Annotated in this window: 49 protein-coding genes and 1 tRNA gene (1 of these 50 running past the window's edge); 30 read left to right on the forward strand and 20 right to left on the reverse strand. The window is 63.5% G+C overall.

The genetic code is table 11. The features are described from left to right. Position 1: 1 nt before the first annotated feature. From galU to cysQ, 4 genes are all read right to left on the reverse strand, one after another. Positions 2-901 carry a UTP--glucose-1-phosphate uridylyltransferase GalU gene (galU, locus tag AO684_RS13505; RefSeq protein ID WP_054303357.1) on the reverse strand — a complete coding sequence of 300 codons (900 nt, stop codon included), beginning with the start codon at positions 899-901 and terminating at the stop codon, positions 2-4. A gap of 182 nt (positions 902-1,083) precedes the next feature. Next, on the reverse strand, positions 1,084-2,340 hold the full coding sequence (locus tag AO684_RS13510) for a glycosyltransferase family 2 protein (RefSeq protein ID WP_054303276.1): 1,257 nt from the start codon (positions 2,338-2,340) through the stop codon (positions 1,084-1,086). After that, positions 2,337-3,131 (reverse strand): 3-deoxy-manno-octulosonate cytidylyltransferase, encoded by a 795-nt coding sequence (locus AO684_RS13515; RefSeq protein WP_054303277.1) that lies wholly within the window; start codon positions 3,129-3,131, stop codon positions 2,337-2,339. Before AO684_RS13515 ends, AO684_RS13510 begins: the two co-directional genes overlap by 4 nt. Then, a complete protein-coding gene (gene cysQ / locus AO684_RS13520; protein WP_054303278.1) occupies positions 3,128-3,922 on the reverse strand; it encodes a 3'(2'),5'-bisphosphate nucleotidase CysQ in 795 nt (264 codons plus the stop codon). The genes AO684_RS13515 and cysQ overlap by 4 nt, the downstream gene beginning before the upstream one ends. Before the next feature lie 131 nt (positions 3,923-4,053). On the opposite strand from cysQ, the gene AO684_RS13525 reads away from it, so the two are divergent. From AO684_RS13525 to dnaJ, 4 genes are all read left to right on the forward strand, one after another. Further along, on the forward strand, positions 4,054-4,878 hold the full coding sequence (locus tag AO684_RS13525) for an ABC transporter permease (RefSeq protein ID WP_054303279.1): 825 nt from the start codon (positions 4,054-4,056) through the stop codon (positions 4,876-4,878). A 62-nt stretch (positions 4,879-4,940) separates the two neighbouring features. Further along, positions 4,941-5,510: a hypothetical protein gene (locus AO684_RS13530; protein ID WP_054303280.1), complete on the forward strand. Its 570-nt coding sequence runs from the start codon at positions 4,941-4,943 to the stop codon at positions 5,508-5,510. 201 nt (positions 5,511-5,711) lie between these two features. After that, positions 5,712-7,622 carry a molecular chaperone DnaK gene (gene dnaK, locus AO684_RS13535; protein ID WP_054303281.1) on the forward strand — a complete coding sequence of 637 codons (1,911 nt, stop codon included), beginning with the start codon at positions 5,712-5,714 and terminating at the stop codon, positions 7,620-7,622. A gap of 70 nt (positions 7,623-7,692) precedes the next feature. Continuing rightward, positions 7,693-8,847, forward strand: coding sequence for a molecular chaperone DnaJ (gene dnaJ / locus AO684_RS13540; RefSeq protein ID WP_054303282.1), 1,155 nt, complete (start codon positions 7,693-7,695; stop codon positions 8,845-8,847). Between the two features lie 36 nt (positions 8,848-8,883). On the opposite strand, the gene AO684_RS13545 is transcribed toward dnaJ, so the two are convergent. Genes AO684_RS13545 through dapF form a run of 3 tightly spaced genes read right to left on the reverse strand, consistent with a single transcriptional unit; the run spans position 8,884 to position 12,871 of the window. Then, positions 8,884-10,761 carry a cation-translocating P-type ATPase gene (locus AO684_RS13545; RefSeq protein WP_054303283.1) on the reverse strand — a complete coding sequence of 626 codons (1,878 nt, stop codon included), beginning with the start codon at positions 10,759-10,761 and terminating at the stop codon, positions 8,884-8,886. Positions 10,762-10,784: 23 nt separating this feature from the next. Then, on the reverse strand, positions 10,785-12,038 hold the full coding sequence (gene mtaB, locus AO684_RS13550; RefSeq protein WP_054303284.1) for a tRNA (N(6)-L-threonylcarbamoyladenosine(37)-C(2))-methylthiotransferase MtaB: 1,254 nt from the start codon (positions 12,036-12,038) through the stop codon (positions 10,785-10,787). Then, positions 12,035-12,871, reverse strand: a complete 837-nt coding sequence (dapF, locus tag AO684_RS13555; protein WP_054303285.1) for a diaminopimelate epimerase — start codon at positions 12,869-12,871, stop codon at positions 12,035-12,037. Before dapF ends, mtaB begins: the two co-directional genes overlap by 4 nt. 109 nt (positions 12,872-12,980) lie before the next feature. Between dapF and AO684_RS13560 the strand changes: the two genes are divergently transcribed. Then, a tRNA-Lys gene (locus AO684_RS13560) sits at positions 12,981-13,056 on the forward strand. Between the two features lie 214 nt (positions 13,057-13,270). On the opposite strand, the gene AO684_RS13565 is transcribed toward AO684_RS13560, so the two are convergent. The 8 genes from AO684_RS13565 to AO684_RS13600 form a co-directional block, all read right to left on the reverse strand. Beyond that, positions 13,271-14,242 (reverse strand): spore coat U domain-containing protein, encoded by a 972-nt coding sequence (locus tag AO684_RS13565; protein WP_054303286.1) that lies wholly within the window; start codon positions 14,240-14,242, stop codon positions 13,271-13,273. Continuing rightward, positions 14,239-16,629: a fimbria/pilus outer membrane usher protein gene (locus AO684_RS13570; protein WP_054303287.1), complete on the reverse strand. Its 2,391-nt coding sequence runs from the start codon at positions 16,627-16,629 to the stop codon at positions 14,239-14,241. The genes AO684_RS13565 and AO684_RS13570 overlap by 4 nt, the downstream gene beginning before the upstream one ends. Beyond that, positions 16,607-17,320: a molecular chaperone gene (locus AO684_RS13575; protein ID WP_054303288.1), complete on the reverse strand. Its 714-nt coding sequence runs from the start codon at positions 17,318-17,320 to the stop codon at positions 16,607-16,609. The genes AO684_RS13570 and AO684_RS13575 overlap by 23 nt, the downstream gene beginning before the upstream one ends. A gap of 14 nt (positions 17,321-17,334) precedes the next feature. Further along, entirely contained in the window at positions 17,335-17,832 is a 498-nt protein-coding gene (locus AO684_RS13580) for a spore coat U domain-containing protein (protein WP_054303289.1), read from the reverse strand. Positions 17,833-18,175: 343 nt separating this feature from the next. After that, positions 18,176-21,481, reverse strand: a complete 3,306-nt coding sequence (locus AO684_RS13585) for an error-prone DNA polymerase (protein WP_082400983.1) — start codon at positions 21,479-21,481, stop codon at positions 18,176-18,178. Then, positions 21,478-22,932, reverse strand: coding sequence for a DNA polymerase Y family protein (locus AO684_RS13590; RefSeq protein WP_054303291.1), 1,455 nt, complete (start codon positions 22,930-22,932; stop codon positions 21,478-21,480). The genes AO684_RS13585 and AO684_RS13590 overlap by 4 nt, the downstream gene beginning before the upstream one ends. Continuing rightward, positions 22,874-23,458 carry an ImuA family protein gene (locus AO684_RS13595; RefSeq protein WP_054303292.1) on the reverse strand — a complete coding sequence of 195 codons (585 nt, stop codon included), beginning with the start codon at positions 23,456-23,458 and terminating at the stop codon, positions 22,874-22,876. The genes AO684_RS13590 and AO684_RS13595 overlap by 59 nt, the downstream gene beginning before the upstream one ends. Before the next feature lie 157 nt (positions 23,459-23,615). Further along, positions 23,616-24,656, reverse strand: a complete 1,041-nt coding sequence (locus AO684_RS13600) for a zinc-dependent alcohol dehydrogenase family protein (protein ID WP_054303293.1) — start codon at positions 24,654-24,656, stop codon at positions 23,616-23,618. Positions 24,657-24,805: 149 nt separating this feature from the next. Here AO684_RS13600 and AO684_RS13605 point away from each other — a divergent pair, with 149 nt between their 5' ends. Next, positions 24,806-25,300 carry an Lrp/AsnC family transcriptional regulator gene (locus AO684_RS13605; RefSeq protein ID WP_054303294.1) on the forward strand — a complete coding sequence of 165 codons (495 nt, stop codon included), beginning with the start codon at positions 24,806-24,808 and terminating at the stop codon, positions 25,298-25,300. A 188-nt stretch (positions 25,301-25,488) separates the two neighbouring features. Here the strand turns inward: AO684_RS13605 and AO684_RS13610 are convergent, their stop codons facing one another. After that, positions 25,489-26,172 (reverse strand): UTRA domain-containing protein, encoded by a 684-nt coding sequence (locus AO684_RS13610; protein WP_054303295.1) that lies wholly within the window; start codon positions 26,170-26,172, stop codon positions 25,489-25,491. 159 nt (positions 26,173-26,331) lie between these two features. On the opposite strand from AO684_RS13610, the gene AO684_RS13615 reads away from it, so the two are divergent. Genes AO684_RS13615 through AO684_RS13625 form a run of 3 tightly spaced genes read left to right on the forward strand, consistent with a single transcriptional unit; the run spans position 26,332 to position 29,782 of the window. Beyond that, on the forward strand, positions 26,332-27,300 hold the full coding sequence (locus AO684_RS13615; protein WP_054303296.1) for an ABC transporter permease: 969 nt from the start codon (positions 26,332-26,334) through the stop codon (positions 27,298-27,300). 4 nt (positions 27,301-27,304) lie between these two features. Beyond that, entirely contained in the window at positions 27,305-28,162 is an 858-nt protein-coding gene (locus tag AO684_RS13620; RefSeq protein ID WP_054303297.1) for an ABC transporter permease, read from the forward strand. 3 nt (positions 28,163-28,165) lie between these two features. Then, positions 28,166-29,782 carry an ABC transporter ATP-binding protein gene (locus tag AO684_RS13625; RefSeq protein ID WP_054303298.1) on the forward strand — a complete coding sequence of 539 codons (1,617 nt, stop codon included), beginning with the start codon at positions 28,166-28,168 and terminating at the stop codon, positions 29,780-29,782. A 72-nt stretch (positions 29,783-29,854) separates the two neighbouring features. Here the strand turns inward: AO684_RS13625 and AO684_RS13630 are convergent, their stop codons facing one another. The 3 genes from AO684_RS13630 to AO684_RS13640 form a co-directional block, all read right to left on the reverse strand. Further along, positions 29,855-31,036, reverse strand: coding sequence for a 2Fe-2S iron-sulfur cluster-binding protein (locus tag AO684_RS13630; protein ID WP_054303299.1), 1,182 nt, complete (start codon positions 31,034-31,036; stop codon positions 29,855-29,857). 3 nt (positions 31,037-31,039) lie between these two features. Next, entirely contained in the window at positions 31,040-32,080 is a 1,041-nt protein-coding gene (locus AO684_RS13635) for an aromatic ring-hydroxylating dioxygenase subunit alpha (RefSeq protein ID WP_054303300.1), read from the reverse strand. Between the two features lie 84 nt (positions 32,081-32,164). Beyond that, positions 32,165-33,097, reverse strand: a complete 933-nt coding sequence (locus AO684_RS13640; RefSeq protein ID WP_054303301.1) for a LysR substrate-binding domain-containing protein — start codon at positions 33,095-33,097, stop codon at positions 32,165-32,167. A gap of 191 nt (positions 33,098-33,288) precedes the next feature. Between AO684_RS13640 and AO684_RS13645 the strand changes: the two genes are divergently transcribed. The 4 genes from AO684_RS13645 to AO684_RS13660 all read left to right on the forward strand — a co-directional run bounded on the left by AO684_RS13645 (position 33,289) and on the right by AO684_RS13660 (position 38,085). Next, the gene (locus AO684_RS13645) at positions 33,289-34,845 is read left to right on the forward strand and encodes an ABC transporter substrate-binding protein (RefSeq protein ID WP_082400985.1); all 1,557 of its coding nucleotides are present in this window, start codon (positions 33,289-33,291) and stop codon (positions 34,843-34,845) included. 99 nt (positions 34,846-34,944) lie between these two features. Further along, positions 34,945-36,336: an FAD-binding oxidoreductase gene (locus tag AO684_RS13650; RefSeq protein WP_054303303.1), complete on the forward strand. Its 1,392-nt coding sequence runs from the start codon at positions 34,945-34,947 to the stop codon at positions 36,334-36,336. A 13-nt stretch (positions 36,337-36,349) separates the two neighbouring features. Then, positions 36,350-37,459 (forward strand): aminotransferase class I/II-fold pyridoxal phosphate-dependent enzyme, encoded by a 1,110-nt coding sequence (locus AO684_RS13655; protein WP_054303304.1) that lies wholly within the window; start codon positions 36,350-36,352, stop codon positions 37,457-37,459. A gap of 308 nt (positions 37,460-37,767) precedes the next feature. Continuing rightward, positions 37,768-38,085 carry an H-NS family nucleoid-associated regulatory protein gene (locus AO684_RS13660; RefSeq protein WP_054303305.1) on the forward strand — a complete coding sequence of 106 codons (318 nt, stop codon included), beginning with the start codon at positions 37,768-37,770 and terminating at the stop codon, positions 38,083-38,085. A gap of 342 nt (positions 38,086-38,427) precedes the next feature. On the opposite strand, the gene AO684_RS13665 is transcribed toward AO684_RS13660, so the two are convergent. Then, the gene (locus tag AO684_RS13665; protein WP_054303306.1) at positions 38,428-39,153 is read right to left on the reverse strand and encodes a GntR family transcriptional regulator; all 726 of its coding nucleotides are present in this window, start codon (positions 39,151-39,153) and stop codon (positions 38,428-38,430) included. A gap of 146 nt (positions 39,154-39,299) precedes the next feature. On the opposite strand from AO684_RS13665, the gene AO684_RS13670 reads away from it, so the two are divergent. The 17 genes from AO684_RS13670 to AO684_RS13755 form a co-directional block, all read left to right on the forward strand. After that, complete coding sequence (locus tag AO684_RS13670; RefSeq protein WP_054303307.1) at positions 39,300-41,354, forward strand: hydantoinase/oxoprolinase family protein; 2,055 nt, start codon at positions 39,300-39,302, stop codon at positions 41,352-41,354. After that, positions 41,351-43,072, forward strand: coding sequence for a hydantoinase B/oxoprolinase family protein (locus AO684_RS13675; protein ID WP_054303308.1), 1,722 nt, complete (start codon positions 41,351-41,353; stop codon positions 43,070-43,072). Before AO684_RS13670 ends, AO684_RS13675 begins: the two co-directional genes overlap by 4 nt. Positions 43,073-43,142: 70 nt before the next feature. Beyond that, positions 43,143-44,135 (forward strand): TRAP transporter substrate-binding protein, encoded by a 993-nt coding sequence (locus AO684_RS13680; RefSeq protein WP_054303309.1) that lies wholly within the window; start codon positions 43,143-43,145, stop codon positions 44,133-44,135. Between the two features lie 47 nt (positions 44,136-44,182). Continuing rightward, positions 44,183-44,707 (forward strand): TRAP transporter small permease subunit, encoded by a 525-nt coding sequence (locus AO684_RS13685; RefSeq protein ID WP_161806017.1) that lies wholly within the window; start codon positions 44,183-44,185, stop codon positions 44,705-44,707. 21 nt (positions 44,708-44,728) lie between these two features. Then, positions 44,729-46,042, forward strand: coding sequence for a TRAP transporter large permease (locus AO684_RS13690; protein WP_054303311.1), 1,314 nt, complete (start codon positions 44,729-44,731; stop codon positions 46,040-46,042). A 443-nt stretch (positions 46,043-46,485) separates the two neighbouring features. Next, entirely contained in the window at positions 46,486-47,745 is a 1,260-nt protein-coding gene (locus AO684_RS13700; protein ID WP_054303313.1) for a glycerate kinase, read from the forward strand. An 819-nt stretch (positions 47,746-48,564) separates the two neighbouring features. Then, complete coding sequence (locus tag AO684_RS13705) at positions 48,565-48,882, forward strand: hypothetical protein (protein ID WP_054303314.1); 318 nt, start codon at positions 48,565-48,567, stop codon at positions 48,880-48,882. Then, positions 48,879-50,669 carry a hydantoinase B/oxoprolinase family protein gene (locus AO684_RS13710; protein ID WP_054303315.1) on the forward strand — a complete coding sequence of 597 codons (1,791 nt, stop codon included), beginning with the start codon at positions 48,879-48,881 and terminating at the stop codon, positions 50,667-50,669. The genes AO684_RS13705 and AO684_RS13710 overlap by 4 nt, the downstream gene beginning before the upstream one ends. A 47-nt stretch (positions 50,670-50,716) precedes the next feature. Beyond that, entirely contained in the window at positions 50,717-50,935 is a 219-nt protein-coding gene (locus tag AO684_RS13715; RefSeq protein WP_054303316.1) for an ABC transporter substrate-binding protein, read from the forward strand. After that, positions 50,911-51,900, forward strand: coding sequence for an ABC transporter substrate-binding protein (locus tag AO684_RS13720; protein ID WP_054303317.1), 990 nt, complete (start codon positions 50,911-50,913; stop codon positions 51,898-51,900). The genes AO684_RS13715 and AO684_RS13720 overlap by 25 nt, the downstream gene beginning before the upstream one ends. 90 nt (positions 51,901-51,990) lie before the next feature. Next, entirely contained in the window at positions 51,991-52,713 is a 723-nt protein-coding gene (locus AO684_RS13725) for an ABC transporter ATP-binding protein (protein WP_054303318.1), read from the forward strand. Next, positions 52,710-53,453: an ABC transporter ATP-binding protein gene (locus AO684_RS13730; protein ID WP_054303319.1), complete on the forward strand. Its 744-nt coding sequence runs from the start codon at positions 52,710-52,712 to the stop codon at positions 53,451-53,453. The genes AO684_RS13725 and AO684_RS13730 overlap by 4 nt, the downstream gene beginning before the upstream one ends. Next, positions 53,450-54,331: a branched-chain amino acid ABC transporter permease gene (locus AO684_RS13735; protein ID WP_054303320.1), complete on the forward strand. Its 882-nt coding sequence runs from the start codon at positions 53,450-53,452 to the stop codon at positions 54,329-54,331. The genes AO684_RS13730 and AO684_RS13735 overlap by 4 nt, the downstream gene beginning before the upstream one ends. Further along, positions 54,331-55,410, forward strand: a complete 1,080-nt coding sequence (locus tag AO684_RS13740) for a branched-chain amino acid ABC transporter permease (RefSeq protein WP_054303321.1) — start codon at positions 54,331-54,333, stop codon at positions 55,408-55,410. Before AO684_RS13735 ends, AO684_RS13740 begins: the two co-directional genes overlap by 1 nt. Beyond that, positions 55,407-56,207, forward strand: coding sequence for an SDR family oxidoreductase (locus AO684_RS13745; protein WP_054303322.1), 801 nt, complete (start codon positions 55,407-55,409; stop codon positions 56,205-56,207). The genes AO684_RS13740 and AO684_RS13745 overlap by 4 nt, the downstream gene beginning before the upstream one ends. After that, on the forward strand, positions 56,197-56,985 hold the full coding sequence (locus tag AO684_RS13750; protein WP_054303323.1) for an SDR family NAD(P)-dependent oxidoreductase: 789 nt from the start codon (positions 56,197-56,199) through the stop codon (positions 56,983-56,985). The genes AO684_RS13745 and AO684_RS13750 overlap by 11 nt, the downstream gene beginning before the upstream one ends. Positions 56,986-57,015: 30 nt before the next feature. Continuing rightward, positions 57,016-57,671 carry the 5' portion of a GntR family transcriptional regulator gene (locus tag AO684_RS13755; RefSeq protein WP_158640761.1) on the forward strand. 106 nt of this gene lie beyond the right edge of the window, so the window shows 656 of its 762 coding nt (coding positions 1-656); its start codon is at positions 57,016-57,018; its stop codon lies off the right edge, out of view.

Below are 57,671 nucleotides of genomic sequence, written 5' to 3' on the forward strand. Positions count from 1 at the left end.
GTTACTGCGCGGCTTTCTGTTGGGCCAGGGTGTCGTGGAGGTAGGCGGAGAATTCGTCGCGGAGGTCGTCGCGGGCCATGCCGAAGGCGACGGTGGCCTGCAGGAACCCGGCTTTCGAGCCGCAGTCGTAGCGCTGGCCCCGGAAGCGGTAGCCGTAGACGCCCGAGCCGCCCTCGCCAATCTCTTCGGCGATGGCATCGGTCAGCTGGATCTCGCCGCCCGCGCCCTGTTTCATCCGGTTCAGGTTGGTCAGCACCTTCGGCGACAGGATGTAGCGGCCGATGACCGCAAGGTTCGACGGCGCCTCTTCCGCCTTCGGCTTCTCCACCATGCCTTTGGCCCGGACGATGGTGCCCATGTCCTCGGCGATGTCGAGCACGCCATAGGCCGAGGCCTTGGGCGGCGGCACTTCCATCGCGGCGACCATGTTGCCGCCGGTCTGTTCGTAGGCCTCCACCATCTGCGCCAGGCAGGATTTCTCGGCCGCGATCACGTCATCGGGCAGCAGCACCGCGAAGGGCTCGTTGCCGATCAGGCGGCGGGCGCACCAGACGGCATGGCCCAGCCCCATCGGCCGGTTCTGCCGCACATAGGCGATGGCACCCGAATCCATGTTGGTGTCCTTCAGGACCTCCAGCAGGTCATCCTTGCCCTTCTTGCGCAGCGCGCTTTCCAGTTCCGGCGCGTGGTCGAAGTAATCCTCCAGCGCCGACTTGCCGCGCGAGGTCACGAAGATGAACTCCTTGATCCCCGCCGCCCGCGCCTCGTCGATCGCGTACTGGATCAGCGGACGGTCCACCAGCGTCATGATCTCTTTCGGGATCGACTTCGTCGCAGGCAGAAAACGGGTCCCGAGACCCGCAACCGGAAATACCGCCTTGGTCACCTTTCTGGGCTTCATGATCTGGCTCGATTCCTCTTGCATTTGCATGCTTTCAAACAAAGGCTGGCACGCCATTTCGGGCGATCATACCGCATTTCATCCTGCATAACCAAATAAAGTGACAAAAAGGTGCCATTTTGGAAGTCAGGTGTGGGATTACGGCAAACTCCTGTGACGCCTAACGCAGGCCATGCGCGCACTCAAGACACCCGCTCGGGGTCTGCCACACATGGGCGCACTTCCGCCCATCTGCGACATTCACGCAGCACCCTGTCATCGAAACGCATCAGGCGGAAAGGCGGTTCCTCGCGGCGGGCCGCGCCAAACAGACCTCCCCATTGCTGCCAGTAGCCATCGGGATGGAAATTCGCCCGATGGCGCAGCCCTGTCGGGCTGAAGCGCAGGACCGTGGTCACCGCCCCCGCCGCCACCGCCGCACGCGCCCGGCGGGCAAGCTGCGCGCGTTGCCACACCCTGCCCGCCACAACAGCGCCCGGACGCGGCCCGGTGCCAGGAAGCGGAAGGAAGGACCCGGAGGTGTCGGGCAAGGATGGGAGTACCGGCAACGGACGGGCAGCCCCGTCCGCTATACCTGCATATAACCCCCGCAGCAGAAGCTCGACCTCGCGTGGCTCGATCCGGCCGGTGACCATATGGCTGAGCAGCCGCCGCCGCTGGTCGGCATGCAGACGGTCCAGCGCGGGGGCCCATTCCCGCTCTGCGGCATGACGGCGCAGAAAAACCATGCTGGAGGCGCCGATCTCATGCAGATCCAGAGGCACGCGGTCGGCCCGGCGGCGGTTGCTGGCCTCGAAGCCGTGATGCACCTGCGCATCGGGCACAACGGCGGTCATACCAAGGGGGGCAAGACGCAGGGCAATATCGGCATCTTCAAGGTAGAACCGATAGGCCGGATCGAAACCACCCACGCCAAGCAGGGCCATGCGCCGAAAGGCGCAGTTCGTGCCCACGGGCTTCACCGCCCGTTGTGGCGTGCCGGAGTGCATGCTGATGCCAGACGGAAGGTGCAGCGCATGGTCCTGCCCCGTCGCATCGACCCCGGTCGCCGTCCACTGAAAGGAAATCCCGTTGCGACCACGCGTGAACCCGGTTGCCGCGACCACGCCGGGAGTCTGGAAGGCCGCGGCAAGGCGGCTCGCCCAGGTCGGCTCGGCCACCGCATCGTCGTCGATGAAGGCTACAGCCTCACCCGCAGCCAGAGCGAGCCCCGTGTTCCGCGACAACGAGAGGTTGGGAAGTGCCGCCACCGCCAGTTTGCAGACCAGCCCCGCCGCCTGCATCGGCGCGACCACCGCCTCGCAGGCGGCACTGTCGGCCACGACGCAAAGCTCCAGCTGCGGATGATCCTGCTGCCGCAACCCGGTCAGGCAGCGCCGCAAGGCTTCCGGCCGCTGCCAGCTTGCCACGATCACACTGATCGTGGGCAGATCGGTCACGCGCCGGCCATCTCGGCCATCATGGCCTCGATCCGGGGCACATCCTCGGGGTTGTTCAGCTCCCAGAACTGACGCCCCTTGGCATCGACCTCGACGCAGAGCACGTTGCGGCCCTGTTCGAGGAAACGGAGCTGCTCCAGCCCCTCCAGCACCTCCAGCGGGCCAACCGGCCAGGATGGATAGGCGCGCAGCGCGCGCGGGCGATAGGCATAGACGCCAACATGGTGAAAGACCGGCGTCGCATCCTCGTCAGCAAAGGTCTTCCCGGTATAGGGGATCACCTCTTTCGAGAAATAGAGCGCCCGCCCCCCCACGCCGAACACGGCAGTGGTGCCGCCGACCCGACCCGCACGACGGTCGGCCAGAAAGCCGTTCAGCGCCCGGCCATCGCAGCACAGCACCGGCGTCGCAATATCGGCCTGCGGATCCGAGCGCAGACCGGCAATCAGATCCTCGACAAACCATGCGGGTGTCAGCGGGGCGTCGCCCTGCAGGTTCACCACCATCTCATAGCCCGGCAGCTTCGCCGCCACCTCGGCGCAGCGTTCGGTGCCGTTCTGGCAGGCGGAGGAGGTCATCACCACCTCGGCACCAAAGCTTTCGGCATGGGTTTTGATGCGGTCGTCATCGGTGGCGACCACCACGCGATCAACACCCTTCACCCCCTGCGCCGCCTCCCATGAGCGGCGGATCAGGGTCTTTTCCCCATCCGGTCCTTTCAACGAAACCAGAGGCTTGCCCGGATAGCGGGTCGAGGCATAGCGGGCGGGAATGGCCAGAAGGACGCTCACTTCTTCAGCTCCACACCCGGCGCATAGGCGATGAAGAACGGATTATCCCAGCCCGCCTTGCCATAGGCCAGCGGCGCGTGATCATCGAAGCGTACGACATGGCCGCCGGCACCGCGCAGCACGGCATCGCCGGCGGCGGTATCCCATTCCATCGTCCGGCCAAGGCGCGGATACAGGTCGGCCTCGCCTGTCGCCACCAGACAGAATTTCAGCGACGACCCGGCCGAGGTCATGTCTTTTACCCCGTATTTGCCGATGTAATCATCCGTCGCAGCATCGCGATGCGACTTGGAAGCAACGACCATCAGCGCATTATTGTCCGGCGTACTGACATGCAGCGGCGTGACCGGGCCACGCGCGGCCTTGTCGAAAGCGCCGGTTTCCTCGACCGCTGCGCCATCCTCCTGCGTGTAGAACAGCCGTCCCTTCGCCGGAGCATAGACCACCCCCCGCAGCGGCACCCCGTTTTCGACATAGGCAATGTTGACGGTAAAATCGCCACGGCGCTGCACGAACTCCTTGGTGCCATCCAGCGGATCGACGATCAGGAATGTCGACGCGCTGAGGCCATGGCTCGCCGCCTGCTCTTCGGTGATCAGCACCACATCCGGAAATGCCGCGCGCAGACCAGCCGCGATGATCGCATCCGCTGCCTCGTCCGCCTCGGTCACCGGGCTGGAATCACTTTTGGATTTCACCTCGAACTCGGGCGAGTTGTAGATCTCCATGATCCGGTCACCCGCTTCCAGAGCGAGACGTCGAATGGCGGGAACGAGGGTCGAGTGATCCATGTGCAGGCTCCGCGCGGCCCTTGGGGCCTTAATGTTGCTTCATTTTTCTGATCCCCTTATCATCCGTCGCTAAGGGATCGGCAAGATTTCCCGCGCAAGATGGGAACCAGGTCCGTAAGAGGTGCGGCAGAATGTTCGAGGCAGAACGCGCAAGGTCGTCGGCACAATCGGCCTTCGCCACGCTGGAACTGATTTTTCACGCCAGCGTACGGCATGTGCGTCAGGGGCATGGCAATGCTGTGCTGGGTCTGCTGCTGAACATGGTGCAGACCGTCGTGCTGGTGCTGGTGTTCTACACGATGATGACACTGATGGGATCGAACCGGGCAGCAGCCGTGCGCGGGAATTTCGTGCTGTACGTCATGTCCGGCGTCTTCATGTTCATGACTCATTCCAAGGCACTGGGTGCGGTGGCGGGTGCCGAAGGCCCGACCTCGGCCATGATGAAACACGCGCCGATGAACACCATCGTGTCCATCGCCTCATCGGCGCTGAGTTCACTTTACCTGCAAATTCTGTCTGCTTCCTGCGTGCTTTATGGCTACCACGCCGCCTTCACGCCAATCACCATTCACGATCCCGTCGGTGCGATGGGGATGATGCTGCTATCCTGGGCCTCGGGGGTGGCCATTGGCATGATCTTCCTCGCCGCAAAACCATGGGCACCGGATGTTTTTGGTGTTGTGACAATGGTTTACATGCGCGCAAACATGATCGCCAGCGGTAAGATGCTGATTGCCAACCAGGCCCCGCACAAGATCCGGCAATGGTTTGACTGGAACCCCCTGTTCCATACCATCGACCAGGGCCGGGGTTTCGTGTTCATGAATTACCATCCCCACTACACCAGCATCGGCTATGCCGTGAAGGTAACCTGCGTCTGTTTCGTCATCGGGATGATGGCGGAATTCTATACCCGTAAACATATCTCGGCCAGTTGGTTCTCTAAACGATGACTTCACGCTTTGCTGCCCTGATCACCTGCTCTTGCCTTACCACCCCCGCCCTCGCGCAGGACATGCCTGCCCTTTTCGACGTTCGGGATGTAGCGCCGGATGATGTGCTGAACATCCGCACGCTGCCCGAAGCAAACGCACCGCAGATCGGCAGCCTGCCGCACGATGCCCGCATGGTCGAGGTTGTCGCGCTGGCGCCCGGCGGCACCTGGGGCCGCGTCAACCTGGGCGAAGCGTCGGGGTGGGTCTCGATGCGCTATCTGGCGCCCGTGGCTGGGCCGGGCTGGCAAAGCCTTGACCGGCCAATGACCTGCTTTGGCACCGAACCCTTCTGGTCACTGGTCTACGACCCCACCCGGCGCAATATGGCGCTGTCACAGATGGGGGATCAGGACGGGGCGCTTGGGCTTTGGCTTGACTGGCACCTGTCCAGCACAAGCCGCGCAGGCCAGATCGGGTGGCAGATCGAGGGACCAGCGCGGAAGGGCTTTGCCACGCTGACCGCCGAATCCTGCAACGACGGAATGAGCGACCGGGATTACGGCCTGTCGATCAGCCTGTTCGTCAATCCCGATCAGGAAAGCGGTGCCGAACCCATCGCCCTTTCGGGTTGCTGTTCGCTGGCCCCCTGATCGGGCGGAACAACAGGGGGCTTTCCCCCTGCCGTTCTGGAAATTCATCCGATTGTCACGCTTGCAGGGGCTTTTCGCCCTGCCTATATACGCCGGGAAGCCGGTTGGGGCGGGCCGCCCCGCCGCTTGAAATGGGATCGGGGACGGAAGCCTTTTCAGGGTCCGCCTCCACAACATCGCCGAAAGAAGAGGTAGCATATCATGGCCAAAGTCATCGGGATCGACCTCGGGACCACGAACTCCTGCGTCGCCATCATGGACGGGTCGCAGCCGCGCGTCATCGAGAACTCCGAAGGGGCTCGCACCACGCCCTCGATCGTGGGCTTTACGGAAAATGAACGTCTGGTCGGACAGGCCGCCAAACGGCAGGCCGTCACCAACCCCACCAATACCGTTTTCGCAGTCAAGCGCCTGATCGGGCGCCGCGTGACCGATGCGGAAGTGGAAAAGGACAAGAAACTGGTGCCCTATTCCATCGTGAACGGTGGGAACGGCGACGCCTGGGTCGAAGTCCGCGGCGAGAAATTCTCGCCCGCGCAAGTCAGCGCGATGATCCTTCAGAAGATGAAGGAAACCGCCGAGGCCTATCTGGGTGAAACCGTTACTCAGGCCGTCATCACGGTTCCGGCCTATTTCAACGACGCACAGCGGCAAGCCACCAAGGACGCGGGCAAGATCGCGGGCCTTGAAGTGCTGCGCATCATCAACGAACCGACCGCCGCCGCACTGGCCTATGGTCTGGACAAGAAAGACACCAAGACCATCGCCGTCTATGACCTTGGCGGCGGCACCTTCGACATCACCATTCTGGAAATCGACGACGGCCTGTTCGAAGTGAAATCCACCAACGGGGATACGTTCCTCGGCGGCGAAGACTTTGACATGCGTATCGTCAATTACCTGGCCGAAGAGTTCAGGAAAGAACATGGCGTCGACCTGACCCAGGACAAGATGGCGCTTCAGCGCCTGAAGGAAGCGGCCGAAAAAGCGAAGATCGAGCTGTCGTCCTCCAGCCAGACCGAGATCAACCAGCCGTTCATCTCGATGGACCGCAACTCGGGCACGCCGCTGCACATGGTGATGAAGCTGACCCGCGCCAAGCTGGAAAGCCTTGTCGACGACCTGATCAAACGCTCGATGAAGCCCTGCCAGGCCGCGCTGAAGGATGCAGGCCTGTCGATCAGCGACATCGACGAAGTGGTTCTGGTCGGCGGGATGACCCGGATGCCGAAAGTCATCGAAGAGGTGACCAAGTTCTTCGGGAAAGAACCGCACAAGGGTGTGAACCCCGATGAGGTGGTGGCGCTGGGTGCGGCCATTCAGGCCGGCGTGCTGCAAGGCGACGTGAAGGACGTGGTTCTGCTGGACGTGACCCCGCTCTCGCTGGGCATCGAAACGCTGGGCGGCGTGTTCACCCGCCTGATCGACCGCAACACCACGATCCCGACCAAGAAGAGCCAGGTCTTCTCGACAGCCGAGGACAACCAGAACGCCGTGACGATCCGGGTGTTCCAAGGTGAGCGTGAAATGGCGGCCGACAACAAGCTTCTGGGCCAGTTCAATCTGGAAGACATCCCGCCCGCGCCGCGCGGCATGCCGCAGATCGAGGTGACCTTCGACATCGACGCCAACGGCATCGTTTCGGTTTCGGCCAAGGACAAAGGTACCGGCAAGTCTCAGAACATCACGATCCAGGCGTCCGGCGGTCTGTCCGACGACGAGATCGAAAAGATGGTGCGCGATGCCGAGGCCAATGCCGAGGCCGACAAGAAGCGCAAGGAACTGGTGGAAGCCCGCAACCAGGGCGAAGGCCTGCTGCACTCGACCAAGAAGTCCCTGGCCGAACACAGCGACAAGGTCGATCCCTCGACCGTGGAAGCTATCGAACTGGCCATGGGGGCGCTGGAAGAAACGCTCAAGTCTGACGACGCGGGCAAGATCCGCGGCGGCATCCAGAACCTGACCGAAGCCGCGATGAAACTGGGCGAAGCCATCTACAAGGCGCAGCAGGCCGATGGCGACGGCGGCGCGGATGAAGATGGCCCCCGTTCGGTCGATGACGACATTGTCGACGCCGATTTCGAGGATCTCGGCGAAGACAAGCGGAAGTAAGACCGCGGAAATCCGAAGGGGGCGGTCCGGCAACGGGCCGCCCCTCTCCGGTTCCGAAGGGGGATAAGCCATGGCAAAACGTGACTATTACGAGGTGCTCGGCGTCTCGCGCGGGGCATCTGCGGATGAACTGAAGAAAGCCTACCGGGCCAAGGCCAAAGAGCTTCACCCCGACCGTAACTCCGACAATCCCAATGCCGAAGCCGAGTTCAAGGAAGTGAACGAGGCTTACGACGTGCTGAAGGATGCCGACAAGAAGGCGGCCTATGACCGCTTCGGTCACGCGGCTTTTGAAGGCGGCATGGGCGGTGGCGGCGGCCCGCGTGGCGGCGGCTTCAGTGGCAACGGTGATTTCGCCAGCGCGTTTTCGGACGTGTTCGAAGACCTGTTCGGCGACTTCATGGGCGGCGGCGGTCGCGCCGGTGCACGCTCGCGTGCGCAACGCGGCTCGGACCTGCGCTATAACCTGCGCATCAATCTGGAGGAAGCCTACAAGGGCGTTCAGAAGACCATCAATGTCCCGGCCTCGGTTGCCTGCGACGCCTGTCATGGCACCGGAGCCGAGGGCGGCGCCGAGCCTGTGACCTGTCCGACCTGCTCGGGCATGGGCAAGGTGCGGGCGCAACAGGGCTTCTTCACCGTCGAACGCACCTGTCCGACCTGCAATGGCATGGGGCAGATGGTGAAAAATCCCTGCAAGGTCTGTCAGGGTGCCGGGCGGGTCGAGAAGGACCGTGCGCTGTCGGTCAACATCCCGGCCGGGGTGGAGACGGGCACACGTATCCGGTTGGCCGGTGAGGGCGAGGCAGGTCTGCGCGGCGGGCCGACGGGTGACCTTTACATCTTCATCGAGGTGAAGGAACACCCGATCTTCCAGCGTGACGGCGTGCATCTGTTCTTCCGCGTGCCGGTGCCGATGGCCACCGCTGCGCTGGGGGGCGAGGTCGAGGTGCCGACCATTGACGGCGGCCGCAGTCGTGTGAAGGTGCCTGCGGGTAGCCAGACCGGCAAGCAGATGCGGCTGCGCGGCAAGGGTATGCCTGCGCTGCGCGGGGGCGGCACCGGCGATCTGCTGATCGAACTGGTGGTGGAAACCCCGGTGAACCTGACCGCCCGCCAGCGCGAATTGCTGCGCGAGTTCGAGAAACTGTCGGAAGAAAACAACCCAGAAGCCAGCTCTTTCTTCAAGAAGGTGCGCAGCTTCTGGGACGGGATGAAGAACTGAGAACGACCGGGGCGCCCGTGTGGCGCCCCTTTCGTTTCAGGCGCGGCGGATTGGATCGGCCAGAAGGCGCAGCCCGTTCAGCACCACCAGCACCGTACCACCCTCGTGCCCCAGCACCGCCAGAGGCAACGGCAGATCGAAGAACAGCCCGCCGATCACCAGCACCAGCATGGCGCCCAGTGCGAAGATCAGGTTCTGCCGGATGATGCGCGCCGTGCGCCGCGCCAGATGGCGGGCGGCGGCAAGCTGCCCCATCTCGTTCGACATCAGCGCCACATCGGCGGCCTGCAAGGCGACCTCGCTGCCTGCCGCGCCCATGGCGATACCGACATCGGCGCGGGCGAGGGCAGCCGCATCGTTCACCCCGTCGCCAACAAAGGCCACGCGGCCCTGCGCCGCCAGATCCCCCACCAGCGCCACCTTATCGGCGGGCAAAAGATCGGCGTGGATTTCCGTTTCCTGAAAACCAAGATCCGCGCCGATACGCCGGGCCACGGCATGTCGGTCGCCAGTCATCAGTGCAAGGGTCAAACCTTCGGAACGCAGCCGGGTCACCGCCGCGCGCGAACTGTCGCGCGGCCGGTCCGCCACAGTCACCGCCCCCAGGATCTCGGCCTCGCGGCCCAGCCAGATCAGTGTTTCCGCCCCGTCGCTGACCCCATCCAGATGCGGCAGGTCAGCCCCCATGCGCGCCGCCATCCGCGCATTCCCGGCCCACAAGGGGCCATCGGGATGCTGCCCGGTCACGCCCTCGCTGGGATGGGCGCGGACCTCATGCACCCCCGCCGCATCAATACCGCGCTCGGCCGCCGCACGGCGGATCGCATCGGCGATGGGATGTTCCGATTGCGCCTCGATCCCTGCCATCAGTGCAAGAAAGCGTGATTCATCCGTCGTATGCAGGCCTGTCACCTCGGCCCGGCCGGTGGTCAGCGTGCCGGTCTTGTCGAAGGCGAAAGCGCGGACTTCGGCCAATGCCTCCAGCGCGCCGCCGCCTTTGAACAGAACGCCGCCCCGCGCGGCGGCTGACAGCGCCGACAGGATCGCGGCAGGAACCGAGATCACGACCGCACAGGGGCTGGCCGCCACCAGCAGCGTCGCCGCCCGGTAAAGCGCGGTATCCATATCTGTGCCAGTGGCCAGAAAGCCCAAAAACGCGGCGACGGCCCCAAGCAACACGGCAATCGTATAACGCTGGCCGAACCAGTCCGAAAATCGCTCGGACGGCGCCTTTTGCGATTGCGCTTCCGTCACCAGCGCGACCATCCGGGCTACGGTACTGTCAGCGGCGGCATGGCTGACCTCAACCTCCAGCACGCCATTCAGGTTCACCGTCGCCTCGAAAACCCGATCCCCCGGCCCCTTGTGTGCGGGCATCGATTCGCCCGTCACCGTCGACAAATCCATCGAGGCCTCGCCTTCGACGATCACCCCGTCCACCGGCACCCGCGCACCGGGGCGCACGACCACGATGTCGCCTGGCAGAAGCTCTGCCGAGGGCACCTCGACCACCGTTCCGCCCTGCCGCTTGAGCGCGGTATCGGGGCGCAGCGCCATCAACGCCTCGACCGCGCGCCGCGCCCGCCCCATCGCACGTGTTTCCAACGTTTCAGAGATGGCAAACAGGGTCAGCAGAACCGCCCCTTCGAGGGCAGAGCCGACAGCAGCCGCAGCAAGGGCTGCAAGCACCATCAGGAGGTCAATATCCAGCCGCCGTTCACGAAACAGTTCGGACAAGGCGGAAAGGGCGGTGGGAACGCCAGCGGCCAGATAAACCGCTATCAGGCCCGCCGGGCCCCACCAGCCAGGCAACAGAAAGGCGCTGAAGAGCGCGGCGCCCATCCCCAGAAGAACGACTGCAATCAGCAGGTTGTCATGGTTCCCGTGGCTGTGGGAATGGCTGTGTTCCGGCATGGCTGTCCCCTTTCGGGGTGAGCTTATGCGATGAGCTGTTGGCCCGCAAATCCGGTAATCCGCGCCGTGACGATCTGGCCCTCCGGTTGATCGCTCTCAAACCGGACCTCGGCGAAATGTTCCGTCCGGCCCATGCGCGGCGTCTCTGTCAGGATCTGGCGCGTCTGGCCGGTCTGGCTGGCAAGATACCGGGCCAGTGCCAACTCGCCTTCGGCCCGCAGCCGGGCAGCTCGCGCCTTTGCCACAGCCCCGTTGACTTGCGGCATGCGGGCTGCGGGTGTGCCTTTGCGCGGGCTGAACGGAAAGACATGCAGGAAGGTCAGCCCGCAGTCGCCTATCAGCTTCACCGAGTTTTCGAACATCTGTTCGGTTTCGGTCGGAAAGCCCGCGATGATATCCGCCCCAAAGACGATGTCTGGCCGCAGGCGCCGCGCCTCCTCGCAGAACCGGATGGCGTCATCGCGCAGATGGCGGCGCTTCATCCGTTTCAGGATCATGTCATCCCCGGCCTGAAGGCTCAGGTGCAGATGCGGCATCAGCCTCGGTTCGGTGGCAATAGCCTGCATGAGCATCTCATCCGCCTCGATCGAATCGATCGAACTGATGCGCAGGCGCGGCAGATCCGGCACCAGCCGCAGGATACGCATGACAAGATCGCCCAGCCGGGGGGTTGCGGGCAGATCCGCCCCCCAGCTTGTCAGATCGACGCCAGTCAGGACGATTTCGTGAAACCCCTTGTCTACCAGCCGCTTGATCTGTTCGACCACGACCCCCGCAGGCACCGAGCGTGAATTGCCTCGGCCATAGGGAATGATGCAAAAGGTGCAGCGATGGTCACAGCCGTTCTGCACCTGAACATAGGCGCGATGACGGCCAAACCCGTCGATCAGATGCCCGGCGGTTTCGCGCACAGACATGATGTCATCCACCTGCACCTTTTCGGTCAGGCCAATCAGATCGGGCGCGCGCAAGCCAGACCATGTTTCGGGCTGCATCTTTTCGGTATTGCCGATGACCTTGGTCACTTCCGGCATTGCCGCGAAGGTTTCGGGTTCGGTCTGCGCCGCGCAGCCCGTCACGATCACGGGCGCCCCCGGATTTTCGCGGGCCAGGCGGCGGATTTCCTGCTTGGCCTTGCGCACGGCCTCTGCCGTGACCGCGCAGGTGTTCACAATCACGGCGTTATCGACACCCGCCGCCGCGGCCAGTTCTTTCATGGCTTCGGTTTCATAGGCGTTCAGCCGGCAGCCGAGCGTCGAGAAAACCGGGGCTGTCATTCCAGACCTGCCAGAAAATCCGGGCGCAGCACACCGTCGAAGACTCGCGCAACCGGCCCGGACATCCAGACGCCATCCTCGCGCCAGTCGATTTGCAGCAAGCCGCCATCGACCACGACATCGACCTTCCGACCCGTCAGGCCGCGCTCCGCAGCCGCGACAGCAGTGGCACAGGCGCCCGAGCCGCAGGCCAGGGTGATACCCGCCCCCCGCTCCCACACCCGCATACGCAGCCGGTCCGGCGCCAGAACACTTGCGAATTCGACATTCGTCCGCTGCGGGAACAGGTTGTGACGCTCATAGATCGCGCCCTGGCCCGACACATCGACTGCCTCGGCATCATCAACAAAGAAGACGCAATGCGGATTACCCATCCCGACGGCAGCGGGGGCGCCCGGCAATGTCAGGCGCGTGGTATCCTGCGCTTCAGCCAGCGGAATATCGCGCCAGTCCCGTTGCGGATGCCCCATGTTGACGGCAACGCGGCCATCCGACAGGCGGCGTGCGGTGAGCCGACCGCGCTGGGTCATCAGTTCCACCGCACCCTGCGCCAGTTGCTGCATCATATAGGCGCTGACGCAGCGGGTGGCGTTACCACAGGCACCTGCGCGGCTGCCATCCGCATTCCAGAAATCGAGTGCGAAATCGGCATCTGCCGCATCGCGAATCTCGGCAAGCTGATCAAAGCCGACACCGCGATTACGGTCCCCTACCGCCTGCGCAAGCGCAGCCGTGACCACCGCCCCGCGCCCGCGCGAGTCGATCACCACAAAATCATTGCCTGCGCCATGCATCTTCATGAAGGGCAAGCCGTGGGGGAAAAGCTCTGTCATGCCAGCCTCCTACCCCAGCTTGAAGGATTCTGCCAGAGATGACGATTTTTAAGTGGATTGGCTCTTGACCGCCCCCCGCGAGTTCCGTAGTTAGCCGCTCACAGAAGGCGGGCCCGTAGCTCAGTTGGTAGAGCAACTGACTTTTAATCAGTGGGTCACAGGTTCGAATCCTGTCGGGCTCACCACTGTAATCCTGCGATAGGCGATTGTTATATATCGGACTTTGCAGTTGACGTATCCTTCATCAAACAGATCTCATCGCTCTCGTTTATGCGGGTTCTGACCATGGTTTGACGACTGGCCACGGCCTACAAAACAGGCTGCCCATAACCAACTTCCAAACACACCATGATCTTCGCAGTCGCTTTTGAACTGGCCGGCGAGGCCTGAGACACGCGATCAATAGGTGATGGTCACGATGATCGTGTCAGAATAGATTCCCGGCGGTGGAGTTGCCTGCGCGGGAACACGACCGTAGACGGTAAAGCTCTGCGCCGCACCGCTGCCAGTGCCGGGCTGAGCGGCGCCGTCGCCCAGTTCTCCCCAGGAAAGGCTGCGCGCCGCATCACGAAACAGGCCGTACCAGATCTGGTTTCCGCCTGTATCCTGCATTTTCCGGTCGCCCGGCCCGGTGCCGTAGAAGCCGTAACCCAAACCGATATCGAAAGCGGAATTGGCGGTGCAGGTCACGTCAATCTGGCTGGTCGCGTCGATGGCGCTGTTCAGCAATCCGGTTGTGCCGAAATCCAGATCCTCCGCTGTCACAAGACAGTCCGGCACCACATCTGCCAACACGGAAAAGGAAAAGCTCGCGGTGCGGTTGGTGCAAAACAGAAGCAGGTTGCAGGTCGTATAATCCACCCTCACATCAAGGGGATTGCGGTCGAAAACCGAACCATAGCTGCCCGGTATCACGCTGCCTTGACCTCCCGGTACACGGGCATAAACCGGCACATTCATCCCCGAGGTTGTCAGCAGGGTAAGCACAGAGGCGCCGGTCAGCCGGATCGGCTGTCCGCCATAGCTCCAGTAACTTCCGCCAAGCAGATCGCTGCGCGCCGCGTCATGATAAAGCTGGAAGTTCAGTGGCGTCGCCGTAGTGGTGCTGGTCATCCGCCGGGTCGCGCCATTCGCCCCGCCGCGCCCCTCCCCGACATGGATGCGAATGTCGATGGACGACAGCAAACCCAGAAACGCGCTGCAACTGACCGAGATCGTGCCAGTGGTATCGGTGGCGCCGGAGGAAAGTGTATCGACCTGGCCGAAAACGATGTCGCTCGCCGAAAAGCTGCAAGTCTGTGCCCGCGCCATGCCCGCAGTGGCGGTCAGGCAGAACAGGAACAGCAGCCAGATCAGCGCGGTTCGGATCATTGGCAAACTACCCCGGCGATTTCCGTAATCCTGCCGGGTTCATCGGCATAGGCAAAGCTGCCGCGACAGGGCGGTTTCCCCGGATAGGTCACGCTGACGGTGTTGTTTGCGTGCAGGCCAAGTGCATAGACCTGCCCGTCATAGCCCACCAGCAGACCATCGTCGCGGCCATTGATCTGTACGCCGCCGCCCACATCCAGCGGCAGCCCACCGGCATCGACCAGTACGATCATCGCGCCTGCCGGATTGGCCTCGACCCCAAAATCGACGCGGGCACCGCTGTGATAGGCCGGACGCACGGTCTGGCGGGTGCTGCCGATGGCTGCGTCAAGGGGCAGGGTCGAGGGGTCGATCGACAGGACATTCCGTTCGTATCCGCGCAGGTCGGGCACAAGCAGCCTGCCCGAGCGCCCGGTCCGGCCCACGAGGCGGTTTTCCGATTTGACCTCCACGCCCGCAGCACCTGCATCGACCACGGCAAAGGAATCCTGAATGCGACGGGTCAGAAAAACCCCGCCCCCTGCCACCGCAACAGATCCATCAAGCCTCAGGCCCAGACTGCGCGACCTGTCAGAAAATTGCGCGCCCAGCTCGGCCCGGCCATAGCGCCCATTCAGCCCGAGATTGGCGCGCAGGCTGGTCGCCTCCTCCCGGCTGGCCTGCACCCGCCAATCATAGCCGCGTTGCCGGTCGCGGTTGCCCCCCGAAGCCGTCGCCGCCAACCGGAAACCATCATTCCGCCGTTCAAGCGTGCTGCCCGCATAGCCACGTTTTCCCAATGGCACATGCAGGCCAAGGCCGAGCACCGTATCCGATGTTTGCCCGCGCACGGTCAACGCGCTGAGGCTCAGCGTGCCGCCGTCCAGCACAGGGCGGCTGTAGGCAAGGCCAAGGCTGGTGTCCGCACTGCCGTCGGCGCGCCGGGTATCGGCGGCGAACAGGCTCGCGGCGGCCCCGCCCGGCCCCGACAGTGGCATGGTCAGAGAAATCTGCCCCAGCCGGGTCAGCGGCGAGGCCGGATCACCCGCCAGGCCAGGTTCCGCCGTCACCGCGGCAATGTCCGAAAAATCGCCCCAGCTCCGCATCAGCCGACCGGAGGCCTGCAACCGGCCGAAACTCAGTTTGCCCGAAAGTTCGGCCAGTTGGCCGTCCCCCTGATCAGACCGGCTGCGTGCATAGCTGAAAGTCGATGTGCCCAGCGTGCCAAGCCGGAAGGTCGCGCCCAGCCCGCCCATCCGCAGATCCGGGCCTGCCTCGACATGGCCATGCAGTGTCAGCGCCTCGGACACGCCGATCCGGAAGGTCGCGGCGCCGAACAGATCGTCGGCGTAATGGTCATCATCCGTACCCATGCCCAGCCGGGGGGCGCCCAGCGCAAAAGCATAATCCGCCACCCCCGGCCGCAGCAGATCGGAGGAAACGAGGAAAGGCAGATCAACGCGCGTTTCCCGCCCGGTGATATCGCGTACGATCACCTGCGCCTCGCCCGAACCACTGGCAAGCGGCAGGTCGGTCAGCGTGAAAGGGCCAGCAGGAACCTCGGTCGCATAAGTGCGGATCGAGTTGGAATAGACCTCAACCGCCGAAGGCACCGCCGCACTGCCCGCAAAACTGGGCAGGGGGATCGTCACCAGATCGGGACGCAGACTGAAATTGCGCTCCACCAGCAGGCCGCCAAGCCGCACCGGGCGGGTCCAGGACGGCCCGCGCGTGGTGAAATCACCGATCTGCACCTGTACGGCCCCGCCGGGGAAGGCACTGCGCCAGTAGGTCTCCAGCCGGCGATGGCGCAGCCCTGCAACCTCGTCCTCGGTCAGGGCGAAACCATAGGTCAGTGCGCCCAGCGGCAGAAACAGCCGGGCCTCGAAGGCCCCCGCCGCAGTTGTATCTGTTGCTGACCCGTCAGCTGTCACCGCTTCGAAATCCAGCGCATAGTTCAGCACCAGCCCGAAGCCGCTATCAACCGCGCCCTCCTCCCCCTCATACGGTCTCGGAGCCGGGCGAGCACTGACCACATGCGGCGCCAGCGCTGTGTCGGTCGCCTCGAACGAGATCGTCTGCGCCGCCTCGTCCAGATCCCAGCGCAATCCGGGCAACTGATCCAGCCGCACCTCGCCGCGCCGCGCTGCTGTATCCGGCAGGATACCGCTGTTGCGCAACTCATCTGCATCAGCCACCAGCAGCCCGTTGCCGTGGTCGGTGAACCGGGTCACAAGGTTCATCGCCCGTCCGTTTACAAAAACCTCCAGATAGAGTTCACGCGGTGCCGGGCTGTCAGGCTGGCCTGCCCCTGCAATCGGAAAGGCCAGCAGGGCCACCGAACAGACAATACGGCGCAACACCCGCCGGACAGCTGAACGGCCATCACTGCCGCGCGACAACAGCATTGGAAGTGCCGGTATTGGTGGCCGCACTCAGCCGGTTGATGCCCCGCGCTGCGCCGCTGAGGTGCCATTGCATCACCGAATTGCCCAGCACATAGCCCAGCAGCCCGTTGCGACGCAGCACGACCCGACTGTCACGCCCAAGCCGCAGATCGGCAATGCGCAGCCGCCTGTCGCCTGTATTCTGCGCCTGAAGAACGATGCCCCCTGCGGTTTCGCGCAAAGACCAGCGGACAGATGGCGCTTTCGCACCGGAAGCGGTGAAAAACAGCGGAATGCGCAGTTCGGTGGCAAAGGCGACGGTGCCGTTGGGCGCATTGCGGTCAGGCACTTCGTCCACGATGATGCGGTAGGCTTCCTCGCCCTGCACCGGCGACTTGCCGGGACGCACCACACGGATGGTCTGCGCCGTGCCCGGAGCCAGCCGGGTCATGGGCGGGCTCACCACAACCTCCCGCGTGGGGATCAGGCTTTCCTGGCCATTGCGTTGCTGCCAGCGAAAGACACGGGTCTGCACGGTGATCGGCGCCCGCCCTTCGTTGCGCAGGGTCAGCACCGTCGCAGCCCCCGGCGCCGTCACGTCCAGCGTGACCGGCGAGACACGCAGACCCTCTGCCAGAACAAAACCGGGCGAAAGTAAAGCGATGCAGGCCGCCAGAAGGCTGCGGCGCAACAGGCCGGACAGGGCAGTCATGCTTGCTCTCCGGCTCAGTAGGTCACGGAAACGGTGATGGTATCGGTGTAAGTGCCGGTTGCGGGGGTGCTTTGCGGCGCTACCCGGCCATAGACGGTAAAGCTTTGCGCCGCACCCGTTCCGGTCGACGCCCGCGTATCCGTGCCGATCGCGTCGCCCCAGTTCGTGCTGTGCGAGGCATCCTGATATATCCCGTAGCCGACCGTCGCAGAAGCACCCGAAGTCATCAGCCGGGCGGCGGTGGTCGCGCCGGAACCAAGCCCTTCGTTGAGACCGATATCATAGGCCGTGCCGGGTGTGCAGGTCACCTGAAGGGTTGCCGTGGCATCGGTATTGGCCGTCAGCACGCCCACGCTGCCAAAATCGAGATCCTGGGTCGAGGTGATCTGGCATTCCTCTGCAATGGTGATTGTCACGTCGAAGCTGTCTGTGACCGTCTGGGCAGAGGAGGTGCCCGCCAGCAGGCCAGCGGCCAGGAATGCGGATATGCCGATCTTGATGCTGAACTTCATGTGAAACCTTTCTGCTCTGCCTGTGGGGGCCGGTTAGCCGGTTTGTTGAAATCGCAGGTATGACCTGAAAAACATTACAGGTTGTATTTACTGAATATAACTCTCTCTAAAATGCATGTTCCGCCAAGGAGGCGTTTGGGTCAAGAGCTTTCAAATTCCTGTCGGAACCGGCGGGCGCGAGGGATCAGGGTCAGACAGCGGACGCGCGCCTGTTGCCAGTCTTCCGGTCCGGGTGTGCCGATGATGGGCAAGCTGTTGTGCTGACAGATGTGCGGAGAGCGACAGAGCGATGGACCAGCACCTGTCTGCGGGCGCGCTCTGAACTCTGGCACCTGCTTTTCCCTTAATGGAAATCCCGGCTGGGAAACAATCTCTTGGCCTGTTCGCGCGGATGTCTGGCGCGCGGGGCGGGATGGGTGCGGGGCGCATTGTCTGTCTTGGGGGTGGTCTGCCCGACAGCATCTTCCATCGGGTGCCCCAAACCGGACAGATAATGAGAGACATCCTCGATCTGCTGCGCAATCACATGCACCACGATCCCTTCCCGTTGCAGCGGGCCGGTGACACGCAACAGGCGCCCCCCCATGACCGCGCGGCGATGGGCCTCAAAGACCTTGCGCCAGACCACGATATTGGAGACGCCTGTTTCATCCTCCAGCGTCAGGAAGATCACGCCCGAGGCAGTGCCTGGCCGCTGACGCGTGATGACCAGTCCGCAGACCGTGGTACGCTGCAACGGCGCAGCAAGAAGCGCATCGTGACGCAGCAGGCCGGGCATCACCGGGCGCAGCAATTCCATCGGATGCGCGCGCAACGTCAGCCGTGTTGAGACATAATCCTCGACCACTTCCTCGCCCAGATGCATCTGCGGCAGCATCACAGAGGGTTCGCGGATCGCCTCGCCGTCAAGCGGATCGTTGAACAGCGGCAGTTGTGAGGGTGCCCGGATCGCGCGGACCTGCCAAAGCGCGGCGCGTCGGGTCAGCCCCATGCCGGAAAAGGCATCTGCCTCTGCCAGCCTCTCAAGTGCTGCGGGCGCGACACCGGCGCGCAGCCAGACGCTTTCGGGATCGCGATACCCATTCTTGCGCGCCGTTGTGATCCAGAGTGCATCCTCCTGACGAAACCCCTTGATCTGACGAAACCCGAGCCGCAACGCCAGCGCCCCGTCCGCACGGCGCTCCAGTGTATTGTCCCAGTCACTGTGGTTGATGCAGATGGGGCGGATCTCGACCTGATGTTCGCGCGCGTCACGCACGATCTGGGCCGGAGCGTAAAACCCCATGGGCTGAGAGTTCAGCAAGGCACAGGCAAAGATCGCCGGATGGTGCCGTTTCAGCCAGGCAGAGACATAAACCAACAGCGCAAAGGCCGCAGCGTGGCTTTCGGGAAAGCCGTAATCGGCGAAGCCCTCAATCTGACCAAAGCAGCGGGAGGCGACCTCGGCATCGTACCCATTGGCCAGCATGCCGGCGATGAACTTGTCGCGGTGTTCGCAAATGGTGCCCATGCGGCGAAAGCTGGCCAGTGAACGACGCAAATGATCTGCCTCTTCGGCACTGTAGCCTGCACCGACCACGGCAATCTGCAAGGCCTGTTCCTGAAACAGGGGCACGCCCAGAGTGCGGTGCGTGACCTCCTCCAGTGCGGGGCCGAAAGGTTCGGGCGCTTCCAGCCCCTGACGGCGGCGGATATAGGGCTGCACCATACCCCCCTGGATGGGACCCGGACGCACGATGGCGACCTCGATCACCAGATCATAGAATTCCTTCGGCCTCATCCGGGGCAGGAAATTCATCTGTGCCCGGCTTTCCACCTGAAACACACCCACGGCATCGGCGACCTGCAACATCCTGTAGGTTGCCGCATCCTCGGGCGGCACGCTGTCCAGTGTCAGGGTCCGTTTTTCGTGACGTTTCAGCAGGTCAAAGGCCTTGCGGATGCAGGTCAGCATCCCCAGACCCAGCACATCGACCTTGAGGATGCCCAGCGTGTCGATATCATCCTTGTCCCACTCGATCAGCGTGCGATCCTCCATCGCGGCATTCTCGATCGGGACCAGTTCGTCCAGCCTGCCCCGCGTGATCACGAAACCGCCGACATGCTGGGACAGATGCCGCGGAAAGCCGATGATCTCGCCGATCAGGCGCAGCGTCTGCGACAGCCGGAGGTCACGCGGGTCAAGCCCCAGTTCACGGATACGTTCGGGCTTGGGGCCTTCGTTGGACGATCCCCAGATCTGGCCCGAGAGGCTGGCCGTCACATCCTGACTGAGGCCCATCACCTTGCCCACCTCGCGGATTGCCGCGCGCGAGCGGAAATGGATCACCGTCGCACAAAGCCCGGCGCGGTGACGGCCATATTTAGCATAAATCCACTGGATGACCTCCTCACGACGCTCATGCTCGAAATCGACGTCGATATCCGGTGGCTCGCCCCGGTGACGAGAAATGAAGCGTTCAAACACCATGCCGATCATATCCGGCGAAACATCGGTGATGCCCAACAGATAGCACAGGATCGAATTGGCCGCCGACCCGCGCCCCTGACACAGGATGCCTTGCGAGCGGGCGTATTGCACGATGTCATGCACGGTCAGGAAATAGGCCGGATAGTTCAGCTCTGCCACCACGGCCAGTTCCTTGGCCAGCAAGGCTCCGGCCTTCGCGGTTGCACCAGCGGGGTAACGGCGGTTCAGTCCTTCTTGGGCCAGCCGGGTCAGGCGCGCCATCGGGGTTTCGCCGCTCTCCGCAATTTCATCCGGATACTGATAGCTGAGTTCCGACAGATCGAAGCTGCAACGCGTTGCAATTTCCAGCGTTCGACGTAAGGCGGCGGGGTGATCGCGAAACAGCCGCTGCATGTCCTGCGCCCCTTTCAGGCGCCGCTCGGCATTGGCAAGCGCGCGGGTACCGATTGTGTCAATCGTGCAGCCTTCGCGCATGCAGGTCAGCACGTCGGCCAGTTGCCGCCGCGCGGCGCGATGCATCAGCACATCTCCAACCGCCACCATGGGCGTGGCGCAACCCTGTGCAAGCCGCGCGCAGGCGGCAAGCCAGGCCTGATCCGATCCATCGTAGCGCGGCGCGGCTCCCAGATAGACATGACCGGGAAAGCGGTTGCGAACCTTCTGGATATATGAGGCCGCCGCCCCGAGATCGCCCGGCAGGGCAACCAGGATCATGCCTTTGCAGCCTTCCAGCAGATCTGCACAGTCCAGATGACATTCGCCCTTTTCCGCCCGTCGCTTGCCCAGCGTCAGCAGCCGCGTCAACCGCTGGTAAGCGGCAAGATCGACGGGAAGGGCAATCCATTCAACAGGGCTGTCACGCAACACCAACCGCGCTCCGACAATGAGCCTTGGCAGGCGTGGCACCTCCGGACAGGGAATATCCTCCGGGGTGCCAATTTCCTGGCGTGAGCAACTGTCGACGCGATGCTGTGACCGGATCTGCACAGATTCGCCTGTTCCCTTCCCGAGGATCTGCAACGCGCGATAGGCCCGCACCACCCCGGCCAGGGAATTGCGGTCCGTGATGGCAATGGCCTCAAGGCCCAGTTCGGCAGCCCGGGTCACAAGTTCCTCGGGATGGGACGCACCCCGCAGAAAGGTGAAATTCGAGGTGACGCACAGCTCGGCATAGTTCATGCAAATTCCCCCTGCACGAACCAGCCCGGATTTTGCGGGGTGTGAAACATCCACAGCCGCCGCCCCTGATGCGTTTCGACCCGCCAGTAATCGCGCAGGCCCCGGCGCCAGTTATCATCCTGAAGCCACCATTCCGGGGCAATCCGTTCCGGCCCCGTCGCGCGGCCAACTGTCAGGGACATACCCCGCCAGCGGAAGCGAGCCGGCGGTTCGTGGCCGGTCGCCACGACTGGTTCGGGCGGAAACAGGATCAGCGGACGCGGACGCGGCGCAACCCAGCCCCGTTCCGGCCGGGAATAGGCGGCAGGGACAAGGATGAAACTGCGTTCAGGAATGTGACTGTCGGCGGGCAGGAAGCGCTGCACATTCTCCAGCCCGATCCGGGTGCCGATCCGGGTGATCAGATCGTCAAGCCGCCCGGGATCGCGCGGACCGATATGTGTCACCTGCTCAGGTGGCAGAGGTTCGACCTGCACAGCCTCCAGCCGCATCTGGTCGATTCCAAACCCCGCATCCACCTCGGCGACGCCCCGTTCGAACAACGGCAGTATCCGTGCCGGATCGCGCATGGGACGTGCCAGCCGCAGCTCGACATCGCTTGCGGCGCGATCTACGCGACGCAGGGACAGACACAGAATCCTTGCCCCCGCCTGATGGTCTTTCAGCTTGGCGCACAAACGCTCCAGCAGACGCGCCGTCCCGGCCATGACATCGCTGACCAGCCCGATGGGTTCGGGCAAGGTCATGCGCACGGCGTAATGGGGCGGATCGACCTCTGGCCCGATCTGCTCCGCCTGCCGCCCAAGCGCCTGATCGAGCCGCAGCAACAGTTCCGCTCCGAAACGGCGGGCCAGAGGCGCGCGCGGGCTGTCGGCCAACTGACCGATGCTGCGCAGGCCCATTCGCTGCAAGCTGGTTACCGTTTCAGGATCAAGCCGCAGGGCCGCGACAGGCAAGTCCTCAAGCGCGGCATCCTCACCATGATGCGCCCGCGCCCAGGCCGCCCCGCGCGTATCGCCGGTGCCGATCTGCACCGATAAACCGGCACGGCAAAGCCGTGCGCGCAGCGCGGCAATCATCACCTCTTCACCGCCAAAGATATGCGACGATCCGGTGATATCCAGAACCAGCCCATCCGGCGTTTCGATCCCGACCCAAGGGCACCAGCGTGTCGCCCAACGGCGCAACAAGCCCAGAAAGCGCCGGTCCGCCTGCGGGTCTGCCTGCAGGCTGGACAGGTCCGGGCAATAAGCCCGCGCATCGGAAAACGGCATCCCGCGATAGAGCCCGCGGGCCTCGGCCGCCTCGTTCAGGCAATGGACCCGGTTGGCACTGCCCTGCCGCAGCGTCAGAACGAAGGGCCCATTCTGCGCATGCATGCGCAGAGCCCGGTCACTCGCGAGCCGGGGAAACCACAGTGACACGATGCGCCTTTGAGTCCCATCGAACATGCCAGGCCCCAATTGTTCCTGATTTGTTCTTAATAAGACTCCACTGCTGACGAGTCGAGTCCTGCGGATCGAACACCGGCCTGCAATGCCATCGCGTTTCCGCTGCGTTCGACCCCATGCCCTCTGCGATCAGGCACAGCCCGGTCGTTCCTCCGGCCCTGGCCGCCAGTTGCAACCGCCGCCCGGCAGTCAGGTCAATTCCGGCGGTAAGTTCCAGAACAACCAGAGGCACCGCACCATCGCGCAATGCCTCTTCCGCCACGGCGAGTGTATCGGTCTGGTCCTTCGTCTGTATCAGGATAAGCCGTGAGGGATCGAACCCTTCGAACCCCAACGGATTAAGCTGTTCAGACCGCCAGCCTTCCCGAATCCAGAGCAGGTCCGCGCCGACCTGAGCAGCTGTCCAGAGCGCAAAACTCGCGGCAAGCGGCCCGCTGGCCTCGTGCACACGCGAGCGTCTGGGGGGATAGGCGGTCAGTTCGGGCAATTGCGTGGATGCTCCGGCAAGATTGACTACACCCAGCATACTACATCCTGAACCGCAAGGTTGATGGCAGAATGTTGAAAGGGCGCGGCTACACGGGGTAGCCGGGCCGGAAGGCCGGATTACCAGCTTGAACGCAACCCTGCCGGATCAAGAGGATTCCCGCTGTCGCGGCGGGCGCTCTGACCTGCATGATTGCCTAGAACCTGGTGATGACCGTCGTGCCGGTGCCCTGAAACCTGTCCATCGAGATCAGGGCATCAATCGATTCCTCCAGACTGATCGTCTTGCCGACCAGCAGTTCAGGTTTCAGCTTGCCGGACAGGATCATCGGCATCATCACGTCATAGCGATGCGCCTGCATTCCGTGGCTGCCAAGGATTTCAAGCTCATGTGCCACGATCCGGCTCATCGGCACGACGGGCGTGCTGTGGTCACCCAGCATGAGCCCGACCTGCACATGCTTGCCACGGCGGCGCAGGTTCAGGATCGAATTGAAGCAGGTCTGCGGATTTCCAAGCGCATCCAGCGAGACATGTGCGCCGCCGCCGGTGATCTCCATCACAGCTTCAACCACATTGGCCGTTGACCTGGCGTTGACCGTGGCGGCCGCACCCAGGGCACGGGCCAGTTCCAGCTTGTCTTCCGCAATGTCGATCGCGACGACATTGGCACCAAGCGCGCTGGCGATCATGATGGCAGAAAGGCCGACACCGCCGCAGCCATGCACGGCAACCCATTGGCCCGCCGCGACCTTGCCCTGATCGACAACCGCGCGGAACGACGTCACGAAACGGCATCCGAGGCTGGCCGCCGTGGCGAATTCAACGGCGTCAGGCAGGGCCACCAGATTCAAGTCGGCATTATGGATCGAGACGAACTCGGCGAACGATCCCCAATGGGTAAAGCCCGGCTGAAACTGGTTGTGACAGACCTGCTGGTGTCCGGCATGGCATTCGGGGCAATGGCCACAGCCCCCGACGAAGGGGACGGTGACGCGGTCCCCAGCTTTCCATCTGGTCACATCCTTGCCCGTTGCGACGATGACCCCCGCCAGTTCGTGCCCCGGTACATGCGGCAACACGATATCGGCATCATGCCCCACCCAGCCATGCCAGTCGCTGCGGCAGACCCCGGTCGCTTCGACCTTCAGCACTACCCCGTGCCGCTCCGGCGCAGGCTCGGGCAGGCTAACCAGCTTCGGCCGCTGGTTGAAGGCTTCGTATATCACGGCTTTCATCAGGATTCCTCGCTCAGACGGATTTGGCATGACCGCCTCCGGACACTACACCCTGATCCGGGAAAGGCTTTTGCCAAAATCCCTATATATGCGTCACTTTCAGACGTATTCTGCCTCGACAGGCGTCACATGAGGAGGAGTCTTCCAGAATGCATCAGATTGACAGGATAGATGCCGAAATCCTCAACCGGCTCCAGCGGGACGGGCGTCTTTCCAACACCCGGCTGGCAGCGCAGCTTTCCCTGAGCGAGACGCCCTGCTGGCGCCGTCTGAAACGGCTGGAAGACAGCGGTATCATTGAAGGGTATCAGGCGGTCCTCAATCGCCGTGCGCTCGGGCTCGGCGTCATGGCCTTCGTCCAGCTTGGCTGCGCGCAGCACGACGAGAAGGTGACCCGAGAGTTCAATCTTGCTGTTCAGAACAGCCCGAATGTCCTGTCCTGCCACAACACGACCGGCGAGTCCGACTATCTGCTGGTCGTCGTGGCCAGAGACCTTGATGATTACAGCCGCTTCGTCGAAACGGTCCTGAGGCGCCTGCCCGGCGTCACGAGCATTCGTTCAAACCTGTCCTTGCGAGAGTTGAAGTCGTCGAACCAGTTACCCGTCCTCAATCTTCCCCTCCGCACGGGCGCTGGCGACTGACAGAGGTATCCGAAGGCAATCACTCGGGTAAGCTGCGGGAGCGCAGTTCAGGTCAGCCCTGGGGGCGAGTTCTGCGGGCAGATCGCCCGATCAATTATACCTGTGTGATGTAACTTTTTGAACAGACATAAGGCCGATCACAAGCCACCCCATGCCAGATTGCCTCCCGCAAGGTTCGGCAACCCGCTTCAATAGCGGGTCGTCATCCGATGGTCGCGGCGATAGATCAGGCTGACATAAGTGACCACTTGGTCCTGCCATGTGGTCTGCCGCTCCACCCGGAACAGGGCATCGCCCGCGCGGCAGTTGAGCAGCATGGCCTGCTCGGGATCGGCAGTCGTCGCAGAAAAGCTGATCTCCACATCTGAGAACGGCACCTGCTGCACCAGCCATTCATTGGGGCCGACCGTCGAGAAGTCGAAATCGCGGCCCTGCGGGGTGGCGGCAAGGTTGATCCAGCGGTCCTCCAGCTGAAAGGGCCTGCCATCCGCGAAATGCATGCAAACCAGATGCAGCACCTCGGTCCCCTGTTTCAGGTTCAGCCTCGCACGCAGCCAGTCGGGCGCCAGCATCACCTCGGACCGGATCAGCGCATAGCGATAGGTCGCCCCCTGCTCCTCGATCTCCTTGCGGATCATCGGGATCTCGAAGCGCACCTGACGCACCGGGCTCAGACGGACGCGGGTGCCTGCCTTGCGCTTCCTTTCAACGAAACCCTCATCGACCAACTCGCGCATGGCGCGGTTCACGGTCGCACGGGCGGCGCCATATTCCACCGCCAGCTCCTGCTCGTTTGGCACGGCACTGCCCGGCGGCCATGTCCCGTTCAGGATCCGCTCCAGAATATCCGCCTTGATGTCTCGATACGTCATTTCACCACTTCATCCGCTGACGGCACGCACAGTCTGCCCGGTTGGCAGGCAGAAGCCGAAGCATTTCAACCTCTATCTCGCAAATCCTGCCGATTTTTCTGGACTGGAGTATATTCTTCGTCATTATGAATATCCATAACAGGGTCAAAGTCTATACAAATGGCATCCAAGCTATCACCGATCCCGAAACTTGTCCTCAGAAGACTTGCCATCGGGGCGCTCACGCTCATCGTGGTTTCGGCCGTCATCTTCTGGGCGGTCGAACTGCTGCCCGGCAGCATCGCGACCGAAATTCTGGGCCAGTCGGCCACGCCGGAAACCATCGCCGCCTTCAACGCGCAATTCGGGCTGAACGATCCGCCGCTCTGGCGTTATGTCGCCTGGCTGGGCAACGCAGTGCAAGGCGATTTCGGCCAGTCACTCGCCACGAGGCGCCCGATCACCGACCTGATCGGCGACCGCGCTTTCAACACCTTCTTCCTGGCCGCCTATGCAGCCGTGATCGCGGTGCCCGTGTCGATCCTGCTCGGGCTGATCGCCGCGCTTTATCGCGGATCGCTGCTGGACCGCTGGATCTCCAGTTCCACCCTGGCGGTGATTTCCTTCCCAGAATTCTTTGTCGCCTATATCCTGATCCTGATCTTCGCGGTGCAACTGGGCTGGTTCCCCAGCCTCGCCGGGGTCACCCCCACAATGGGGCTGGCCGAACGGCTTACCGTCAGCTTCCTGCCCGCGCTGACCATGGTGCTGATCGTGACCGCGCACATGATGCGGATGACACGGGCGGCAATCGTGAACCTGCTGGCCCTGCCCTATATCGAGATGGCCGAACTGAAGGGGATGAAGCGCTGGCGCATCATCGCCATTCATGCGCTGCCCAATGCGGTGGCCCCCATCGTGACTGTTGTGGCACTGAACCTCGCCTATCTGATCGTCGGCGTGGTGCTGGTCGAAGTGGTTTTTGTCTATCCGGGCCTCGGGCAATTGCTGGTCGACAGCGTAGCCAAACGCGACATGCCCGTGGTGCAGGCCGCCTGCCTGATCTTTGCCGCAACCTACATCCTGCTGAACCTTGTGGCGGATGTAATCGGCATCCTGTCGAATCCCCGCCTGCTGCACCCGAGGTGACGTTGTGACCCACTGGCTTTTCCACCTCCGCAGCGCACCTCTGTCGGCCCGGATCGGGCTGGCGCTGATCGGGATCTATGCCATCCTTGCGCTTTTTGCGCCGCTGATCGCCCCCTACGGCGAATCCGAAGTGGCCGGCGCCGCCTATCAGCCCTGGGTCGCCCCCTTCTATCTGGGAACGGACGCACTGGGCCGCGATGTGATGTCACGGTTGATCTATGGTGCGCGCAATACGGTGGGCATTGCACTGATCACCACCTGCCTTGCGTTTCTGATCGGGACGGCACTTGGCCTGCTGGCCGCGACGGTCGGCGGCTGGGTCGACACCGTGCTGTCCCGGCTGATCGACGTGCTGATGGCGATTCCATCACTGATCTTCGCGTTGCTGATCCTGACAATTACCGGCGCCTCGGCGACGGCACTGGTCCTTGTCATCGCGGTGCTGGACAGCACGCGGGTCTTCCGTCTGTCGCGTGCCGTGGCGCAGGGCATCCTGACCATGGATTACATCGAGGTTGCCCGGATGCGCGGTGAGGGGCTGGGCTGGATCATCCGCCGCGAGATCCTGCCCAATGCCTCGGCCCCGTTGATCGCCGAATTCGGGCTGCGGTTCTGCTTCGTCTTCCTGTTCATCTCAGCGCTCAGCTTTCTGGGGCTTGGCCTCCAGCCACCGACAGCGGACTGGGGTTCCATGGTGCGGGAAAGCGCGCGGCTGATTTCCTTTGCCAATTTCGCAACCTGGCAAACCGCCACCTTTGGTCTGGCCCCTCTGCTTCCGGCCACGGCAATCGCCATCCTGACCGTTGCGGTCAATCTGGTGGTGGACTGGGTGTTGCACCTGTCCAGCGGCTTGAAGGACTGAGCCATGACCAAACTTCTGGAAATTCGCGATCTGTGGATCGAAGGCCGTTCCGGGGACGACTGGCACAAGATCGTCAAGGGCGTCAGCCTGGATCTGGCGCAGGGCGAAGTCCTGGGCCTGATCGGTGAAAGCGGCGCGGGCAAATCGACCCTCGGCCTGACCGCCATGGGGCATGTCCGCCCCGGATGCCGGATCGCAGGTGGATCGATCCGCTTTGACGGGCAGGAACTGGTTGGGGCCAGCGCGCAAACGCTGCGCGACCTGCGCGGGCGGCGTATCGCCTATGTCGCCCAATCCTCTGCCGCAGCCTTCAACCCGGCCTGGCGTCTGATCCGGCAGCATTGCGAAGCGCCCGTGTGCCATGGCGTGATGCCCCGCGCGCAGGCCGAGGCCGAAGCCGTGCGGCTTTATGGCGAGATGCGGCTGCCGGACCCGGATCAGATCGGGTTCCGCTTTCCGCATCAGGTATCCGGCGGGCAGTTGCAACGCGCCATGACGGCGATGGCCATGGCCTGCAAGCCTGACCTCATCATCTTTGACGAACCCACGACCGCGCTGGATGTCACAACGCAGATCGAAGTCCTGGCCGCGATCCGCGATATCGTGCGCAACCACGGCGCCGCGGCGATCTATATCACGCATGATCTTGCCGTGGTCGCGCAGATGGCCGACCGGGTGAAAGTGCTGCTGAAGGGCGAAGAGGTCGAAGACGCCCCGGTGCGCGAGATGCTGGCCAACCCGCGCGAGGCTTATACCCGTTCCCTCTGGGCTGTGCGGGAGTTTCAGCCCGCACCGCGCGATCCGGCTCCTGCAAGCCCGCCGTTGCTGAAGATCGACGGGGTGGATGCCTCCTATGGCACGCATAAGGTGCTGGAAAACGTATCACTGACCGTGCCGCGCGGGCGAACCGTGGCTGTGGTGGGCGAAAGCGGCTCCGGCAAATCCACCACGGCGCGGGTGGTGATGGGGCTTCTGTCCCCAAGCGCGGGCAAGGTGACATTCGACGGCGCGGCCCTGCCCACGACCATCGGCGCCCGGTCACGCAGGCTTTTGCAGCGGATGCAGATGATTCACCAGATGGCCGATACCGCGCTGAATCCGCGCCACCGCATCCGCGAAGTGCTGGGCCGTCCGCTGGAGTTCTATCTTGGCCTGAAAGGGCGGGAAAAAGAGGCCCGCATCCGCGAGTTGCTGACCGAGATCGAGTTGCCCCCGGATCGTTTCATAGACCGGCTGCCGGGTGAGCTTTCAGGCGGTCAGAAACAGCGTGTCTGTATCGCCCGCGCTTTGGCCGCCGAGCCGGAGCTGATCATCTGCGATGAAGTGACCAGCGCGCTGGACCAACTGGTCGCCGAGGGTATCCTGCGCCTGCTGGACCGCATCCAGCGTGAGCGCGGCATAAGCTATCTGTTCATTACCCATGATCTCGCGACGGTGCGGGCGATCGCCGATCATGTCGTGGTGATGCAGCACGGCCGGGTGGTGGAACAGGGCGACAAGGACAGGATTTTTTCGCCGGAGCACGAACCCTATACTGATCTGTTGCTGTCATCGGTGCCCGAGATGGACCCGGACTGGCTGAGCAGGGTGCTGGATCAGCGGCGGGCTGCGGCAGGTTGATCATCTGCCCTGTCGACAGGAAAAAGGCGGCCCTTTGCGGGGCCGCCTTTTAATTTCCAGTCTGCCGGGAACTTACAGATCCAGCACCACACGCCCGTTGGGGCGGGTGCAGCAGATCAAAGCCTGACCGGGGCCCGGAGGGTCCAGCGGCTCGCTGAAATACTCCACCTGCCCGTCCTTCAACCCGCAGCGACAGGAATTGCAGATACCCGAGCGACAGACGAAGGCCGGGTCCAGCCCCGCACTTTCGGCAAGTTCCAGGATCGAGTTCACACCGCTGTTCCACGCGACGGTCACGCCCGACCGGGCAAAGACCACCTCGTTTCCGGTTTCTGCATCAGCCATCGTCAGGGCCGCAGGCAGCGCCTTTCTGGCAGCCGGTTCCGCGATCTTGCGCACATCCGGATCGGTCAGAAAATCCAGCTTACCCAGGGATTTCGGGGCATTCACCGGAATGCGTGGAATGGCAGGCGGGGCCGGTGCGACCTGATCGGCGGCCAGTTTGGGCAACGAGCCGCCGGGGCCGAAGAATTCATAGGCGATCCGCTCCGGGGCAATGCCGAGGCCGGTCAACAGCCGCCACATCGCCACCATGAAGGGCACCGGCCCGCAGAGATAGACCTGATAATCGTCCAGCGGCAGCAAGGATTGCAGCAGTGCCGCATCCACCACCCCGGTCGCATCCGCGTGATCCCCCGGCGCGGGATTTCGCAGCACATTGCAGACGGAGATCCGCCCGGCAGATGCAGCAGCCAGCGCTGCCACCTCGGCGCGCAGCGGCTGCACCCCGCCGTTTTCCACCGCATGTACCAGCCAGACCTTGCGGTTGCTTTGGGCCAGACGATGCAGCATCGACAGAAGCGGCGTCAGCCCGACCCCGCCCGCCAGCAACAGAACCGGGCGCGTGCTGTCTTCGTCCAGAAAGAAGGCGCCGCGCGGAGCCGCGACCTCGATCTCGGCGCCCTCAGCCAGATGATCATGCAGCCAGACCGACCCGATGCCGTCGGGCCTGCCGTTCAGCCCCGCCTCGCGCTTGACCGAAATCCGGTGGCAATCCGCAGCATCAACCGCATTCGACAGCGAATAGGTACGCAGCACCGGGCCTTCCGGGCCGGGAATGCGCAGGGTCAGATATTGCCCCGGCCGCGCGGACCAAAGCGCACCGCCGTCAGACGGCACCAGATGGAACGAGGTGATGACGCTGCTTTCCGGGTGCTTGCGCATCACCCGGAACCGCCGGAATGTCTCTGCCATGGTTCAGGCCTGCATCTTGGCGTCGACGGCCTGCTCTTCGGCAATCATCGCCTCAAGCTGGCGGCGGAAACGCAGCTGACCTGCATCAATTGACAGGTCGATATGCGGCGAAGTCTTTTCGCGCAGCCCGATCTGCACCGCGTTCAGCACCGCGCGATCCTCCTCAAAGGCGTGACGGACATCCTCGCTCATCATCGCCGACAGCTCGGCATCGTCAGGCCGGATATTCCGCAGCTGGAACCAGTAATAGCGGGTTTCCGTCTCGGTCGTCGGCGTCATGAAGTTATAGCTGTCCATGACAAAGGTCTTCTCGTGCAGCGTGCCTTCCGGTCCGCCGGTGCCCGCCGGTGTGAAGATCGCGCGGATCAGCGCGCTGCACGGATAGCGCACCTCGTAATGCTGCAAGCGGTCGCAGTTGCCTTCAAACTCCACAATCTTTGCATAGAACGGTGCCGGGGCCACATCCATCATCCAGCGGTGGACGATCACGCCATCATCGGTGCGCGTGACCTTCAGCGGCGTGTCCTTGGTAGCAGCCTGGGCAAAGCTGGTCTCGTGCACCCAGGCGACATGGGTCGGGTCCAGCAGATTGTCGGTCATCAGCAGATAGTTGCACTGCAACTCCATCGCCGCACCACGATTGATACCCCAGTCGGGGCTGTCGAAATTCGGGATGTCGATGATGTCATCGACATCGGCGATGGCGGCGTTGCCCATCCAGATCCAGACCAGGCCATATTTTTCATGTACCGGATAGGCGCGCACCTTGGCCGCCGAAGGAATACGGCCCCCGCCGGGCGCCCAGACGCATTGCCCTGCACAATCGAAAGTCAGGCCATGATAGCCACATTCGACGGTATCGCCCTTGATCCGGCCCTTGGACAGTGGCAGCTTGCGATGCGGGCAGGCATCTTCCAGCGCAATAACCTCGCCCTGCGCAGTACGGAAGACGCAGATCTTCTCCCCCAAGACCAGAATCTGCCGAAGGCTGTTTTCGATCTCGCTGCTCCAGGCGGCGACATACCAGGCATTTTTGAGAAACATGGCTACATCCCTATTTGGCGGTGTTTTCAGGGATTATGCGCAGACAAAAAATTGCTGGCCAGCCAAGAACGTCTGGTTGATTGTTTAGCTGTGCTTACTTCTCGCGTCGCGATTCACCTTGGTTTCCGACAGAACCCAGTTGAGAAAATCACGCGCAGGCTTGTGGGTCATGGTCGTCAGTCCCCAGCAGATGAAATAGGCTTCGGGCATCGGCAGAACCTCATCCGACAGCCGCACCAGCCGCCCGGAATCAAGGTCCGGTCCGGCAAAGGATGCCTGGGCCAGCACCACCCCCTGCCCGGCTGCCGCTGCCTCCAGCGCAAGGCTGGACAACGAATACACCGCGACCGTCCGCATCGGGCCCGCCACCGGAGTGTTTTGCGCGGCGAACCAGTTGGCCCAGTCCGGGGCCGCCGTTTCATCCATGCCCCAGTCAATCCCGATCAGCGGCAGGCGGGCCAGCCCCTCGTTGGTTCTCGCTTCGGGATGGCGGGCCAGAAACTCGGGCGAGCAGGCGGGAAAGCAGGTATCGGTGAACAGCGCCCGTGAATGCGGATAGCGCGAAGCGGCCATCCCATAGGTCAGGCGAAAGGTCAGATCCATCAACTGCGGTTCGGTCTCGCGATGCGTGGCAACGATTCGCAAGGTGGTGTCAGGCGCATTCGCCTGAAAACGATGGATCATCGGATTCAGCCACTTTTGCAGCAGCGTCGGCAGCCCGCTCACGGTCAGGTCTTCCGACACGCGCTGCGCCGAAATGAACTCCTGCGCGCGGGCCAGCCGGTCAAAACCCTGCGCAATCATCTCGTGATAGATATGCGCGGCCGGAGTCATCGTGATCCGCCGCCCTTCCCGCAACAGCAACGGCAGCCCTGCATGATCTTCAAGCAGCCGCAATTGCTGGCTGATTGCGCCGGGCGTGACGCCAAGGCTGCGGGCGGCTGCATGAACAGTGCCTGTCCGGCCATATGCATCGAACGCCTGCAGGGCGCGCAGCGGCGGAAGGCTTGTGCTCATTTTTAAGATCCATCCTGGATGACTGTTTAGGCAGGCTTAACAAGTATACAGCGGTAATGATTTGCGGGCCAGCGATACAGGTCTTAGGCTATTAAGATCATACATAATAGCAATCCCCCGAACCAGACTGCCGACCATCCACAGATCCGGCGCCTCCACAGAAGGGGCGCCGTCAACAGGGAGAAAGCCAGATGGCTCTATACACCACCCGTCGCTCCGCTCTGCTCGGCATGGGGGCGATGTCCGTCGCCGCCACACTTGGCCTGAACGCCCGTCCGGCCTTCGCACAGGACACGCCCCGGTCCGGCGGCACGTTCCGGCTCGGGATCTCGGATTTCAGCACGGCCGACACGCTGGACCCGCAGGTCAACGAATACCGCTTCATGATGCACCTGCAATATCAGCTGCGGAACTGCCTGGTTGAAATGGGCCCCGGCGGCGTGCTGGTGCCGGAACTGGCGACCGAATGGGGGCCGAATGCCGATATGTCGGCCTGGATCTTCAAGATCCGCTCCGGCGTCACCTTCAGCAACGGCAAGCCACTGACCGCCGAGGATGTGGTCTGGTCGCTGAACCTGCACCGCGGACCGGATACCATCTCGGGCGCGAAGGCACTGATGCTGGCGGTCAAGGATGTGGCCGTCACCGCCCCGATGGAGGTCACGGTCACTCTGGACGGTCCGAATGCGGGTTTCCCTGTCATTCTGTCGATGATCAACATGCTGATCGTGCCAGCTGAAGACCGCGAGTTCGACAAGGGCATCGGCACCGGCGGCTATATTCTGGAAACCTACGAGCCGGGCCTGCGCAGCGTCGTGCGCAAGAACCCGAACTACTGGAAAGAGGGTCGCGCCCATTTCGACGCGATCGAACTGCATTGCATCGCCGATATCAATGCCCGCACCACCGCCTTGCAAACCGGCCAGATCGACGCCATGGGCTTTGTCGATACCGTCACCGCGCCGCTTCTTCAGGCCATGCCGGGCATCAACCTGATCCAGACCCAGGGCAAGCTGCACCACGGCTTTGCCATGAACGTCACCGATCCGCTGTTCAAGGACCGTGATGTGCGTCTGGCGATGAAGCTTGCCATCGACCGGGAGGAGGTTCTGGCCAAGATTCAGGGGGGCTATGGCTCGATCGCCAATGACCAGCCGCTGTCGAAGGCCTATGCCTATCACAACTCCAGTCTCCCGCAGCATTCCTATGACCCGGATCAGGCCAGGGCGCTGCTGGAAAAGGCCGGGGCCACCGGGCTGACCGTGCCGCTGCACGTCGCCGAACTGCCCTTCACCGGGGCCACCAACATGGCGCAGCTTTACGCCGAACAGGCCGCCCGCGCCGGGATCACCATTGAGGTCAAGCGGGAGCCGGATGACGGCTACTGGTCCAACATCTGGGGTAAACGTCCGATGTTCGCGACACGGTGGTCGGGCCGCGTGAACGAAGACGCGATGCTGACGCTGGTCTATTCGCGTCAAAGCATCGGCAGCTACAATGAAAGCAGCTGGGACAATGACACATTCAACAAGACGCTGGTTGCAGCCCGCAGCGAAGCCGACGAGACCCGCCGCAAGGAGCTTTATTGGGAATGCCAAAGCCTGATCTGGGAAGATGCCGGGCTGGTGGCTCCGATCTGGGCCGATTTCCTGGATGCTACCAGTGACAAGATCGGTCATGGCGAAATCGCCAATGACTGGGAACTGGATGGCGCGCGCTGCGGCGAGCGCTGGTGGTTCAAGGCCTGATATTGCGCAATTCTCTCCGGTCCGGTGCGATACCGGGCCGGAGATGTGGCGCGATGGCAGGTCCGTCCCATCGTCGCTTTCCCAACCCCGGAAAAGATCATGACCCAAACCGACCCATGCGCTGGTGTGCAGGCTGCGATTCTTGCGCTGGAGGCCCGTTTCGGCAGCCGCCTCAGCCGCGCCGAGGCTGTCCGGGCCCAGCACGGCTCTGTCGAAAGCTGGTTGCCAGAGGCCCTGCCCGATGCGGTTCTGTTCCTCCAGACAACCGAAGAAGTTTCCGAAGCGGTTACGCTGTGCCACCACCATGGCGCGCCGGTCATTCCCTTCGGCGCAGGCTCCTCGATAGAGGGGCAGGTGCTGGCGCCGCATGGCGGCATCAGCTTTGATCTGTCGGGCATGGACCGGGTGCTGGCAGTGAACGCCGAAGACATGGACTGTGTCGTGCAATGCGGGGTGATCCACCAGAACCTGAACGAGCATCTGCGCGCCACCGGGCTGTTTTTCCCGGTCGATCTGGGCGCGCATGCCACGCTGGGCGGCATGGCCTCCACCCGGGCCTCGGGCACGACCACGGTGCGCTACGGCTCGATGCGCGAACTGGTGCTGGGGCTGACCGTCGTGATGCCCGACGGGCGGGTGATCCGCACCGGCGGGCGGGCGCGCAAATCAGCATCAGGTTACGACCTGACGCATCTGTTCGTCGGGGCCGAAGGCACGCTGGGTATCATCACCGAAGTGACATTGCGGCTGTTCGGCAGACCCGAGGCCTCGCGCTCGCTCCTCTGCGCATTCGAGGATCTGGAAGCGGCCACCAGCTGTGTGGTGGCGGCGCTGCAATCCAGCCTGGGCCTGACCCGGATCGAACTTGCCGATACCCTGCAAATGCAGGCCATCAACGCCCATGCCGGGTCCACCCTGCCGGAACGGCCGACCCTGTGGGTGGAAATCACCGGCTCGGCACCCGCAGTGGCCCATGACGCCACTCTGTTCGCCGAACTGGCGGAAGGCAGCGGCGCGCTGCATGTCGAGACCGCCGACAACCATGAGGCCGCCAACCGTATCTGGCGGCTGCGCCACAATGCCCTTTACGCGACGCGGGCGCTGCGACCGGGGATCAAGGGCATCTCGACCGATGTCTGCGTGCCGATCTCGCGCCTGCCTGACTGTATCGCCGAAATCCGCGCGGAAATCGACCAGACCGCGCTGATCGCCCCGCTGATCGGCCATGCGGGCGACGGCAACTTTCATCTGGTGCTGATGTTCGACCCGGAAGATGCGCAGGAAACTGCCATGGCGCGACAGATCAATGCCAGGCTCATCTCCATCGCGCTGACCATGGGGGGCACCGCCACCGGCGAGCACGGCGTGGGCCTTGGCAAGATGGGCTACATGCAGGCCGAACACGGCGCCGCACTGGATGTCATGCGCCAGATCAAGCGGGCGCTCGACCCGTCGGGGATCATGAACCCCGGCAAGATCTTCACTCCCTGACAAGGTGTTTCCCATGACCTCCCCTTCCTCGGCAGCGCTGATCCGCACCGAAATCGCCGCATTGCCCGATTACAATGCCGGGCTTGCGCTGGATCAGTTCCGCGCCCGTTATGGCCGTGATGCGCTGGCCAAAGTGGACAGCAACGAAAACCCCTTCGGCCCGTCGCCCGCAGCGATCGAGCAGATCCGCGCCGCAGCCGCAGGTGTCGGTCGTTACCCCGATGCCGGTGACACCGCCCTGCGTCAGGCAATTGCCGCCCGCACGGGCCGCGACGCTGAAACCATCATCCTTGGCAATGGGTCAGAGGATCTCATCGGCGCCATCTACCGCGCCACCCTGCGGCCCGGCGACCACGTGGTCACCATCTGCCCGAGCTTTGGCCTGCATGAATTCGCCGCGCTGAGCCTTGGGGCCGTGGTGGAGAAGGTGCCCTTCCCCGCCGATTGGCGGTTCCCGGTGGACGGGCTCATCCAGGCGATGGCACAGCCCGTGCGCATCCTGATCTTCTCGTCCCCCTCGAACCCGGCGGGTCCGGCCATCTCGCAAGGCGAGTTGACCCGCCTGCTGGCGGCTGTGCCCGAGGGGACGCTGATCGTTTTTGACGAGGCTTATCGCGAGTATCTTGAAGGCGATCTGGCCTTTGAGGCAACCGGATTGCTTGACCGCGCAGGCCACGCCTGGATCAGCCTGCGGACCTTTTCCAAAGCCTACGGGCTGGCGGGCGCACGGGTGGGCTACGGCCTCTGCTCGGACAGCGGGATGGCGCGGGCGTTGCGCAAAACGCGCAACCCCTTCGCGGTCAACGCGCTGGCCGGTGTCGCCGCGCTGGCCGCTCTGGCCGATGACGCGCATCTTGACCGCACCACAACCCATATCCGGGCCGAGCGGAAACGGATCGCCGCAGCGTTGACCGCTATGGGGATCGAAGTCGCCCCGTCACAGGGCAACTTTCTGTTCTTCAGGACCCGGCTGCCGGGCACCCAACTGGCCGAAGCGCTGCGGCATCAGGGCGTGCTGATCAAAGGCTGGCAGGAAAGCCCGTTTCTTGACTGGGCACGCGTCACTGTCGCGCTTGCGGAAGAGAATGACAGCTTTCTCAAGGCCCTGCCAATGGTGCTTTGAAGGTCTGCCTACCTGACCCTCTGCCAAAGCGGAAGCCGCCGGACAGCGGCGATATCCCCTTGCTGCCAAGACATATCCTGGCAGCAAGCCCCTCGCAGAAAACCCAGCGTCACAGGGTCTGAGGCAATTCAGACCCGCAACCCATTCCACAAGAGCCCGGGGTTATTTCCGATCAGCGGCGACGCAATTTGATCCGGATCGACCGGGAATTCTATATGATCCGCAAGCACTACACGGCATTTCTCAGCATGGGGAATTGCCCTATAGTGCCGCCTGCCTTACCAATAGGGCAAAGGAAGGGGATCCTTATGACTGAAATCAACCTGGACGCGTTTTCACTTAGTGAGCTCAAGCAACTCGAAAAGTCGGTTGCAAAGGCAATTGCCTCATTCGAGGATAGAAGAAAGGCCGAAGCCCGCGCAAAGGTCGATGAACTGGCCCGCGAACTCGGCTATTCTTTCGAAGCTCTTGCCGAAGCGGCAACCGCCCGCAAACGCGCGCCTGCGGCTGCAAAATACCGCCACCCGGAAAATGCTGACCTCACCTGGTCAGGCCGGGGCCGCAAACCCCGCTGGATTAACGAAGCGCTTGAGGCGGGCAAGTCACTCGACTCGATGCTGGCCTAAGGGGCTCCGGTTCAACGGGCTTCGGCGGTGGATTGGCGCAATGATTTGCGGCGCCCGGCGACAACCGGGCCGCAAAACCTTCTCTGATATCGGGGGCGCATATGGCGCCCGTTTCGCGAGTTCCACCGCCGTTTTCAATAAGCCCGCACCAAGGGGCCAAACAATCCAGATGACCATTTTCATCTGTGCATGATCTGAAAGCGAGCCATCTGGTGACAAGTATCTTGGCGCGTCTCTAAGCGTATCTGCTCAGCTGGAAGCTGAATTCCGCGCTATAAGATTCGGATCATAGAACAAGCGAAAGCCTGTAACCGGATATATGTGCAACTCCTGCGGCACGCCTTACGCTGGCGGGTGCAGGCGACGCGTGGCATCCGGCGTCAGCACGGTTGCCACGATCCGGTCCCGGAACAGCGCAACATGGCGCGCGGCAACCAGTTCTGCGCCCGTGGTATCCTGATCGCGAATCAGCCGGACCATCTCACGGTGATCGGCGATCGTCAGATCCAGGTGGTTTTGCAGCCGCGCCGCAGCGCCATCATGTTCGATGAAGCTGACGTGCCCGACCCGCATCCCCTCGATCAGCGCACGTTCATAAGCGTGATGCAGGTGCATCGAATGCGCCGCCTCGCTGATCGCCAGATGAAACCGAAAATTCATCTCGTTCAGCGCATCGACGTCGCGGCGTGGCGCGGCCTGTTCGAAGCCCAGCGCCGCCGCCTCGATCGCCTGCATCTGCGCTTCGGTCCGGCGAACGGCGGCCAGCGTGGTCTGCGCACGCTGCAAGAGATCGAGCGATTCGAAGAAATCACGCAAATCGAACAGGTTCATCGCGGCCACGCGCGACCCGCGACCGCGCACCGCCTGTACCAGACCCTCGGCCGTCAGCCGGATCAGCGCTTCGCGCACGGGCGTGCGTGACACCTCATAGCGCGCAGAGATCTCCACCTCGTCCAGATCGGAGCCAGGCCGCAGTTCCATGCGCAGAATCGCCTGGCGCAGCATGCGGTAGACATGTTCGGCCCCGCGCTCTGCGGCCGGTTTCGCCGCCGCCGGTTTTTTCACCATCTTACCGCCTCCGCTGCATGGATGCCACGCGCCGTATACAGCCGCGCATACCTGTTTTCCAACTCGGAATGATCCTGACAAGAAACTGTTGACAGACACGCATTATACATTGTGTATTTTTATGGAATACAGAGAGGATTCATGACATGGCCGAAACCTGGACGATAGGCGTCGATGTCGGGGGCACGTTCACCGATCTTTGCGCCATCGAAAGCGCCAGCGGGCGTATCGCCCTGAACAAGGTCTCCAGCACGCCCGCGAACCCCGCCGAGGCAATCATCGCCGGGCTCGACGCGCTGGCCGAGAAGGCAGGCTTTGATCTGGGCGATGTACGCGCCATCGGGCACGGCACCACCGTTGCCACGAATGCGCTGATCCAGCGCACTGGTGCCAAGGTGGCGATGGTAACAACGCGCAATTTCCGCGACCTCGTCGAAATCGGCCGCCAGATCCGCCCGAAGATGTATGACCTGAAGGCAGATTTCCCGCCGCCGCTGGCCCCGCGACATCTGCGGTTTGAAGTTGATGAGCGGATCGGGGCCGATGGCGCCGTGGTCGAGCCTCTCGACATGGCCAGCGTGGATGCGGTCATTGCGTCCCTGCGCGCTGAACAGGTCGAGGCGGTCGCAATTGCCTTCCTTTTTGCCTATCTCAACCCGGCGCATGAACAGGCGGTCAAGGCACGGCTGGTTGCCGCGCTGCCCGGAGTGGCGGTGTCGGCCTCGTCGGATGTGATGCCCGAATTCCGGGAATATGAACGCTCTTCGACCACCTTGCTCAATGCCTATCTGCAACCGGCCTTCGCGCAGTACATGCATACCCTCCAGGCCGAGGTGGCGACGCGCTCGCCGAAATCGAGCCTTGGCGTCAACCAGTCGAGCGGCGGGCTGATGTCGGTCGGGACGGCGCGCGAATTCCCGATCCGCACGGCCATGTCGGGCCCGGCAGCGGGCGCCAATGGCGCGATCCACACCGCGATGCAATCGGGCGTTGCCAATGTCATCACCTTTGATGTCGGCGGCACCAGCGCGGATGTGGCACTGATCCGGAACCGTTCGATCGGTCTCGCCTTCGACCGCGATGTGGCGGATTTTCCGGTGCGCATGCCGATGGTTGACATCAACACGGTCGGCGCGGGTGGAGGCTCGCTGGCATGGTTCGACCGTGACGGACTGATGAAGGTCGGCCCCGCCAGCGCAGGCGCCCGTCCGGGGCCTGCCTGCTATGGCCGGGGCGGCGATCAGGCGACGGTTACAGATGCCAATGTGGTGCTGGGCCGGCTTTCTACCAGCGGCCTGCTGGGTGGCGACATGTCACTGGATGTCGAGGCATCGTTCCGGGTGGTTGGCCGCGTCGCCGGGCAGCTGGGCTGCACGGTCGAGACCGCCGCGCGCGGCATCCTTGACGTGATGGCCGCGAATATGGTGCGCGCAATCCGTGCAATCTCGGTCGAACGGGGGCACGATCCGCGCGATTTCGTGCTGATGCCCTTTGGCGGCGCGGGGCCGCTGCATGCCGAGGCCTGCGCGCGGGCGCTGGGGATCGCGCAGATCCTCGTGCCACTGTCACCCGGCATCCTTTGTGCGCAGGGGCTGCTGGTCGCGGGCCGGTCGGAAAGCCTGGTGCGCTCGCAGCGCATCGCGCTGACACCCGCCGCAGGGCCAACGCTGGAGGCTCTGGCCGAAGAGATGCGGCGCGAGGCCGATCAGTGGTTCGAGGCCGAAGCGATACCTGTGAACGAGCGGAGCGCTACTCTGGTCGCGGACATGCGCTACATCAGTCAGAACTATGAGCTGCAAATCCCGGTAACCGGCGCGCTGACTGACCTCGAAACGCTCAGGCAGTCGTTTTTCGAGGCCCATGCCAGGGCCTACGGATTCTTCAATGCAGACGACCCGGTCGAGGTGATGGCTCTGCGCCTGACGCCTCAGGGCGCACGCCCTGAAATCGGCAGCCCGCCGGGCCGCGCCACCGCCTCGCGTGTGCCGCAGCCGAAAAGCCGACGCCCGGTCTGGTTCAGCGGGTCGCAGGCGCTCGACACGCCGGTTTACGACCGGGATGATCTGGCAGCCGGCACCGAACTGACCGGCCCCGCAGTGATCGACCAGTTCGACTCGACCCTGCTGCTGTTCCCCGGCGACCTCGTCCGCGTCGACGGCGCCCGTAACATCCTGATCACCCGCGGGGAGACCGAGCTTTGACCCTCCATGATACCCTGACCGCCGCCACCGCAACTGCGAGCGATGGCCCCGATGCGATCACTGTCGAAATCGTCGCCTCGGCCTTCCGTTCAGTCGTGGACGAGACCTTCATCGCGCTGATGAAAAGCGCCTATTCCACCAACATCAAGGAACGTCACGATCATTCCACCGCGATCTGTGACCGCGCCGGACGGCTGATCGTACAGGCGGAAATGTCGCTGCCGATCCATCTGGCCTCGATGACCGGGCTGATGCAGGCAGTGCTCACGCGCTACGCCCCGGAGGACATCCGCGAAGGCGATATCTTCGTGGCAAACGACCCGCATGTCGCGGGTGGCACCCACCTGCCTGACATCAACTATGCGGCGCCGATCTTCGTCGACGGGCGGCTTCTGGGCTTTGTGTGCAACATCGCCCACCATGCTGACATCGGTGGCATGGTGCCGGGATCAATGGCGGGCGGCATGTCCGAAATCTATCAGGAGGGGCTGCGGATTCCTGTCGTGCGGCTGTTCCGCGCCGGAGAACTGCAACAGGATATTCTGGACCTCCTGCTGCTGAATGCGCGGATTCCACAGGAACGCCGGGGGGATCATTTCGCGCAGATCGCGGCCTGCCGTCTGGGCCTGCGGCGGGTGGGCGAGATCGCCGAGCGGTATGGCGCGGCGCTGATCGAACAGGTGTGGGACTCGCTTCTGACGCGGACGCATGCTCGGATGCGCGCGGCCATCGCAGGCCTGCCCGACGGGGTCTATCGCTTCGAAGATGTGATGGACGATGATGGCTGCGGCACCAGCGACATTCCGATCCGACTGGAAATCACGGTCACCGGGGACCGGGCGGTGTTCGACCTGCGTGGCTCGGCACCACAGGTCAAGGGCAATATCAACCTGACGCGCAATGCTGCCAAGGCGGCAGTCGCCTATGCGCTGCGAACGCTGCTGGACCCCGAGATTGCCAACAACGAGGGTATCCTGGACTGCTGCGAACTGCTGACCGAGCCGGGCAGCATCGTCGATTGCATCGCCCCCGCGCCGGTGGCGCAACGGCTCAATACCTCGCAGCGGCTGGTGGATGTGATCATCGGCGCGCTGGCGCCCGCCCTTCCCGATGCGGCAGTCGGGGCCTCCAACGGGGCCAATACCACCGCAGTTTTCTCGGGGATCGACCCGCGCAATGGCAGGCCGTACCTCTATCTTGAGACCCTAGGCGGCGGGGCAGGCGGGCGCAGCGACCGGGACGGAAAAGATGGCGTTCAGGTGCATATCACCAATACGTCGAACCTGCCCATTGAAGCCATCGAGACCGAATATCCGCTGCGGGTCGTCAGCTATGGCTTCGTCGAGGATTCAGGCGGTGCCGGACGTTATCGCGGCGGCGCGGGCCTGCGCCGGGTGATCGCGCCGGTGGACCACGATTGCACCTTCAATGGCGCGGGCGAACGGTTCGCCCATGCGCCATGGGGGATCTTCGGCGGGACGGAAGGCCGCCCCGGACGCTTCGTGCTGACCGGACCCGAGGGTGAGACCGTGCTGGTTGCCAAACCATCCGCCGTGCCGCTGCGCCGCGATCAGGCAGTGATCGTGGAAACCCCCGGTTCGGGCGGTTACGGCACCCCTGCCGAACGCAGCGCCGGGGCCGTGGCCGAAGATGCCCTTTCGGGCAAGTACACTGCGGCCTTCCTTGACAGAAACTATCCCGCGCAACGCCGCGGATGATACCGGCGGGGCGGCCCGTGCTGCCCCGCTTCCACGCAAAGACAAAGAACAGCAACAGGGAAAAGACATCATGAAAACGCTGACGAAATCGCTTCTGCTCGGGGCCTTTCTCACCTCTGCGCTGCCCGTCTGGGCGCAAACCGTCACCTGGGATCTGGCGAATGAATATCCGCCGAACTCGGTCCATGCGCGTTCGGCCGACACGTTCATCGCGACGCTCAAGGAAGTCTCCGGCGGTGACATCGTGGTGACGGCCCATCACGGTGCCGCGCTTGGCTACAAGTCGCTTGACCAGTACGACGCGGTCGGTGACGGCGCGCTGGACATCGCATCGTCGTTTGCAACGCCGTGGTCAGGGATTAACCCGGTGTTCATCCTGTCCTCGATCCCCTTCCTTGTCGCCACCCCCGCCGAAGAGCGCATGCTTTACGAGATCGCCAGGCCCTACTACGAGGCGGTACTGGCCGACGACAATCAGGTGCTGCTGTTTGCGACTCCCTGGCCGCCGAGCGGGCTTTGGGGCAAGAAGCCGCTCGACTCGCTTGAGGCGTTGTCGGGCGTCAAGCTGCGCACCTATGATGCCAATGGCACAATCACCTTCGGCAATACCCCCGCCACCCCGGTTCAGCTGAGCTGGGCAGACACCGTGCCGCAGCTTTCGACGGGCGCGATTGATGCCGTGCTGACCTCCGCCGATGGCGGTTCGGCCTCGCAGCTTTGGGAACAGCAATCGCATTTCACCGAGGTGAACTATGCGATGCCACTACAATTCGTGCATATGAACCGCGACGCCTATGAGGCGCTGAGCGACGAGCAGAAAGCCTGGGTGGCCGAAGCCGCGAAAGCCGCCGAGGATTTTGGCTGGAACCTGCTTGAGGACCGTGTCGCGCAGAATTATGCCGAAATGCAGGGCCATGGCATGACCGTAGTGACCGGCGTTGATCCGGCCTATATCGCCGCGCTGACCGAGGCCGCGAAACCCGCGCTTGAGGAATGGAAGGGCAAGATGGGCGCCGATGCCGACGCCATCCTGAGTGCCTTCGACGCGAAACGCGCGCAATGACGAGCGCCGCTGACACCCGAGACATCGCCGGCTGGCTCCGGCCGGCGATGCTTTTTCAGCGCGGGGTCTTTGCCCTGTCACAAGCCGCTGCGGTTCTGGCCGCTCTGCTGGTGGTGGGGATGACACTGCATATCCTGCTGGAGATCGTGCTGCGCCTGATGGACCGATCAACCTTCATCCTGGACGAGATGGTCGGCTACGGCATTGCCGGGGCGACATTCCTGTCGCTGGGCTACGCTTTCGAGCATTCGGCGCTGGTGCGGGTCGGCCTGCTGGTCGACCGTCTGCGGGGCCGGGCGCGCCGCATGGTCGAAACCTTCTGCGGGATCACCACACTGGCGGTAACATCGCAGATCGCCTGGGTGATCGCGAGATCGGCACTGCGCAGCTTCGAGCGTGGCCGCACCTCAAGCTCGATTGCCGAAATCCCGCTCTGGATTCCCGAGGCGGTCTGCGCCGCGGGGCTCATGATCTTCGGCCTCCAGGTTTTCGCCTGGACGCTGCGCCAGATCTTCGACCTGCCGGGGCCGGTGGCACCGGGAGACGAAGGCCCGCTCCAGAACGACCTGTAGGCACAGGCAGAAAGGGAATATATGGACCCGCTCGTTTCCGGCCTGGCGCTGATCGCGATGCTTGTCGTGGCCCTCGGCAGCGGGGTCTGGATTTTTGTCGGCTTGCTTCTCGTCTCGGTCGCCGGGCTGCATTTCTTGGTCGGGATGCCGCTTGACCGCGTTTTCACAATTGCCGGCACGATCACCTACCGCAGCGCCTCCACCTGGGAAATGGCTGCTGTTCCGCTGTTCATCTGGGTCGCCGAACTGATCTTCCGGTCGTCGGTTTCGGCCCGGCTGTTCCGGGGGCTCACCCCCTTCGTGGACCGGATTCCGGGGCGCCTGCTGCACACCAACGTCCTGGGCTGCACGCTTTTTGCCGCTGTCAGCGGCTCCTCTGCCGCGACCACGGCGACGGTCGGCAAGATCACGTCCTCCGAACTGCTCAATCGCGGCTACAACCAGAACATCGCGGTGGGCTCGCTTGCCGGGGCGGGCAGCCTGGGGCTCTTGCTGCCCCCGTCCATCGCGATGATCATTTACGGCATCCTCGCCGAAGTCTCGGTCAGCCGGCTCTTTGCGGCAGGGGTTTTGCCGGGGCTGATGGTGTCGGGGCTTTATTCCGGCTTCATCATGCTGATGGCATTGATCCGCCCCGGCATTGCCCCGGCCGGCCATCAGGATTTCGGACTGCGCGACTATCTGCGGGGGGCCCTGGATCTGCTGCCCGTGGTGGCCCTGATGGGGATTGTGCTGGGCGCGATTTATTCGGGTATCGCGACACCGTCCGAGGCGGCGGCAGTAGGGGTCTTCGCAGCCTTCGGTCTGCTGATCCTGCTTGGCGAACTGAACTGGGGGCTGATCCGGGCCAGCCTGATGGGTACCGTGCGCACCAGCACGATGGTCTGCATCATCCTAGTCTCGGCCTCGCTGTTGTCGACCACGCTCGGTTATCTGCACCTGCCGCAGGAACTGGGTGCGGCAATCGGTGCGATGAACCTTGATCCGCTCGCGCTGATCGCGCTGCTGGCGCTGTTCTACCTGCTTCTGGGGGTCTTCGTTGACGGGGTGGCGATCATCGTGATGACGCTGCCGATGACCTTGCCGCTGGTGACGGCAGCCGGATACGACCCGGTCTGGTTCGGCGTTTTCCTGGTGCTGATGGTCGAGATCGGCCTGCTGACACCGCCGGTAGGGATCAACCTTTTCGTTCTTCAAGGGCTGACCAACTGGCCGCTGGGAAGGGTCGCGCGGGCTTCGGTGCCGTTCTTCCTGCTCTTCGGTCTGGCTGTGATCCTGCTGGTGATCTTCCCGCAACTGGCGCTGTGGCTGCCGGATCAGCTTTACGGCAAATGAAGACGGCGCCGGGGTTCGACACAAGCCCCGGCGCCGTGTGTGCTATCGAACTGTCCGGCGCGGACCAGATCACCCGGCGCCTCGACCGACAGGCAAGTCACCGCCGCGATCACCGCGTCATGATGTCTGCCGCCAGCCTCGGCGATCAGAGCCTTGCGCGGCAAGATGCAGCATGGAGAAGAAATGCGGGTGGCAGAAGGATCGGGATCAGGGCGAAACCGATCAGGACGACAATCAGGATCTTCGGGGCCGCGCATGGCGCGCACTTTGCCCGGAGGGGAAAACCCGCATCGGTTACCGGCCTGTGCCGCAGCGCACTGGACCGGCGGCGTATGATGCACTAGGAATCGGCTCTGTCCTGCCCCGCGCAAGCCCGATTTGCCCGGCGCCAGATGGTGAGCCTGCCGCGCCGCCTTTCCACCATCCCCCGGAGAGAGCTCGAAATGACCGCCGATTGCTCCGAGCACCTGCTGCTGCGCCAGCTTTTTGACCGCGCGGTGGAGGTTGCAGACCCGATCCGTTCGCTTGCCGCGCATCTGCCACCAAAGCCTGCGGGGCGAGTCGTGGTGATCGGGGCGGGCAAGGCCAGCGCCCGCATGGCCGAGGCGGCAGAGGCGGCCTGGGGTCCCTGCGAGGGGCTTGTCATTACCCGCTACGGCTATGCCCGCCCCTGTCGCGGCATCGAGATCGTGGAAGCCGCGCATCCGGTGCCCGATGCCGCCGGAGTGGCCGCCACCGCGCGGATGCTTGATCTGGTCGCGGGGCTGAATGCAGATGACTTCGTGCTCGCGCTGATCTCGGGCGGGGCTTCGGCCCTGCTCTGTGCGCCTGCGGGCGGAATGACCCTTGAGGAAAAGCAGGCGGTCAATCAGGCACTGCTGTCCTCGGGTGCGCCCATCGGGCAAATGAACATCCTGCGCAAGCATCTCAGCCGGGTGAAGGGCGGGCAGCTTGCCGCCGCCGCCTATCCTGCCCGGATGCTCACCTTGCTGATTTCCGATGTGCCCGGCGATGCACCGGGGCTGATCGGCTCTGGCCCCACGGTGGGCGAGGCGGCAACGGCGGCGGATGCTGCGCAGATCGCGGCGGAATGGCAGATCCCGCTGCCCGCATCTGCACAAGCGGCGCTGTCGCAAAGCGGCGTGCTGGCCCCCGAAGATCCGCGCCTTTCAAAGGTTCAGAACCTGATTTACGCCGCGCCTTCGCAATCACTGGCGGCTGCCAGCGCGCTGGCCGAAGCGGCGGGGTTGAAGGTCATCAGCCTTGGCAATGATCTGGAGGGCGAGGCCCGCGAGGTCGCAAAAACCCATGCAGCCCAGGCCCTGCGCCTGCATGCCGCGCGCAAGCCAGGCGATGCGCCGCTTTTGCTGATCTCCGGCGGCGAGTTGACAGTCACCCGTCGCGGCAAGGGCGTCGGCGGGCCAAATGCGGAATATTGCCTTGCCCTCGCCATTGCCTTGCAGGGCGCGACAGGTATCCATGCCATTGCCTGCGATACCGACGGCATTGACGGCACCGCCGAAGTCGCGGGCGCGGTGATCGGCCCTGATACGCTGGCCCGGGCAAAGGCGGCCGGGGTCGCCCCTGCCGACGCTTTGGCCGCCAATGATGCCCACAACTTCTTTGCAAGCATCGGCGGGCAGGTGGTGACCGGGCCGACACTGACAAATGTCAACGATTTCAGGGCAATTCTGATCGGCTGACACCGGCGGCAGATCAAGGGGCCATCCCCGAAAACAGGCCGCAATCTCGTCGCGCGGCCTGCGGTTTGGGGGCGAGGACTTGTATTCGGCGAACCAACCCCCTGCTGGTGAATTGCTTCTGCCCCAGAAAAGACTGGCCCCGTAGCTGCCATGTGTCCATGCGCCGCCCCGTTGGCCCGACAACGCGCAGCGCACCCTGCTGGGAACATCGGCCGGGTCTGTCAGGTCGCAACGGCGGGTCGCGGGCAGCGCCTCTGCTTTCGACATGAGCGTACCGAACCGCCTTGCGGCTCAGCTTTCCGGCCGACATACGCGGAATGATATGAAGATCGACGTCGGTCTTCGGCTGTCGGATATCACGTTCGATGGCGCAAAGCCGGATGATATCTGCCCCTGTCCGGCTCCGCTGGCACCTCTGCGACACGGGAAGCTGCGTGCGCATACCGTCATGTTCTGGTTATGACGCCAGAGCGAAGAAACCATCTCCCCGCGATGGAGAAAAAGAAGCTCACGTCTCCTCGTTGAGCTTCACGACCAGAGTGCCCAGCCTCCTGACCTTTTCGGCGAGGTTCTTCTGGATGCCAGTGCCCGGGAAGACAGGGATATCTCGTCGGCCAATGCGGCCGTATCACTCATCGGGAAGCTCAGGCCCGGGCCCGGAAAGTTCGCGCAGAAAGGACCGGATCAATCTGCTGTCCTTGCGATCAGAACGTGCAATTGCACAAAAGCGAATATGGTAGCTGAACACCTCGGGCATCAATTCTTGCAGCTGGCCTTGCTGAAACCGCGTTCCATGACACGCATGAGGCGCTGTTTGCCGTGCGCGACGAAGGCGCCCCGGTCGAAATCGTCAGCTGGCGCGTCGATGTGGCGGTGAAAATCCGCTCGGGCAGCATCGGCCAGATGCAGAATATCGGAATTGGCGGCAAATCCACCCGGCGGAACTGCTATTTCCGCGAAACAGGTCTGGGCGAAGTCCGTCTGGCCAGCTTCTCCGAAATGACCGAGGACGACCGCGTGCGCGGCCCGGCCATCGTGGAAAGCCCCTTCACCACGGTTGTGGTCTTCCCCGGATCGGAAGCGCGCAAGGTTGCCTCCGGCTCGGTTGTCATCGAACTGCTGGGAGAAAACGCATGAACCGGCCGCTGAACCATGGCTCAGAGACGCGCAAGACCGGCGCGATCGACGGTGTGAAGCTGGCGATCCTGAACAACCGCTGGGAGGCGGTGGCGCGCAAGATGGCGAATACGCTTTTGCGCACCGGGCGCTCGGGCGTTCTGGCGACGGCGCGGGATTTTTCCTGCTGCATCGTCACCGCCGACAACCGGCTTCTGGCCACGGCGGAAAGCATTCCGATCCATGTTCTGGTCGGCCCCGACATGATGGTGCGCTCGATGTGCGAGTTGCACCCCGGTCTGAAGCCGGGCGATGCCTTCCTGCACAACTCGCCCTATCACGGCTGTTCCCATGCCGCCGATCTGTCGATCCTGGTGCCGGTTTTCGACGATGACGGCCGCCACCGCTATACCGCCATCGTCAAGGCGCATCAGGCCGATATCGGCAATTCGATTCCGACCACCTATTTCGGCCATGCGAAAGACGTCTATAACGAAGGCGCGCTGATCTTCCCGGCGGTGCAGGTGCAGCGCGATTACAAGGATATCGAGGATATCATCCGCATGTGCCGGATGCGTATCCGGGTGCCCGATCAGTGGTGGAGGGATTACCTTGGCATGATCGGCGCTGGCCGGATCGCCGAACGCGAGATCCGCGCCGTGGGCGCCGAATTCGGCTGGGACGAACTGGCGGAACTGGGCGAGCAATGGTTCAGCTACAGCGCCGACCGGATGAAGGCGGCGATTGCAAAACTGCCGGCGAAGACCGCCACCTCCAGCTCTACCCATGACCCGCTGCCGGGCACGCCTGCGGAAGGGGTACGGATCAACGCCACCGTCTCGGTCGATCCTGATGAGGGGTTCATCGACATCGACCTGACTGACAATATCGATGCGCTGGACCTGGGCATCAACGTTTCCGAGGCCTGTACGCGGACCGCGGCGCTGATCGGGGTGTTCAACTCGATCGACCATACCGTGCCGCGCAATGCGGGATCGTTCGGGCGGGTGCGGCTGAAGCTGCGCGAGGGCGCAGTCGTGGGCGTCCCGAAACATCCAACCAGCTGCTCGGTCGCGACGACCAATGTCGCCGACCGGATTTCCAATGCGGTGCAGACGGCGATTGCCGCGATGGACAGCCGCTTCGGCCAGGCAGAGACCGGCGCGCTCAGCCCGGCGACGATGGCGGTGATTTCGGGCAAAGACCCCCGCAAGGGCAAGCCCTTCGTCAACCAGATCTTCCTGGGGGCCACCGCCGGGGCGGGGACGCCCACGGAAGACAGCTGGATCACCATCGCTCATGCCGGCAATGCCGGGATGCTGTATATCGACAGTATCGAAATCCTTGAGATGGCCTATCCGATCCGCTGCTATCAGCGCCGGCTGGTCACCGATACCGAAGGGGCGGGGGAATTCACCGGCGCGCCCAGTCTGATGGGCGAATATGGCCCCGATGGCTGCGAGATGGTGGTGAATGCGGTCAGCGACGGCACCCTCAACGCCGCCAAAGGGGCGGCAGGTGGGGCCAGCGCGGGCGGAGCGCGGCAATATCGCAAGCGGGCCGATGGCAGCCTTGAGGAACTGCCGGTCGTGGTCTCGGTGACCGTGGCCCCCGACGAGCGCATCCTTTCCTATTCCTGTGGCGGTGGCGGCTTCGGAGATCCGCGTCAGCGCCAGCCCGAGCGCGTCCTTCACGACCTGCGCGAGGGCCTTGTGACCCGGGAACGGGCGCAAGAGGTCTATGGCGTCTCGGTCACCGAGACGCTTGAGATCGACCGCGAGGCCACTGCCCGGCTTCGCGCGAAATAAAACAATAAAAACAATATATAATCGTCCAACAGCCAGGAGAAACTGACATGAAGCACATGCTTCTTACCGCCTGCTCGGCCGCCTTGTCCCTTTGTCTTGCCCTGCCGGTTCAGGCCGATGACACCCCGATTGTGATCGGCGTCGCCAGCGGCCAGACCGGCACGCTGGAACCCTGGGACAAGGGGGCCGCACGGGGGGCCGAACTTGCGGTTGATGACATCAACGCGGCGGGGGGGGGCTGTTGGGGCGCCCGGTCGAGCTGGTGATCCGCGACACCAAATCCGACCCCTCGCTTGGGCCGACCGCCGCGCTGGAAGTGCTGGACGCCGGCTCCGAGATGGTGCTGGTCGCCTGCGACTATGACTTCGGTGCCCCCGCCGCGCTGACGGCGATTTCCCAGGGCAAGATCGCCATGTCCAGTTGCGCGGCCGATGCCAAGTTCGGCGTGCAGGGCGTTGGCCCGCTGGCCTATACTCAGGCGCTGGCCACCAATGGCCAAGGCGCTTTGCTGGCCGAATTCGCAGCCGAACAGCCCGGCTGGGACAAGGTCTACATCATGCAGGATACGGCGATTGAATATACCAAATCGCTCTGCGCCAATTTCCGCAAACGCTGGGTCGATCTGAAGGGCGAGGACAGCATCCTTGGCGAAGACACCTGGAACGGGTTGAATGACAATGCAATCGCGGGCCAGATCTCGCGGATCAAATCCGACGGGGCGGATGCGAATTTCATTGTCTGGTGTGGCTTCACCAACAATGGCGCGATGATGCGGCAACTGCGCTCGGCCGGGGTCGATCTGCCGGTTCTGGCATCGGAATCGATGGATGGCAGCCACTGGATCGAGGCGGTGCCGGATCTGAGCGATTTCTATATCGCGGTCTATGCCTCGATCTGGGGCAATGATCCCGATCCCAAGATCGCCGCCTTCATGACCCGCTTTCAGGAGAAATTCGGCGAACCGGCACGGATGGGCCATGTGGTGACCGGCTATACTGCGGTCGAGGCCTGGGCGCGGGCGGTGGAAAAGGCGGGCAGTCTGGATACGACGGCGATCCAGACCGCGCTTGATGGCTTTACCGGAGAGCCGCTGCTGACCGGGCCTTCGACCTATACGCCCGATCTGCACATCAACCTGACCAGCCCGATGCTGATGATGAAGGTCACGAATGGCAAATACGAGCCTATCGGGCGGCGCGCGGCGGAAAAGGTCTCTCCGCCGGAATTCTGAGCTGTGGCGCGGGCGGCATCAGTGCCGCCCGTTCGCCCGTCCCGTGGCCTCACCCCCCGGGGCGGTTTCCCCACTCTCGAAAGGTACGCCATGACCCATATCCTGACCGCGACGGGCGTGACCGTCCGATTCGGGGGGCTGACGGTGATCGACGATGTCGACCTGGAGCTGCGCCCCTCGGAAATCCTTGGTCTGATCGGCCCCAACGGGGCGGGGAAGACCACCTTCGTCAATGTTCTTTCCGGCTTTCAGAAGCCGCAGACCGGCACGATCCGCATCGGCGATACTGACATCTCGGCCACGCTGCCGGATGAGCGGGTGCGGCGGGGCCTCGTGCGCACCTTTCAGGCGGTGCGGCTTTTTCCGGCGCTGACGGTTGCCGAGAACCTGCTGGCGGCGGGCTTCGCGATGGGGCAAAGCCGCCGCGCGGCGAAGGCCGAGATCGCCACACTGGCCGCGCTTCTGGATCTGGACGGCTGGCTGAACACCGAAGCCCGCGCGCTTCCCTACGGGGTCGAGCGGCGCGCCGGGATCGCGCGCGCGATGATGGCGGGACCTGCCTTCATCATGCTGGACGAACCGGCGGCGGGGATGAACCACGAAGAGGCCATGGCCTTCCTGTCTGTGATGGATGCGATCCGGGCGCGCGGCTGCGGTATCCTGCTGATTGAACACAATATGGATATCGTGTTCCGCCTTTGCGACCGGGTGCAGGTTCTGCGCAGCGGCAAGGTTCTGGCGGCGGGAACGCCCGATGAAATTCGCAATCACGCCCTGGTGCGCGAAGCCTATCTGGGGAGTGCTGCGGCATGACCCCGCATCTGCAAATCGAAGACGTGTCGGTGACCTATGGCGCGGTGCGCGCGCTGAACCGCCTGTCGATCCATGCCGCCAAGGGCGAGACGGTCGCGCTGATCGGCCCGAATGGTGCCGGAAAATCCTCGCTTCTGCTGGCCATCGCGGGGGTGGTGCCGCTGCGGTCCGGCGCGGTGCGGCTGGAGGGGCGCGATCTGGCAGGACAGGAGCCCGAGCAGCGCGTCGGTCTTGGCATCTCGCTGGTGCCCGAGACGCGCGATGTGTTCAAGAAGCTGTCCACCCATGAAAACCTGCTGATCGGCGCCAGTCGGCGCCGACTGACCCGGGCGCAGATGCAGGCCGATGCCGACCGGATCTATGCGCTTTTCCCCCGTCTTGCTGAAAGGCACAACCATATGGCGGGCTTCCTGTCGGGGGGCGAGCAGCAGATGCTGGCGATTGGCCGCGCGCTGATGGCCGAACCCGGGCTATTGATGCTGGACGAGCCATCGCTTGGTCTTGCGCCAGTGGTGACCGATGCGGTCTATGCCGCGATTGCCACATTGCGCGATCAAGGCACCACCATTCTTCTGGTCGAGCAGAACGCCGCCCGCGCCTTTTCGGTTTGCGACCGCGCCTATCTGATGCAGGCTGGCCAGGTGATCGAGGAAGGCAGCGCCGCAAGCCTCAGCGCGCGTGGTTCGGTCGAATCCGTGCTTTTCGGCCGTTCGGCCCCGGCGAAGGAGCTGCGCCCATGACGCTGTTGCAGATGCTGATCGACGCGGCCAGCGTCGGCGGGCTTTACGCCCTGACCGCCATTGGAATCGGGCTGATCTTCGGGGTGATCGGCCTCGTGAACTTCGCCTATGGCGAATACATCATGGTCGGCGCCTATGTGCTGTTGCTGAGCGCCGGTCTTTACTGGCCCTTTGCCATTGGCGCAGTGCTGGTCTTTGTGGTGCTTTTCGCACTGGCCAGTGATTTTCTGGTGTTTCGTCAGGTGCGCCGCGCGCCACCCGAGACTTTGATGATCGTGTCTTTCGGGCTGAGCTTCATGATCCAGCATATCTGGGTGGTGATGTTCGGATCGCTGACCAAGACCGTCAACTTCCTGCCCGCGATCAATCGCAGCGTCGAAATTGCCGGGCTTCGGATCGCCGGGGTCAGCCTGTTGCAGATCGCGGCGACGGTGGTGCTGACCACTGTGCTGGCGCTGTTCATCAAATATACCCGCATCGGCTATCAGATGCGGGCGGTGTCGGAAAACCCGCGCATGGCGCGGCTGGTCGGCGTCAACAGTAATCGGGTGATCGCGGTGGCTTTCGCGATTTCTGCGGTGCTGGCGGTGACAGTGACGGTGCTGTTCGTGGCGCAGACCGGCTCGATGACGCCCTTCTTCGGCGTTTCGCTGACGATGATCGGCTTTGTCGCCACGGTGATCGGCGGCATGGGCAGCCTGCCGGGCTGCGCGCTTGGCGGCTTTCTGGTCGGCGCGGTGACCACGATCCTGCAAATGGTGCTGCCGCCACATCTGCAACCCTTCCGCGAAGCCTTCGTCTTCACCTCGGTGATCCTGATGCTGCTGGTCCGCCCGCAGGGTCTGATCGCCGTCCGGTCCGCATGGGAGCGTGTCTGATGCCTGACCAACAAAATCCGCTGCGCGACATGGCGGCCTGGCTTTGGCCCTGGGCGGTCTGGGCGGTGCTTCTGCTGGTGCTGACGCTGATCTTTTCGCAGATCAGCCCGGCCATGGCGCGGATCACCACCGATACGCTGATCAGGCTGGTGATCGTGACCGGGCTTTACATCTTCGTCGGCAATTCCGGCATCCTGTCCTTTGGCCATGGCGCTTTCCTGATCGTCGCGGCCTATGCCTCGGCTTGGGTGACAATTCCGGTGGCGATGAAAGGGGTGATCCTGCCCGGCCTGCCCGAGATGCTGCGCGGCATCCAGATCTCGCCCCTGGGCGGGCTGCTGGCGGGGATGGGGCTGGCGGCGGTTCTGGGCCTCTTGGCCGGTATCCCGCTGATGCGGCTCAGCGGCATTGCCGCCTCGATCGCGACCTTTGCCTTTTTCATCGTGATTTCTGTGATTTACAACAACTGGACCGATTGGACGAAAGGCACCGCCTCGCTGGTCGGGCTGCCGACCTGGGTTGGGCCATGGGCGGCGCTGGCGGCGGCGCTGACAGCGCTTCTGATCGCCTGGGCTTTCCAGAATTCGCGCGCCGGGCTGTTGCTGCGGGCCAGTCGCGAAGATCTGGTCGCGGCGCATGGCGCGGGCATCCGGGTGATGCGGCTGCGGCTGCTGGCCTTTGTCCTCAGCGCCGCCGTCGCGGGGGCCGGAGGCGTTTTGCTGGGCCATAACAACGGCGCGCTGACCACGGCAAACAATGTCTATCTGAACCTGTCCTTCATCGTGATCGCGATGCTGGTGGTGGGTGGCATTCGCAGCATGTCGGGCGTGGTGGTCGGAACGCTTGTCCTGTCAGTTCTGGCCGAGATCTTCCGGCGCTTCGAGACCGGCGTGGATATCGGTGGGGTGATGCTGCAAATCCCCGGCGGCACGCGCGAAGTGCTTCTGGGCCTGTGCATGTTGCTGGCACTGATCCTGCGGCCCGATGGGCTGAGCCGGGGGCGGGAAATGCGGGTGTCGGGCATTCTGCGCGGCACCAGGCCTGGGGCCAAAACCAAGAAGGAAGAGGCATTGCCATGAAACTGGATCTGACCGGCCGCCGCGTGGTGGTCACGGCGGGCTGCGGCGGCATTGGCCGCGCCATCGCCGATGCCTTTGCCAGCGCCGGGGCGCGGGTCGCGGTCTGCGACATCGACCCCGCCCTTGTCACGGCCTCGCCGCATCTGGCGCGGCTGTGCGATGTTTCGGACGAGGCGGCGGTCACCGCATTCTTTGCCGAGGTGATGGCAGAGTTCGGCAGCATCGACGTGCTGGTGAACAATGCTGGCATCGCCGGACCGACCCGGGCACTGGAAGAGATCAGCCTGGCAGAGTGGCGCCAGACCCTGGCGGTGAACCTGGACGGGCAATTCCTGGCCGCCCGCGCGGTCATTCCGGCGATGAAAGCGCAGCGCAGCGGGGCGATCATCAACCTGTCCTCGACCGCCGGGCGAATGGGCATGCCGCTGCGCGCACCCTATTCCGCCTCGAAATACGGAGTGCGCGGCCTGACCGATGTGCTGGCAATCGAACTCGGAGAATACGGGATCCGCGTCAACGCCCTGATGCCGGGGATGGTCGCCGGGCCGCGGCTGGACAAGGTCGTAGCCGAACAGGCCTCGGCGCGCGGCATGACTGGTGCGGCCTATCTGCCCTTGATGCTGCACAATATCTCGATGCATCAGACGGTGACGCCGGAAGACGTGGCGGCGATGGCGGTTTTCCTGGCTTCGGACGCCGGGCTACATATTTCCGGGCAATCCATCGGAATCTGTGCAAATTTCGAAAGCTACCGGGCACCGCTGGCCCGCATACCGGAGGAAGCCGATGGCGACTGAGCGACTGGCTGAAATTGACGCGCTGTTCTCGCTTGCCGGGCGCACGGCGCTGATCACCGGCGCATCGGGCGGGATCGGGGCGGCGACGGCGCGGGTTCTGGCGGCTGCGGGCGCGCGGGTGATCCTGATCGCGCGCAATCTGGACCGGCTGGAAGAAGAAGCGGCGCATCTGCGCGCCTCAGGGGCACAGGCCCTGGCGCTGCGGGCTGATCTGGGAAAGGAGAAGGGGCTTGAGGCTTTGGTCGCGGCGCTGGCCGCGGCTGGCGAGGCACCGGATATACTGGTCAACAATGCCGGCATGATTGATCGCGCGGCCTTTGACGATGTGACCCGGCCCGGCTGGGACGAGGTCATTGGCCTGAACCTGACCGCGCCGATGTTCCTGACCCAGGCGCTGATCCCGGCGATGCGGGCACGCGGCTGGGGGCGGGTGGTCAATATCGCCTCGATCCTGGCGCTTCAGGGCAAGAAGAACGCGCATTCCTACACCGCCAGCAAGCATGCGATTGCCGGGCTGACCCGGTCGATGGCGGCCGAGCTTGGTCAGGATGGGGTCTGCGTCAATGCGCTGTGCCCGGGCTATATCCGAACCGAGATCAACACCGTGCTGCAACAAGATGCTGGCTTCGGCGCGATGATCGCGGCAAGGGTGCCGCTGCAGCGCTGGGGCGAGACGGCGGATCTGGCCGGCCCGCTGCTTCTGCTGTGTTCGCCCGCGGCATCCTATCTCAACGGCCATATGCTGGTGGTTGATGGTGGCATGACGGCGGTTCATTAAATGGTGGTTTCGAAGAAAGGACAGTCCTCAGTGATCAGGCGCTCGAAACGGGCAGAGGGACACAGCGATCAGGCGCTGTTGGCGCTGGACACCTCGTTGATGGAGGATGTGAACCTGCATGATCGGGTCTATCAGATCCTGCGCAACGCGCTGATCCGTGGCCATTTCGCGCCGGGGGCGCAACTGACGATCCGCAGCCTGGCGAAGGTGCTGGGCACGTCGATGATCCCGGTTCGCGATGCGCTGCAACGTCTGGTGGCCGAACGCGCGCTGGAATTGACCGAGAACCGCTCGGCCCGTGTGCCCGAAATGCGGCCGGAAAGCTTCCGCGAGCTGGTCGAGATCCGGCTGATGCTGGAAGGCGCAGCCATCCGGCGGTTGGACCTGCCGCTGACACCCGAGCAGATGGACGAATTGCGACTGGTCAATCACAAAGTGGAACTGGCCGTGCGGCGCGGCGATGCCGAGGCGGTGACCGTCGCCAATATGGAGTTTCACTTCCTGTTGTACCGGCTTGCAGGCGGGGAATTGCTGTATCGGATGATCGAGACGCTTTGGGTGCGCGCGGGACCGCTGCTGCGGCTGCCCTTCCGGGCTGAGACCTATGCGCCGGATGTGTTCAGCCGCGGGGTCGAGCGGCATAACGAAATCCTGGAGGCGCTGGAGCGGGGGGATCACGAAACCGC

Source organism: Gemmobacter sp. LW-1, assembly GCF_001303875.1.
Lineage (GTDB): Bacteria > Pseudomonadota > Alphaproteobacteria > Rhodobacterales > Rhodobacteraceae > Gemmobacter > Gemmobacter caeni.

Excerpts from the sequence above, each read along its gene's own strand:
- galU (WP_054303357.1), bottom strand. The coding sequence starts at position 901 with ATGAAGCCCAGAAAGGTGACCAAGGCGGTATTTCCGGTTGCGGGTCTC.
- cysQ (WP_054303278.1), bottom strand. The coding sequence starts at position 3,922 with ATGGATCACTCGACCCTCGTTCCCGCCATTCGACGTCTCGCTCTGGAA.
- AO684_RS13525 (WP_054303279.1), top strand. The coding sequence starts at position 4,054 with ATGTTCGAGGCAGAACGCGCAAGGTCGTCGGCACAATCGGCCTTCGCC.
- AO684_RS13530 (WP_054303280.1), top strand. The coding sequence starts at position 4,941 with ATGCCTGCCCTTTTCGACGTTCGGGATGTAGCGCCGGATGATGTGCTG.
- dnaK (WP_054303281.1), top strand. The coding sequence starts at position 5,712 with ATGGCCAAAGTCATCGGGATCGACCTCGGGACCACGAACTCCTGCGTC.
- dnaJ (WP_054303282.1), top strand. The coding sequence starts at position 7,693 with ATGGCAAAACGTGACTATTACGAGGTGCTCGGCGTCTCGCGCGGGGCA.
- AO684_RS13545 (WP_054303283.1), bottom strand. The coding sequence starts at position 10,761 with ATGCCGGAACACAGCCATTCCCACAGCCACGGGAACCATGACAACCTG.
- mtaB (WP_054303284.1), bottom strand. The coding sequence starts at position 12,038 with ATGACAGCCCCGGTTTTCTCGACGCTCGGCTGCCGGCTGAACGCCTAT.
- dapF (WP_054303285.1), bottom strand. The coding sequence starts at position 12,871 with ATGACAGAGCTTTTCCCCCACGGCTTGCCCTTCATGAAGATGCATGGC.
- AO684_RS13565 (WP_054303286.1), bottom strand. The coding sequence starts at position 14,242 with ATGATCCGAACCGCGCTGATCTGGCTGCTGTTCCTGTTCTGCCTGACC.
- AO684_RS13570 (WP_054303287.1), bottom strand. The coding sequence starts at position 16,629 with ATGCTGTTGTCGCGCGGCAGTGATGGCCGTTCAGCTGTCCGGCGGGTG.
- AO684_RS13575 (WP_054303288.1), bottom strand. The coding sequence starts at position 17,320 with ATGACTGCCCTGTCCGGCCTGTTGCGCCGCAGCCTTCTGGCGGCCTGC.
- AO684_RS13580 (WP_054303289.1), bottom strand. The coding sequence starts at position 17,832 with ATGAAGTTCAGCATCAAGATCGGCATATCCGCATTCCTGGCCGCTGGC.
- AO684_RS13585 (WP_082400983.1), bottom strand. The coding sequence starts at position 21,481 with ATGAACTATGCCGAGCTGTGCGTCACCTCGAATTTCACCTTTCTGCGG.
- AO684_RS13590 (WP_054303291.1), bottom strand. The coding sequence starts at position 22,932 with ATGTTCGATGGGACTCAAAGGCGCATCGTGTCACTGTGGTTTCCCCGG.
- AO684_RS13595 (WP_054303292.1), bottom strand. The coding sequence starts at position 23,458 with ATGCTGGGTGTAGTCAATCTTGCCGGAGCATCCACGCAATTGCCCGAA.
- AO684_RS13600 (WP_054303293.1), bottom strand. The coding sequence starts at position 24,656 with ATGAAAGCCGTGATATACGAAGCCTTCAACCAGCGGCCGAAGCTGGTT.
- AO684_RS13605 (WP_054303294.1), top strand. The coding sequence starts at position 24,806 with ATGCATCAGATTGACAGGATAGATGCCGAAATCCTCAACCGGCTCCAG.
- AO684_RS13610 (WP_054303295.1), bottom strand. The coding sequence starts at position 26,172 with ATGACGTATCGAGACATCAAGGCGGATATTCTGGAGCGGATCCTGAAC.
- AO684_RS13615 (WP_054303296.1), top strand. The coding sequence starts at position 26,332 with ATGGCATCCAAGCTATCACCGATCCCGAAACTTGTCCTCAGAAGACTT.
- AO684_RS13625 (WP_054303298.1), top strand. The coding sequence starts at position 28,166 with ATGACCAAACTTCTGGAAATTCGCGATCTGTGGATCGAAGGCCGTTCC.
- AO684_RS13630 (WP_054303299.1), bottom strand. The coding sequence starts at position 31,036 with ATGGCAGAGACATTCCGGCGGTTCCGGGTGATGCGCAAGCACCCGGAA.
- AO684_RS13635 (WP_054303300.1), bottom strand. The coding sequence starts at position 32,080 with ATGTTTCTCAAAAATGCCTGGTATGTCGCCGCCTGGAGCAGCGAGATC.
- AO684_RS13640 (WP_054303301.1), bottom strand. The coding sequence starts at position 33,097 with ATGAGCACAAGCCTTCCGCCGCTGCGCGCCCTGCAGGCGTTCGATGCA.
- AO684_RS13645 (WP_082400985.1), top strand. The coding sequence starts at position 33,289 with ATGGCTCTATACACCACCCGTCGCTCCGCTCTGCTCGGCATGGGGGCG.
- AO684_RS13650 (WP_054303303.1), top strand. The coding sequence starts at position 34,945 with ATGACCCAAACCGACCCATGCGCTGGTGTGCAGGCTGCGATTCTTGCG.
- AO684_RS13655 (WP_054303304.1), top strand. The coding sequence starts at position 36,350 with ATGACCTCCCCTTCCTCGGCAGCGCTGATCCGCACCGAAATCGCCGCA.
- AO684_RS13660 (WP_054303305.1), top strand. The coding sequence starts at position 37,768 with ATGACTGAAATCAACCTGGACGCGTTTTCACTTAGTGAGCTCAAGCAA.
- AO684_RS13665 (WP_054303306.1), bottom strand. The coding sequence starts at position 39,153 with ATGGTGAAAAAACCGGCGGCGGCGAAACCGGCCGCAGAGCGCGGGGCC.
- AO684_RS13670 (WP_054303307.1), top strand. The coding sequence starts at position 39,300 with ATGGCCGAAACCTGGACGATAGGCGTCGATGTCGGGGGCACGTTCACC.
- AO684_RS13680 (WP_054303309.1), top strand. The coding sequence starts at position 43,143 with ATGAAAACGCTGACGAAATCGCTTCTGCTCGGGGCCTTTCTCACCTCT.
- AO684_RS13685 (WP_161806017.1), top strand. The coding sequence starts at position 44,183 with ATGCTTTTTCAGCGCGGGGTCTTTGCCCTGTCACAAGCCGCTGCGGTT.
- AO684_RS13690 (WP_054303311.1), top strand. The coding sequence starts at position 44,729 with ATGGACCCGCTCGTTTCCGGCCTGGCGCTGATCGCGATGCTTGTCGTG.
- AO684_RS13700 (WP_054303313.1), top strand. The coding sequence starts at position 46,486 with ATGACCGCCGATTGCTCCGAGCACCTGCTGCTGCGCCAGCTTTTTGAC.
- AO684_RS13710 (WP_054303315.1), top strand. The coding sequence starts at position 48,879 with ATGAACCGGCCGCTGAACCATGGCTCAGAGACGCGCAAGACCGGCGCG.
- AO684_RS13715 (WP_054303316.1), top strand. The coding sequence starts at position 50,717 with ATGAAGCACATGCTTCTTACCGCCTGCTCGGCCGCCTTGTCCCTTTGT.
- AO684_RS13725 (WP_054303318.1), top strand. The coding sequence starts at position 51,991 with ATGACCCATATCCTGACCGCGACGGGCGTGACCGTCCGATTCGGGGGG.
- AO684_RS13730 (WP_054303319.1), top strand. The coding sequence starts at position 52,710 with ATGACCCCGCATCTGCAAATCGAAGACGTGTCGGTGACCTATGGCGCG.
- AO684_RS13735 (WP_054303320.1), top strand. The coding sequence starts at position 53,450 with ATGACGCTGTTGCAGATGCTGATCGACGCGGCCAGCGTCGGCGGGCTT.
- AO684_RS13740 (WP_054303321.1), top strand. The coding sequence starts at position 54,331 with ATGCCTGACCAACAAAATCCGCTGCGCGACATGGCGGCCTGGCTTTGG.
- AO684_RS13745 (WP_054303322.1), top strand. The coding sequence starts at position 55,407 with ATGAAACTGGATCTGACCGGCCGCCGCGTGGTGGTCACGGCGGGCTGC.
- AO684_RS13750 (WP_054303323.1), top strand. The coding sequence starts at position 56,197 with ATGGCGACTGAGCGACTGGCTGAAATTGACGCGCTGTTCTCGCTTGCC.